The following is a 53692-nucleotide window of genomic DNA, read 5'->3' on the forward strand; positions in this document are numbered from 1 at the left end:
CTGGTGGACTTCTGGGCCGCCTGGTGCGGTCCGTGCCGCCAGATCGCCCCGTCGCTGGAGGCCATCGCGGCCGAGCACGGTGAGATCGAGGTTGTGAAGCTCAACATCGACGAGAACCCGGCCACCGCTGCCAAGTACGGCGTCATGTCCATCCCGACGCTGAACGTGTACCAGGGCGGCGAGGTCGCCAAGACCATCGTGGGCGCCAAGCCGAAGGCCGCGATCCTCCGCGACCTCGCCGGCTTCATCGCCGAGTAAGTAATCGCAGCGTAGGGCACAGCCTGCGTCTGCTGTTTCACGTGAAACGGGCCCGTCCTCCCCAGGACGGGCCCGTTTCACATGTACGGATGAGTGCGCCTTTACAACGGCCGCAACGCAGGCTCCTTCTGTACTGCACCCAGGAGCCGGTCCAGAGCCATCTCTACGTCTTCCTTCCAGGAGAGCGTCGTGCGCAGCTCCAGCCGCAGCCGCGGGTGTACTGGATGCGGCCGCACCGTCTTGAACCCCACAGCCAGAAGGTGGTCGGCTGGCAGCACACAGGCCGACTCCTTCCACCGGGCATCCCCGAAGGCTTCGATCGCCTTGAAGCCCCGGCGGATCAGATCCTTGGCGACGGTCTGCACCATGACCCGTTTCACATGTACGGATGAGTGCGCCTTTACAACGGCCGCAACGCAGGCTCCTTCTGTACTGCACCCAGGAGCCGGTCCAGAGCCATCTCTACGTCTTCCTTCCAGGAGAGCGTCGTGCGCAGCTCCAGCCGCAGCCGCGGGTGTACTGGATGCGGCCGCACCGTCTTGAACCCCACAGCCAGAAGGTGGTCGGCTGGCAGCACACAGGCCGACTCCTTCCACCGGGCATCCCCGAAGGCTTCGATCGCCTTGAAGCCCCGGCGGATCAGATCCTTGGCGACGGTCTGCACCATGACCCGGCCCAGACCCTGCCCCCGGTACCCCGGCATGATCAGCGCGGTCATCAGCTGGACGGCGTCGGGGGAGACGGGGCTCGTCGGGAAGGCGGTGGCTCGCGGAACATATGCGGGAGGCGCGTAGAGCACGAAGCCGGCCGGTACGTCATCGACGTAGGCCACCCGCCCGCAGGAGCCCCACTCCAGGAGAACCCCGGAGATCCAGGCCTCCTTCTCCCGATCGGCGGTTCCGCTCTTGACGGCGGCTTCCCCACTGACCGGGTCCAGCTCCCAGAACACACACGCACGACAGCGCCGGGGAAGGTCGGAAAGGTTGTCCAGCGTGAGCGGTACGAGCCGACGCCCCATGAAGGCTGTTCCTCACTTCTCTCGCCCACCGCGTCGTGGACGGAAATGCCCTGCCAGAACGCATCGTAACGACCCCTGGATCAAGCCGACACCGTGAGAAAGCAAAGGGCGGGCCGCCTTCCGTCAACCGGAGACAGCCCGCCCTCAGCACTCAGCGCGTGTCAGTTCGCCTCGTCCTCGTCCGACTCCTCGGACGGAGCGCGGTCCAGCACCCGGCCCTCGCCGGGAGCGAGACTGCCGAGAATGCGGTCCAGATCTTCCATCGAGGCGAACTCGACGACGATCTTGCCCTTCTTCTGTCCGAGGTCGACCTTCACGCGGGTCTCGAACCGGTCGGAGAGCCGGGACGCCAGGTCGGTGAGCGCCGGAGAGAGGCGGGCCCCGGCACGAGGACCCTTGGCCTTCTTGGCGTTCGTGGGCCTGGAGCCCATGAGCGTCACGATCTCCTCGACCGCACGCACCGAAAGGCCCTCAGCGACAATGCGATGCGCCAGCTTGTCCTGCTCCTCGGAGTCGTCCACCGAGAGCAGCGCGCGCGCGTGTCCCGCCGACAGCACCCCGGCTGCGACCCTCCGCTGCACCGGCGGCGACAGACGCAGCAGACGCAGGGTGTTGGACACCTGCGGCCGGGAACGCCCGATCCGGTCGGCCAGCTGGTCATGCGTGCACTTGAAGTCCTTGAGCAGCTGGTCGTAGGCAGCCGCCTCCTCCAGCGGGTTCAGCTGAGCCCGGTGCAGGTTCTCCAGGAGTGCGTCCAGGAGGAGCTTCTCGTCATCGGTGGCCCGGACGATGGCCGGGATGCGCTCCAGGCCGGCCTCCCGGCAAGCCCTCCAGCGCCGCTCTCCCATGATGAGCTCGAAGCGATCGGGCCCCGTCTTGCGCACCACGACCGGCTGGAGAAGGCCGACCTCCTTGATGGAGGTGACCAGCTCCGCCAGCGCGTCCTCGTCGAAGACCTCACGCGGCTGACGCGGGTTCGGCGTGATGGAGTCGAGCAGTACCTCAGCGAAGTACGCACCGGCCACTTCACCCGGGGCCGACACATCGGCCCCCGACACCGGCGCACTCGGCTCCGGAACCACGGGGTTGGACCCCAGCGTGGTCACCTTCGCGGCCGCCACGCCCCGCTCCGTGGTCAGGACGGGCGAGGATGCCCCGGCCCCGACGGACGGCAGCTGCTTCTCCTGCGGAGCGGCTGGGATCAGGGCACCGAGCCCTCGCCCCAACCCTCGACGACGCTCACTCACTGGATCCCCTCCGAATTGCTCTGCTGGCTGATCGATCCGCCCGTGTGGACGTGCTGTCCCTCGTAGTGCACCCCGACCCCTCGCAGCGCGATCTCCCGAGCCGCTTCGAGGTAGGACAGGGATCCGCTGGAACCGGGGTCGTACGTGAGCACGGTCTGCCCGTAGCTCGGCGCCTCGGAGATGCGGACCGACCGGGGAATGCTGGTCCTCAGCACCTCCTTGCCGAAGTGGCTGCGGACCTCCTCCGCCACCTGCGATGCCAGCCTGGTCCGGCCGTCGTACATAGTGAGCAGAATCGTGGATACATGGAGATCGGGGTTCAGGTGGCCCCGCACCAGTTCGACGTTCCGCAGGAGTTGCCCCAGCCCTTCCAGCGCGTAGTACTCGCACTGAATGGGGATCAGCACCTCGGCGCCGGCCACCAGTGCGTTGACCGTCAGCAGGCCCAGCGAGGGCGGGCAGTCGATCAGGATGTAATCCAGCGGCTGCTCATACGCCTGGATGGCGCGCTGGAGTCGGCTCTCCCGCGCCACCAGCGACACCAGCTCGATCTCCGCACCGGCGAGATCGATGGTGGCCGGGGCGCAGAAGAGGCCTTCGACGTCCGGGACGGGCTGAACCACGTCTGAGAGAGGCTTGCTCTCCACCAGGACGTCATAGATCGAGGGAACTTCGGCGTGGTGATCGATACCCAGAGCCGTGGAGGCGTTGCCCTGCGGGTCGAGGTCGACCACCAGGACCCGTGCACCGTGGAGTGCCAGCGAAGCGGCGAGGTTGACCGTCGACGTGGTCTTGCCCACGCCGCCCTTCTGGTTGGCCACGACCATGACGCGGGTCTGCTCGGGGCGCGGCAGCCCCTCGCCGGCTCGGCCGAGGGCCTCAACCGCAAGCTGGGCCGCACGACCGATGGGTGTGTCGTCCATCGGCGGCGGTGTTTCACGTGAAACACCGTCCCCCGCCGATTCGGTTCGGGGGCCGGGGACCGGATCGGTCATCGGCCCCGCGATGTTGGCGTCGGACCGCAAGGATTCACTCTCCTCGACTTCAGGCTCGCAATGAGCAGAGCCTGTCATGGTTTCGGGGTCGTGAACCAGCGAGGCCCGCTCTTCTGTGGATGAAACCACTTCTGTGGACAACTCCGTAGCCCTAACGGGCCTGCGATGGGGAGGGGCGGCCGCCTCATGACCGCGACCGATGATTCCATGCAGCAGAGAACGACGTTTCACGTGAAACACGATGCCTCCGCAGCGTAGCTGCGGAGACACGACACTCCGCGTAGGGCACATACGGCTCCACGCCAGGAGCCACCAGCGCAGCAGACCCCCGGCTCAGCGGCGGCGACGCGTCCGGCTGGTCCGCGCGGCCTTGGCCCGCTTTGCGGCGAACCTCACACCCCCGGGGCTCTCGCCGACCACCACGCGCACCACCGTGGACAGCGGGTCGACCACGCCCTCGCCGACCTGCAACACCTCGGTGTCCACCACACCGAGCTTGCTGAGAGCCGCGCGGGCACCGTTGATCTCTTCCTCGGCGGTGTCGCCCTTGAGCGCGAGCATCTCGCCGTACGGCCGCAGCAGAGGTACGCCCCAGCCGGCCAGGCGGTCCAGAGGGGCCACTGCCCGTGCGGTCACTACATGTACGGGCTGCAGCGAGCCGAGAACTTCCTCGGCCCGGCCGCGGACGACCGTCACATGATCGAGCCCCAGCATCTCGACGACCTCCTGAAGGAAGTTCGTCCGGCGCAGCAACGGTTCCAACAGGGTGATCTTCAGGTCCGGGCGCACCAGCGCCAGAGGGATTCCCGGGAGCCCGGCGCCCGAGCCCACGTCGCAGACCGTGACCCCCTCGGGGACGACCTCGGAGAGCACCGCGCAGTTCAGCAGATGCCTTTCCCACAGGCGTGGAACCTCACGCGGACCGATCAGCCCGCGCGTGACCCCCGCATCCGCCAGCAGTTCCGCGTACCGGACAGCCTCGGGAAAGCACTCACCGAACACTTCCCGGGCCTCGTCGGGCGCCTGGGGAAGCGCTACTTCCTCCGTCACGGGGGACCGTCCTTCCATACCGCACTACCGCACCATGGTGGCTGTCTATCAGGCTGACAAAGATCGGCCCCGTCTGCGAACAGACGGGGCCGACAGGTAAGGAGCCGGTCAGGCCGGCAGGACGACGACGAAGCGCTGCGGCTCCTCGCCCTCCGACTCGCTGCGCAGACCCGCGGCGGCGACCGCGTCGTGCACGACCTTGCGCTCGAACGGCGTCATCGGGTCCAGCTTCACCGGTTCACCGGTGCTCTTGACCTCGTCCGCCGCCTTGGCACCCAGCTCGGCGAGCTCCGTGCGCTTCTTGGCCCGGAAGCCGGCGATGTCCAGCATCAGACGGCTCCGGTCACCTGTCTCCCGGTGCACGGCCAGCCGCGTCAGCTCCTGGAGTGCCTCCAGAACCTCGCCGTCGCGCCCCACGAGCTTCTGCAGATCGCGCGCCGATTCGCTGATGATCGAGACCGCGGCCCGGTCCGCCTCGACGTCCATGTCGATGTCGCCGTCGAGGTCGGCGATGTCGAGCAGGCCCTCGAGGTAGTCCGCTGCGATCTCCCCTTCCTGCTCAAGGCGGGTCAAGGTGTCGCTGCCCTCAGCGGCCGTGGAGGTGGTGCCTTCCGTCACGGATGGACTCCTTCTTACTTCTTGGACGGGTGCTTGGGCCGCTGCGGGCCCTTGCGCTGTCCGGACTTGGCTTGGCGTGAGGAGCCGGACGCGGTCTTGCCCGCCGGCTTCGACTTGTCGTCCTGCGCGGCGCTCTTCCGCAGAGAGGTCTTGGACTCCGGCTCGCCGGAGTCACCCTCCTTGGCTCCGCCCTGGTGGGCCGCACCGGTCTGGCGCTGCGCCTTGGACTGCCGCTTGGGCTGGTGGCGGCGCTGCTGGGCGCCTCCCTCCGCCTCGGCCACGGCGGTGTCGCTCTTGGCGACCGTGCCGTCCTCCTGCGGAGCGAGCCCGAGCTTGGCCAGTCCGACGACGAACTTCCGCTCGATGTCGTTGCGGTCCGGGCCCTTGGCCACGATCCGCTTGACGGTGTTGCGACGGGTCCGGCCGCGGACCTCGCCGTGCGCGGTGACGCTCTTGAGGAGCCGTCCGAGGTACTGCTCCTGCGCCTTGCTGCCCGGCGTCGGGTTCTGGTTGATCACGTACATCTGCTGACCCATGGTCCAGACGTTGGTGGTCAGCCAGTAGACGAGGACACCGACGGGGAAGTTGATGCCCATGACCGCGAAGATCAGCGGGAAGATGTACATCAGCATCTTCTGCTGCTGCATGTACGGCGTCTTGACCGTGAGGTCGACGTTCTTCGTCATCAGCTGGCGCTGCGTGAAGAACTGCGAGGCCGACATCATCACGATCATGACGGCGGTGACGACCCGGACATCGGTCAGCGAGGCGCCGAGCGCCTGGACCTTCTCCGCGCTGTCCATGAACTTGGCGGCCAGCGGGGCACCGAAGATGTGGGCCTGACGGGCGCTGTCCAGCAGCGACTGGTCGATGACGCCGATCTTCTTGTTCGAGGCGATCGCGGAGAGTACGTGGTACAGCGCGAAGAAGAACGGCGACTGCGCCAGGATGGGAAGGCACGAGGAGAGCGGGTTGGTACCCGTCTCCTTGTACAGCTTCATCATCTCTTCGGACTGACGCTGCTTGTCGCTCTTGTACCGCTCCTGGATCGCCTTCATCTTCGGCTGGAGGAGCTGCATGTTCCGCGTCGACTTGATCTGCTTGACGAACAGCGGGATCAGGCAGATGCGGATCAGCACCACGAGGGACACGATGGACAGGCCCCAGGCCCATCCCGTGTCGGGGCCGAAGATCGCTCCGTACAACTTGTGGAACTGGACGATGACCCAGGAGACGGGCCAGGTGATGAAGCTGAACAGACTGGCAATCGTGTCCACTAATCAGGCTCCTTGAGCATTGGGCGAAGTCTCTGCGGCCGAACTCGGGAGGTCGGTGGCCGAACCCCCGGGAGGCACGTCAGCGGCGGAGTCCCCGCCCTTGCTGCCGCGTATGGCGCTGCGCAGCAGTTCGTGCCAACGCGGACGTTTGCGTGGTGGTACGTAGTCCACGCCGCCGGGTGACCACGGATTGCATCGCAGGATGCGCCAGGCTGTCAGCGCCGTTCCCTTGATCGCTCCGTGCCGGTCGATCGCCGTATATCCATAGTGGGAACACGACGGGTAGTAACGGCAGACAGGCCCGAGAAGTGGGCTGATCGTCCACTGGTACAGCTTGATGAGAGCCAGCAGCGGGTACTTCATCGCACGCCCCCTCCCAGCAGCCGCTGAAATGCGGCGTCCAGGTCTCGGGCCAGCTGTTCATGGTCGGCGTCGCCCGATCCGGGCAACGCGCGTACGACAACCAGGCTACCGGGGGGCAGCAGGGCAAGCCGTTCTCGGACCAGGTGGCGAAGCCTGCGCTTCACCGCTGTGCGGACGACCGCACCACCCACGGCTTTGCTGACAACGAAACCCGCACGCGGCGGGGGAACGTTCTCCCCAGTCACGTGCGGGTCGGTTGCACCGCTGCGTAGATGGACAACGAGGAGCGGGCGACCGGCCCGTCGCCCTCGTCGTACCGCGGTCGCGAAGTCCTCGCGCCGCCTCAGCCGATTCTCGGAAGGCAGCACGTCATGACGACCTGTACGCGATCAGGCGGACAGGCTGGCGCGACCCTTGCTGCGGCGGGACGCGAGAATCGCGCGGCCGGCACGGGTGCGCATCCGCAGCCGGAAGCCGTGGGTCTTCGCGCGACGACGGTTGTTCGGCTGGAAGGTGCGCTTGCTCACTCGGGGGCTCCAGAAAAGACTCGTGGTTGGCGGGACATCGCCTGGCTGTCACCGTGCGCCCACGAGAGACTCGCGTAAACGCCCTAGTGCACCGCTTCACAATCACAGATCGTGATCTTTGCCCATCGGAGGCAGGCGGCAGCAGCCATCGACAACTCGACCTGGTCACGGTACGCGCGGCTACGCCATCCGGTCAAACCGACCCTGTCGGACCCCCCATTGTGCACAGGCTGTGGACAACGACTTGAACCGCGCGGGTCGGGCTGACTACCGTGGCTGAACTCCGGTTCTTTTTCTTCCCGCCTGCCGGTCCTCACCCACCCCGACCCATACCGTCCCGAGAACCACACATTCGTGGGACCAGCGAGAGAGCGTGCCTTGTGGCTGACGTACCTGCCGATCTTGCCGCAGTGTGGCCACGAGTGCTGGAGCAACTCCTCGGGGAGGGGCAGCAGGGCATCGAGCCGAAGGACAAACAGTGGATCGAGCGCTGCCAGCCGCTCGCCCTGGTCGCCGACACCGCGCTGCTGGCCGTCCCCAACGAGTGGGGCAAGCGGGTCCTCGAAGGCCGCCTCGCCCCCCTCATCAGTGAGACGCTGACCCGCGAGTGCGGGCGCCCCATCCGGATCGCGATCACGGTCGACGACTCCGCCGGTGAGCCGTCCGGGCCGCCGGCGCCGCCGATGCACCAGTCGCCCCAGCAGTCCCACCGCTACCAGGGCCCGCAGCACGACGAGGGCCGGCACGGCGACACATACGAGAGCTACGGGAGCCGGCCCGCGGACGACGGCATGCCGAGCGCGCGCCCCGCCTACCCGGACTACCGGCAGCAGCGACCGGAGCCCGGCGCCTGGCCGCGCACCCAGGAGGACCTGTCCTGGCAGCAGCCCCGGCTCGGCGGATTCCAGGACCGCGAGCCGTCGGCCGAGCAGTGGCGCGAGCCGTACGGCGGCGGCCGCGCCCCGCAGCACGACTACCGTCCGCAGCCGCCCGAGCGCCAGGGGTACGAGCCCCAGCACACCGAGCGCCCCCGCCCCGAGCGTCACGAACTGCCGGAGCCGCAGCACCGTCCCGGCGGCGGCACCGGCCGCCCCGGCGGAGCCCCGGGCCCGATGGGCGCACAGCCCGCCCCGGCCCCCGGCCCCGGCGAGCCGCACGCGCGGCTGAACCCGAAGTACCTCTTCGACACCTTCGTCATCGGGGCCTCGAACCGCTTCGCGCACGCCGCGGCCGTAGCGGTGGCCGAAGCACCCGCGAAGGCGTACAACCCCCTGTTCGTCTACGGGGAGTCGGGACTCGGCAAGACCCATCTGCTGCACGCCATCGGGCACTATGCGCGGAGCCTCTACCCGGGCACCCGGGTGCGGTACGTGAGCTCCGAGGAGTTCACCAACGAGTTCATCAACTCGATCCGTGACGGCAAGGGCGACACCTTCCGCAAGCGGTACCGCGATGTCGACATCCTGCTCGTCGACGACATCCAGTTCCTGGCGAGCAAGGAGTCGACGCAGGAGGAGTTCTTCCACACCTTCAATACGCTCCACAACGCCAACAAGCAGATCGTGCTCTCCTCCGACCGGCCGCCCAAGCAGCTGGTCACTCTGGAGGACCGCCTGCGGAATCGTTTCGAGTGGGGACTGACCACCGACGTACAGCCCCCCGAGCTCGAGACGCGGATCGCGATCCTCCGCAAGAAGGCCGTGCAGGAACAGCTCAACGCCCCGCCGGAGGTTCTGGAGTTCATCGCCTCCCGTATCTCACGCAACATCCGTGAGCTGGAGGGCGCTCTCATCCGGGTGACCGCCTTCGCCAGCCTGAACCGCCAGCCCGTGGACCTGGGGCTGACGGAGATCGTGCTGAAGGATCTGATCCCGGGCGGCGAGGACACGGCTCCCGAGATCACGGCGTCGGCCATCATGGCGGCGACCGCGGACTACTTCGGGCTGACGGTGGAGGACCTCTGCGGATCGTCGCGCAGCCGCGTCCTGGTGACGGCCCGGCAGATCGCCATGTACCTCTGCCGCGAGCTGACCGATCTCTCCCTGCCGAAGATCGGGGCGCAGTTCGGCGGCCGTGACCACACGACGGTGATGCACGCGGACCGCAAGATCCGGGCGCTGATGGCGGAGCGGCGCTCCATCTACAACCAGGTCACCGAGCTCACCAACCGCATCAAGAACGGCTGAGGCGCGCAGGCGCCGCACCCGCACACGTACTCATAGGGCGCTGTGCGGACTCGTCAGGAGTCCGCACAGCGCCCTTCGTGTTCCCCGAAACGCGGCTCACAACCCTCTTCGCGCGGGCCCGGACACCGGCCGGCCGACGACCGGGCCCGGTCCGCGAGGCCGCGGGTTGTTCGAATAGCCGGGAGGACACGGGTGTTCTCCACAGATCCGGGCACTTTTTTCCCTCCACAGCCTGGGGATCCAAAAGTTGTCCATACTGCATCCACAGGCAGGACGGTCGGATGAGCATCAGGGCAGCTCAGAGGGTTGGGGATCTGTGGTCAACGATGATCCACAGCCTGTGGACAAGATCTTCGTCCACAGGCGGCACTCCGCGTTGTCCACCGGCCGCCCACAGGTCTGAGGCCGTTTTCCCCAGTCGAGGGCTGCTTCTCCACACCGCTGTCCACTGTTCGGCAACAGAACAGGCGCCATCACCGGCGCGAGTGAAAGGCGTCACACCAAGGGGGACGGTTGGCCTGTGGGGAACGGGGGTAAAGCTGGGGACAGACCTGGGGAGAAAGTGCCCTGCCCTGTGTACGGGATGTGCACAACTTCGGGATGTCCACAGAAACCCCAAGTTGTCCACCGGTGCCGCCCACAGGGTCGGTGGATAAAAAACAGGGCCTGAGCTGCGAAAACGGGGTTATCCACGGTTTCCACAGGCCCTACTACTACCACCACTCATAGTTAGCTCGGAATCCGTTTTGAAGTGGGCCCTGTGCACAACTCGGCCCCGGAGCGCTCCGGGCCCCTCGCGGCGATTTGACCCCGAGCAGCACCGAGTGTCGGTGCGGTGCGTCAGACTGGTCCCCGGCGTCCTCCCCCCGTCATCGGCGGAGCGACCCGACCAGACGACGAAGGCCAGCAGGGCGAGAACAGCAGGAGGCGGTTCCGGTGAAGATCCGGGTGGAGCGCGATGTACTCGCGGAGGCGGTGGCCTGGGTGGCCCGCAGCCTCCCGGCCCGTCCGCCGGCGCCCGTTCTCGCGGGCCTTCTGCTGAAGGCCGAGGACGGAGCACTCAGCTTCTCCAGCTTCGACTACGAGGTCTCGGCCCGGGTCTCGGTGGATGCCGAGGTCGAGGAGGACGGCACCGTCCTCGTCTCCGGCCGGCTCCTCGCCGACATCTGCCGCGCCCTCCCGAACCGCCCGGTCGAGATCTCCACAGACGGTGTACGGGCGACGGTCTCCTGCGGCTCCTCGCGATTCACACTCCACACCCTTCCTGTGGAGGAGTACCCGGCGCTTCCGCAGATGCCGACCGCGACCGGCACCGTTCCCGGTGAGGTCTTCGCCTCCGCCGCCGCCCAGGTCGCCATCGCCGCGGGCCGTGACGACACGCTGCCCGTCCTGACCGGTGTGCGCATCGAGATCGAGGGCGACACCGTCACCCTCGCCTCCACCGACCGCTACCGCTTCGCGGTCCGTGAGTTCCTCTGGAAGCCGGAGGACCCCGAGGCCTCCGCCGTCGCGCTGGTGCCCGCCAAGACCCTGCTGGACACCGCCAAGGCCCTCACCAGCGGTGACACGGTCACCCTGGCGCTCTCCGGCTCGGGTGCGGGCGAAGGACTCATCGGGTTCGAGGGCGCAGGACGGCGTACGACCACCCGACTGCTCGAAGGCGACCTGCCGAAGTACCGGACGCTCTTCCCGACGGAGTTCAACTCGGTCGCCGTGATCGAGACCGCCCCGTTCGTCGAGGCCGTCAAGCGCGTCGCCCTGGTGGCCGAGCGCAACACCCCCGTCCGGCTGAGCTTCGAGCAGGGCGTCCTGATCCTGGAAGCGGGATCCAGCGACGACGCACAGGCTGTGGAAAGGGTCGACGCCGTGCTGGAGGGCGACGACATCTCGATCGCCTTCAACCCGACCTTCCTGCTCGACGGCCTGAGCGCCATCGACTCCCCGGTCGCCCAGCTCTCCTTCACGACCTCCACCAAGCCGGCGCTGCTCAGCGGCCGCCCGGCCGTGGACGCCGAGGCGGACGACGCGTACAAGTACCTGATCATGCCGGTCCGCCTCTCCGGCTGACCTTTCCCCGGCCCCGCCCCGGCGGGGCCCGACGGACGTGTTCAGCGCCGAGCACGCCCGGCGTCCTGTCCCCTTCCGGGCGTAGGCTCGGACTTGGGTACGAATCGGCACAACGCTAAGGAATCTCTGATGGAGCTCGGTCTCGTCGGCCTCGGCAAGATGGGCGGCAACATGCGCGAGCGCATCCGCCGCGCAGGCCACACCGTCATCGGTTACGACCGCAATCCGGATCTCGCCGATGTCCACAGCCTGGAAGAGCTTGTGGGCAAGCTCAAGGGCCCCCGGGTCGTGTGGGTGATGGTTCCGGCCGGAGCCGCGACCCAGTCCACGGTCGACGAGCTGGCCGAGCTGCTCTCGCCCGGCGACATCGTCGTGGACGGCGGCAACAGCCGCTGGACCGACGACGAGAAGCACGCCGAGGAGCTGCGCGCCAAGGGCATCGGCTTCGTCGACTGCGGCGTCTCCGGCGGTGTCTGGGGCCTGGAGAACGGCTACGCCCTCATGTACGGCGGCGACACCGAGGACGTGGCGAAGGTCCAGCCGATCTTCGACGCGCTCAAGCCCGAGGGCGACTTCGGCTCGGTCCACGCGGGCAAGGTAGGCGCCGGCCACTTCGCGAAGATGGTCCACAACGGCATCGAGTACGCCATGATGCAGGCCTACGCCGAGGGCTGGGAGCTCCTGGAGAAGGTCGACTCCGTCACCGACGTGCGCGAGGTCTTCCGCTCCTGGCAGGAGGGCACGGTCATCCGCTCCTGGCTGCTCGACCTGGCGGTCAACGCCCTCGACGACGACGAGCACCTCGACAAGCTCCGCGGCTACGCCGCCGACTCGGGCGAGGGCCGCTGGACGGTGGAGGCCGCGATCGACAACGCCGTGCCGCTGCCCGCGATCACCGCGTCGCTCTTCGCGCGCTTCGCCTCACGCCAGGACGACTCCCCGCAGATGAAGATGATTGCCGCGCTGCGCAACCAGTTCGGCGGCCACGCGGTCGAGAACAAGAAGTAACCCGCAACGACGGGTGGCAGGGGCCGACCGCCTCTCCCACCCGGTGGAGCACGGAGCAGGAAGCCGGGAAGGTCGGCGCACACCATGCACGTCACGCATCTGTCGCTGGCCGACTTCCGCTCGTACGCCCGGGTCGAGGTGCCCCTCGACCCGGGCGTCACCGCGTTCGTGGGGGCCAACGGCCAGGGCAAGACGAATCTGGTCGAGGCCGTCGGCTATCTCGCCACGCTCGGCAGCCACCGCGTCTCCTCGGACGCCCCGCTCGTCCGCATGGGCGCCGAGCGGGCGGTGATCAGGGCGGCCGTCACCCAGGGGGAGCGCTCGCAACTGGTCGAGCTGGAGCTCAACCCGGGCCGGGCCAACCGCGCCCGGATCAATAGATCGTCGCAGGTCAGACCACGTGATGTGCTCGGCATCGTGCGGACGGTGCTGTTCGCGCCGGAGGACCTGGCGCTGGTGAAGGGCGACCCCGGCGAGCGCCGGCGGTTCCTGGACGAGCTGGTGACCGCGCGCTCGCCGAGGATGGCCGGGGTGCGTTCCGACTACGAGCGGGTGCTGAAGCAGCGGAACACCCTGCTGAAGTCCGCGGCGATGGCGCGCAGGCACGGCGGCCGGTCCCTGGACCTGTCGACGCTCGATGTGTGGGACCAGCATCTGGCCGGGGTCGGCGCGGAAATGCTGGCGCAGCGCCTGGACCTGATCGCCACGCTCCAGCCGCTGGCGGACAAGGCGTACGGGGACGTCGCACCGGGCGGAGGGCCGGTCACGCTGGAGTACCGCAGCACCGTCGGCGCCGAGGCCGGCCCCGCGCGCACGCGCGAGGAGCTGTACGCCCAGATCGTCGAGGCCCTGGCCGGCGTCCGCAAGCAGGAGATCGAGCGCGGCGTGACACTGGTCGGCCCGCACCGCGACGACCTGGTGCTGGGGCTGCGCGGGATGCCCGCGAAGGGGTACGCGAGCCACGGGGAGTCCTGGTCGTACGCACTGGCGCTGCGTCTGGCCTCGTACGAGCTGCTGCGGAGCGAGGGCAACGAACCCGTGCTGGTGCTGGACGACGTCTTCGCCGAGCTGGACGCGCGCCGCCGGGAGCGGCTGGCGGAGCTGGTGGCGCCGGCGGAGCAGGTGCTGGTCACGGCGGCGGTGGACGACGACGTGCCGGGGGCGCTCGCCGGGACGCGGTACGCGGTGACCGCCGGTGAGGTGGAGCGGGTGTGAGCGGCGACGGAGAGGGGAAGACCCCGCGCGCCGAGGACCGGGCGAAGCCGGCCGAGCCGTCCGGGGTGGACCTGGCGCGGGTGGCCCTGCGCGCGGCGAAGGAGCAGGCGCGGGCCCGCGGTGCGGCGGCGCAGCAGAAGAAGCAGGCGCGGCGGGGCGGCGGGCTGCGTTCGGGGGCGCGGGCGGACGGGCGTGATCCGCTGCCGCTGGGCTCGGCGATCAACCGGCTGATCACCGAGCGCGGCTGGGAGACCCCGGCGGCGGTGGGCGGGGTGATGGGCCGCTGGCCGCAGATCGTCGGTGACGATCTCGCCCTCCACTGCGTGCCGGTGCGGTACGACGAGGAACCGGACCAGCGGGTGCTGACGGTTCAGTGCGATTCGACGGTGTGGGCGACGCAGCTGAGGCTGCTGGCCCCCCAGCTGGTGGCCCGGCTCAACGCGGACCTGGGCAACGGCACGGTGCGGATGATCAAGGTGCAGGGGCCGGGCGGCCCGCAGCGCCGGTTCGGTCCGCTCAGGGCCCCGGGGAGCACGGGTCCCGGCGACACCTACGGCTGACCGGCTCCGACCTGGGGTTTCCGTATCCCGGCGCGGCTCTTCGCCGGTGCGCGGGGCGTGGATACGACGTGTCCCGGGCGTCCCGGGAACCGATTACGTGGTGGTTGAAACCAGGTGGCGGTGCACGTACGTCCCTCACCGTAGCGGGAGGCTGACAGGCCGAAGCGCTCAATGCCCGCGTGAGCCTCCTGGGGCCCCTTCCTGGATATGGGGAGTCGTCAGCCGCTCATTCAGGGCGGCACATGCGGACTCAGGTACCCGCAAACCCCCATTCGGGTCGGCGCTACCGGTAGACTGATGAACAATCCCGCGTCTTGCGGGATTCGTCGATACACGCCGAACGACGCAGCCGCTCCCGCCTGCCCGGAGAACGGCCTGTGCTGTGCCAGAAAGGGCGCTTCGTGGCCGATTCCGGCAACCCCAACGAGAACATTCCGTCCACCCGGGTCGAGGGCGACGCCGCTCCCGCCACGGCCGAGGCCGCGGCCTCGTACGACGCCAGTGCGATCACCGTGCTGGAGGGTCTGGACGCGGTCCGCAAGCGGCCTGGCATGTACATCGGCTCGACCGGTGAGCGCGGTCTCCACCACCTCGTGCAAGAAGTCGTCGACAACTCCGTCGACGAGGCCATGGCCGGGCACGCGGACTCCATCGACGTGACGATCCTCGCCGACGGCGGGGTGCGCGTGATCGACAACGGCCGTGGCATCCCCGTCGGCATCGTGCCGTCCGAGGGCAAGCCGGCCGTCGAGGTCGTGCTCACCGTCCTGCACGCGGGCGGCAAGTTCGGAGGCGGCGGCTACGCCGTGTCCGGTGGTCTGCACGGCGTCGGTGTGTCCGTCGTCAACGCCCTGTCCACGCGGGTGTCCGTCGAGGTCAAGACGGACGGCTACCGCTGGACCCAGGACTACAAGTTCGGTGTCCCGACCGCCCCGCTGGCGCGCAACGAGGAAACCGACGAAACGGGCACCAGCGTCACGTTCTGGGCCGACGGCGACATCTTCGAGACGACCGAGTACTCCTTCGAGACGCTCTCGCGCCGCTTCCAGGAGATGGCCTTCCTCAACAAGGGCCTCACCCTCAAGCTGACCGACGAGCGCGAGTCGGCGAAGGCGACGGCCGGCGCGGACAGCGCGGAGGCGGCGGACGTTCCCGAGGAGGAAGTGGCCCGCTCGGTCACGTACCACTACGAGAACGGCATCGTCGACTTCGTCAAGTACCTCAACTCCCGCAAGGGCGATGTCATCCACCAGTCGGTGATCGACATCGCGGCCGAGGACAAGGACCGGCTCCTCTCGGTCGAGATCGCCATGCAGTGGAACACGCAGTACAGCGAGGGCGTCTACTCCTTCGCCAACGCGATCCACACGCATGAGGGCGGTACGCACGAGGAAGGCTTCCGCGCCGCGCTGACCTCTCTGGTCAACCGGTACGCCCGGGACAAGAAGCTGCTGCGCGAGAAGGACGACAACCTCACCGGTGAGGACGTCCGCGAGGGTTTGACGGCGATCATCTCGGTGAAGCTGGGCGAGCCGCAGTTCGAGGGTCAGACGAAGACCAAGCTGGGCAACACGGAGGCCAAGACCTTCGTGCAGAAGGTCGTCCACGAGCAGCTGACGGACTGGTTCGACCGCAACCCCAACGAGGCCGCCGACATCATCCGCAAGGGCATCGCCGCCTCGACCGCCCGTGTGGCGGCCCGCAAGGCGCGCGACCTGACCCGGCGCAAGGGTCTGCTGGAGAGCGCCTCGCTCCCCGGCAAGCTGAGCGACTGCCAGTCGAATGACCCCACCAAGTGCGAGATCTTCATCGTCGAGGGTGACTCCGCAGGCGGCTCGGCCAAGTCCGGCCGCAACCCGATGTACCAGGCGATCCTGCCGATCCGCGGCAAGATCCTGAACGTCGAGAAGGCCCGGGTCGACAAGATCCTGCAGAACACCGAGGTCCAGGCGCTGATCTCGGCCTTCGGTACCGGGGTCCACGAGGACTTCGACATCGAGAAGCTCCGCTATCACAAGATCATCCTGATGGCGGACGCCGACGTCGACGGCCAGCACATCAACACCCTGCTGCTGACGTTCCTGTTCCGCTTCATGCGCCCGCTGGTCGAGGCCGGCCACGTCTACCTGTCGCGCCCCCCGCTGTACAAGATCAAGTGGGGCCGGGACGACTTCGAGTACGCGTACTCCGACCGTGAGCGCGACGCCCTCGTGGAACTCGGCAAGCAGAACGGCAAGCGGATCAAGGAAGACTCGATCCAGCGTTTCAAGGGTCTCGGCGAGATGAACGCCGAGGAGCTGCGCGTCACGACGATGGACGTCGACCACCGCGTGCTCGGCCAGGTCACGCTCGACGACGCGGCGCAGGCCGACGACCTGTTCTCGGTGCTGATGGGTGAGGACGTCGAGGCACGGCGCTCGTTCATCCAGCGCAACGCCAAGGACGTCCGCTTCCTCGACATCTGAGTCGGCCGTACAAGCAAGCCGCAGCGCGAAAGGACTTTGACCAGCAATGGCCGACGAGAACACCCCCGTCCCCGTGACGCCCGAAGAGGTTCCGCCCGTCGAGGGCGTGGGCATGCGTGTCGAGCCCGTCGGGCTCGAGACGGAGATGCAGCGCTCCTACCTCGACTACGCGATGTCCGTCATCGTCTCGCGTGCGCTGCCCGACGTGCGGGACGGTCTCAAGCCCGTCCACCGCCGGGTGCTGTACGCGATGTACGACGGCGGCTACCGGCCCGAGAAGGGCTTCTACAAGTGCGCCCGCGTCGTCGGTGACGTCATGGGTACGTACCACCCGCACGGCGACTCCTCGATCTACGACGCCCTGGTCCGCCTGGCGCAGCCCTGGTCGATGCGCATGCCGCTGGTGGACTCCAACGGCAACTTCGGTTCCCCGGGCAACGACCCGGCCGCCGCCATGCGGTACACCGAGTGCAAGATGATGCCGCTGTCCATGGAGATGGTCCGGGACATCGACGAGGAGACCGTCGACTTCCAGGACAACTACGACGGCCGCAACCAGGAGCCGACGGTCCTGCCGGCGCGCTTCCCGAACCTGCTGGTCAACGGCTCCGCGGGCATCGCGGTCGGCATGGCGACCAACATCCCGCCGCACAACCTGCGCGAGGTCGCGTCCGGCGCGCAGTGGTACCTGGAGAACCCGGAGGCCTCGCAGGAGGAGCTCCTGGAGGCCCTGATCGAGCGGATCAAGGGCCCCGACTTCCCCACCGGTGCGCTGGTCGTGGGCCGCAAGGGCATCGAAGAGGCGTACCGCACGGGGCGCGGCTCCATCACGATGCGCGCGGTCGTGGCGGTCGAGGAGATCCAGAACCGCCAGTGCCTGGTCGTGACGGAGCTTCCGTACCAGACCAACCCCGACAACCTCGCGCAGAAGATCGCCGACCTGGTGAAGGACGGCAAGGTCGGCGGCATCGCCGACGTGCGCGACGAGACCTCCTCGCGTACGGGCCAGCGCCTGGTCGTCGTGCTGAAGCGGGACGCGGTCGCCAAGGTCGTCCTGAACAACCTGTACAAGCACACCGACCTGCAGTCGAACTTCGGCGCCAACATGCTGGCGCTGGTGGACGGTGTGCCGCGCACCCTGTCGATCGACGCGTTCATCCGCCACTGGGTGACGCACCAGATCGAGGTCATCGTCCGGCGCACGCGCTTCCGGCTGCGCAAGGCCGAGGAGCGCGCGCACATCCTGCGCGGCCTGCTGAAGGCCCTGGACGCCATCGACGAGGTCATCGCCCTCATCCGGCGCAGCCAGACCGTCGAGATCGCCCGTGAGGGCCTGATGGGCCTGCTGGAGATCGACGAGATCCAGGCGAACGCGATCCTGGAGATGCAGCTGCGCCGGCTGGCCGCGCTGGAGCACCAGAAGATCACCGCCGAGCACGACGAGCTCCAGGCGAAGATCAACGAGTACAACGAGATCCTGGCCTCGCCCGCACGGCAGCGCCAGATCGTCAGCGAGGAGCTGGCGGCGATCGTCGACAAGTTCGGCGACGACCGGCGCTCCAAGCTGGTGCCCTTCGACGGTGACATGTCCATCGAGGACCTGATCGCCGAGGAGGACATCGTCGTCACGATCTCCCGCGGCGGCTATGTGAAGCGCACCAAGACGGACGACTACCGCTCGCAGAAGCGCGGCGGCAAGGGCGTGCGGGGCACGAAGCTCAAGGAAGACGACATCGTCGACCACTTCTTCGTGTCGACGACCCACCACTGGCTGCTGTTCTTCACCAACAAGGGCCGCGTCTACCGCGCCAAGGCGTACGAGCTTCCGGACGCCGGACGGGACGCGCGCGGTCAGCACGTCGCGAACCTGCTGGCCTTCCAGCCGGACGAGCAGATCGCGCAGATCCTGGCGATCCGCGACTACGACGCCGCCCCCTACCTGATCCTGGCCACCAAGGGCGGCCTGGTGAAGAAGACCGCGCTGAAGGACTACGACTCCCCGCGCTCCGGCGGCGTCATCGCCATCAACCTGCGTGAGACGGCGGACGGCTCCGACGACGAGCTGATCGGCGCCGAGCTGGTCTCCTCCGAGGACGACCTGCTGCTCATCAGCAAGAAGGCCCAGTCGATCAGGTTCACCGCTACGGACGACGCGCTGCGCCCGATGGGCCGCGCGACCTCGGGCGTCAAGGGCATGAGTTTCCGCGAGGGAGACGAACTGCTCTCGATGAATGTCGTCAGGCCCGGTACTTTCGTGTTCACTGCCACCGACGGCGGTTACGCGAAGCGGACCGCGGTCGACGAGTACCGCGTCCAGGGCCGCGGTGGCCTCGGCATCAAGGCCGCCAAGATCGTGGAGGACCGGGGCTCGCTGGTCGGCGCGCTGGTGGTCGAGGAGACCGATGAGATCCTCGCCATCACGCTCGGCGGTGGTGTGATTCGTACGCGAGTCAACGAAGTCAGGGAGACGGGCCGTGACACCATGGGCGTCCAACTGATCAATCTGGGCAAGCGCGATGCCGTAGTCGGCATCGCTCGCAACGCCGAGGCGGGCCGCGAGGCCGCGGAGGTCGACGATTCCGTCGACGCCGACGCCGAAGGCGGGACGACCGCGGCAGCCACAGCCGAGGCCACCACGGCCGACGCGGCCGCCGGCAGCACGGTCGACAGCAATGTCGAGGACACGTCGTCCTCGACCGGGGAGCACGAGGAGTAGAGCGTGAGTGGAGCCACGGGCGCCGGTTCGGCCGCTTCCGGAGCCGGAGGTAACGGTGCCCGTGGCCCCGCCACGGACTCCCAAGGGGGCACTGTGACGGATACCCGGGGCCCTCAGCCCCAGTACGAGGGTTACGCGACCGGGCCGCTGCCCGGCGAGCGGGAACCCGCACCGGGCCAGGCGGGCCCGTACCACCCGCCGCAGGCCTACCCCGCGCCTCCGGGCGGACCCCAGGGCGGCGGGCGGACCTACGGCGGCCAGCAGGGCATGGGGGCCGCCCAGACGGCCCGCAAGCCGCGGACGGGGGCGCGGACCACTCCGCGTACCCGCAAGGCGCGCCTGCGGGTCGCCAAGGCCGATCCGTGGTCGGTGATGAAGGTCAGCTTCCTGCTGTCCATCGCGCTCGGCATCTGCACGGTGGTGGCGTCGGCGGTCCTGTGGATGGTGATGGACGCGATGGGCGTCTTCTCCACCGTGGGCGGCACCATCAGCGAGGCGACGGGTTCCAACGAGGGCAACGGCTTCGACCTGCAGGCGTTCCTTTCGCTGCCGAGGGTCCTCGTCTTCACCTCGGTCATCGCGGTGATCGACGTGGTCCTCGCCACCGCGCTGGCGACACTGGGCGCCTTCATCTACAACCTGTCGGCGGGCTTCGTGGGTGGTGTCGAGCTGACGCTGGCCGAGGACGAGTAGCCCGGCGGGTATCGATTTTGGGACTGGCCCCGACGTGCGCTAATCTTCAGAAGTCAGCGCGACGGAAAAGCGCGGCGGGGCTATAGCTCAGTTGGTTAGAGCGCATCCCTGATAAGGATGAGGCCACAGGTTCAAATCCTGTTAGCCCCACCAGCACGAAGGCCCTCCACCGGAAACGGTGGGGGGCCTTCGCCGTTCCAGGACGTCGTCCCGGAAGACGGGGTGTCATCTCGTGGCTGTGCGGCGCAGGCGGCCGCGCAGTGTCTCGGCGAGCGCGCCGAGGACGAACGCTTGGACCAGGGCGCCGGCGGCGATCCCCGCGGTCACGTACCAGTACGAGGCCTCGGTGGTGCCCCAGACATCGACGCCCAGCATCGTGAACAGCAGGGAGGCGGGGGCGGTCAGCAGGAACGGCCAGATCCCGACGATGCCCGGGTCCCCGAACGTCGCGACGAGCACCTCGGACAGGACGGAGGCGCCGACGATCCCCAGGTAGACCGCGGAGACGGGGTTGGCGAAGGTCAGACGGAACAGGGCGCGAGTGCGAGCGTGCATGGATTCCCCCCGGAAGAAGCGTTTCTGGCGTGCTGTGTGCTTCTCATGCTTGTGGCCGGCCGTCCGCCGGGCGTGAGTACCGCTACTCATTCGGGGTGTGTGGATGTGCGGGCGCACGGGAAAGCCCCCGTCCGGTGTGCACCGGCCCGGGGGCTCAGGGGATCAGCGGCGGCGCTGTCACGGTGGGAGGAGCGAGGCGTCCTGCGCCGTGGTGCCGTGCGAGGTGCGGGCGGTTCCGGTGGTGTTCACGGTGTTCTTCGCGTCGGACGACAGATGCCGGGTGGCGGGTGAGGAGCCGTGGGCCTCGGCGCGGATGCGCTGCTTCATCGTCGGCGGCAGGGCCCGGTCACGCGGAAGGGTCCATCGCACCGAAGGACCGGTCGCGGTTGCGCGGGCCGCGGGGGCGTGCTCCTGGGTCGTCGCCGCCGGCTCCGTGTTCGTGTTCGTGGCTTCCGCGGCGGCGGCGGTGGTGGAGCTCGCGAGGCCCAGCGACGCGAGGAGGGCGAAGAAGGCGGTGATGAAGGCGGTCCAGATGCTCTTGGCCTTGAAGGTGCTCATGGCCCCTCACTTTCGGGTGGTCCGGTTTGCTTACCTTTCCGATGATGTGGATCCGGCCCGCGATTTCGTGGACCGACGCCGCGCACGCGCCGATCTTCAGATGAACACCACTCTTATGGTTCAACCGGCCGTCCCGGGCTTCCCGGCAGGCCGCTCGCGGGGCGAATGGACGGGTACGCACGGAGCGGCGCCGATCGCACCTTCACAGGCGCCAATTGGGTTGCGGGGAGGTCACCGGTCGATATCGGCCGGTGTGTATAGTCGGGCGCCAGAAGTCCCCTACGCCAACGAAAGACGAGGTCGCGCGGTGAAGAAGCTTCTCCTGGTCGCACTGGCCGCCATCGGCGGGCTCCTCGTGTACCGCCAGATCCAGGCGGATCGCGCCGAGCAGGATCTGTGGACGGAGGCGACCGACTCCGTGCCCGCAGGTTCGGGTGTCTGAGACGGAACAGCCTGGAACGAGCCCCGGTCGCCGACGCGGCCGGGGCTTCGTGCTGTTGCGGGACCGTGACAGCTGTGCTCTTGAGTTCACTCAAGCAAATCAATAACTTGCTTGAGCAAAGAGGACGGCTGTTCGGTCGAGGGGGCACGGGTGGGGACAGGCCATCACCGCAGCGGTGTGCGGGTGGGGACATTGATCGGTGGGGCGCTGTTCGCCCTGGTGGCGGGCGCGCTGCCGGCCCCGGCGGTGACACCGGACGCACAGGGGGCACCGGCGGCCGCACGGTCGGGCGGCAACAGCAGTCTGGTCATGGTGCTCGACTCCTCCGGTTCCATGGGGGACGACGACGGCACCGGGCGCACCCGGATGGAGAGCGCCCGCGCGGCTGTCTCCACCGTGGTCGACGGGCTGCCGGACGGGCATCCGACCGGGCTGCGGGTCTACGGCGCCGACCGGCCGCGCGGCTGCACGGACACCCGGCTCGTCCAGCCGGTGCGCGAGCTCGACCGGGAGGCGCTGAAGCGGGCGGTCGCGGGGGTGCGGCCCCGGGGCGACACCCCCATCGGGCTCTCGCTGCGCAGGGCGGCCGACGACCTGCCGGAGCCGGCGGGCGGCGCCATCGGCACGCGCACGATCCTGCTGGTCTCGGACGGCGAGGACAACTGCGGTGCGCCGGCGCCCTGCGAGGTTGCGGAACAGCTCGGCAGGGAAGGGCTCGGGCTGCGGATCGACACCGTCGGCTTCCAGGTGAAGGGCCCGGCCCGCGAACAGCTGGAGTGCATCGCGTACGCGGGAAACGGCCGCTACTACGACGCGCCGGACGCCGATGCGCTGGCCCGTCAGCTCCAGCGCGCGGCCCAGCTCTCCGCGGACGGCTACCGACTGAAGGGCCGTCGGGTGGCGGGCGCGGCCACGGCCGACCGGGCACCCGTGCTGGCTCCCGGGCAGTACCTGGACACCATCGGGCCGGGCGAGAAGCGGTACTACGCGGTGGACCTCGACGACGCCTCCACGGCGGACTTCGCCGCGACCGCGGTCCCGCAACCGGGGGCGGCCGTCGACGCGTTCGACGCGCTGACCACCAGGATCGAGCACTCCGAGCACGGGTACTGCGCGGCGAACACCGAGCGCTTCCTGCAGAAGGAGGGGGCGGTGCCGCTGACGGCCGCCGTCGCCCGGGTCCCCTCGGCGGACGGTGGCCGTGACTGCGACGGTGCGGGCCGCTACCGGCTCGTGGTGGAGCGGGCGAGCAAGAAGGGCTCGGACGCGGCGCGTTGGCCCCTGGAGCTGGTGTACGGGGTCGAGGAGCCCCTGGCGGACGGCGTGACGCCCGCGCAGTCGCAGGCGGAGTACGGCGAGGGCGGGAGCGCCACCCTGCCCACCGGTGATCCGCGCGAGGTGCGCGGCGGCACCGGCTTCAACGACGCGCGGGAACTCGGCCGGGGCGTGTGGCGCGACCGGATCCTGCCGTCGCAGACGCTCTGGTACAAGGTCCCGGCGGGCTGGGGCCAGCAGGTGGTGTACGACGTGGAGTTCGCGAACGAGCCCACGGTGGACCGGCCCGGGGGAACGTACTCGTACGGTGCCAGCCGGCTCTACACACCGGCCCGCCACCCGCTCGGCGGGGGCGGCGAGTTCCGGGCGGGCACGATGTACGACGGCAGGCCCGCGGCGGTCCGGATGGGCGGCGTCCCGGTCGCCTGGACCAACCGCTACGAGAACCGCTCCGAGGTCCAGCCGGTGCACATCAGGGGCGACTTCTACATCTCGGTGACCCTGGGCGCGAGCGCCGCCGAGATCGCGGAGAACCCGGAGATCGGGGTGGTGCTGCGGGTGGCGGTGCTGGGCGAGGAACGCACCGGTCCGGGCGACGACGCCCCGACGGTCGCGGAGAAGCCGGGCGGGAACGCCGGCGGTGCGGACAAGCGGGGCGATTCCGCCGCCTCCGCAGACAGCGGTGATGCGGGAGGGGCAGGATGGGCCGTCGTTGCGGCCGCGGGCGCGGGGGCTGCCGCCATGGCCGTGGTCCTGGCCGTGTTCGTATATGTACGCGGTCGCCGCGGGGCAGCCGCACGGATGACGAGGGGAAGCGCGTGATGAGTCGGCGCAGCAGGATGCGAAGGGCGCTGGCGGCGGTGGCGGCGGTGTTCGCGGTGGCGGCGCTGCCCGGACAGGCGTACGCGGCGGGCGAGGGCGGCACGTACACCTTCGATCCGGACGCCCGGCCGGTCACCGGCGAGGAGGTCAGCGCCGACGCGGTGGCGCTGAAGCCGGCCACCGTCTACAGGAGCAGGATCTCGGGCGAGCAGAAGCTCTACTACCGGCTGAACCTGGACGCGAGGACGAACGCCTATGTCTCCGCCGTCGTCGTGCCGAAGGCCGGCAGCAAGGTGGCGTACGGGGACGGCATCACGATCAGCGTCCGGGACAGCTCGGACGACCAGTGCAGTTCGCAGGACGCCGTCTTCGGGTCCGCGCAGTACCCGCGTCCCATCGCCGCCTACGCCTCCCGGCGCGTCGACAAGGACGGCAGCTGCAAGGAGGCCGGTACGTACTACGTGCTCGTCGAGCGGGAGAGCAAGGAGACGTCCGACCGGGGGGAGTGGGACCTGGAGCTGCGCTACGTCTCCGAGCCGCAGCTCGCGGACCCCTCGTCCGAGCCGACCTCGGCCCCGTCGTCCTGGCCGTCCTCGTCGCCGCCGCCGCCGGCCGCGGCCACGGACAACACCCGGCACGGGGGCGCCGGTTACTACGACGCCACGAGCTTGGAGACCGGCGAGTGGAAGGACCGGATCGAGCCCGGCCAGACCCTCTTCTACCGGGTCCCGGTGGACTGGGGGCAGCAGCTCTTCGCCACGGCCGGGCTGAGCAACAGCACGTCCGCGAAGAACGCGTACGTCAGCAGTGCGCTGGCGATGTCACTGGAGAATCCCGTCCTGGGGCACGTCGACGAGGTGTCGCCGATGTCGTATTCGGGAAAGCCTTCCTCCGTCTCCCTCGACCCTCTGCCCCCGGTCGCGTACAAGAACCGGTACGACTCCAGCGACGACACCGGCGGCATGAGGTTCGCCGGCTGGTACTACCTCTCCGTCTCGCTGAGCCCGCAGGTCGCGCAGGCGTACGGCGACAAGCCGATCACACTGTCGCTCCAGATCAGCGTGAAGGGACAGGCGGCCAAGGCGCCGTACAAGGGTGATGCCGGGATCTTCGCCGTGACCCAGGGCGACAAGGACGCGGCGCGGGAGGGGCGGAACGGCGCGCAGGCCGCGGCCGCCGACAGGACCAGCGGCACGATGAAGCTGGTCGCGGCGGCCGGGATCGGCGCGGGCGCCGTGCTGGTGCTCTGGATCGGCGCCTGGACGCTGATCGCGCGGCGCCGCGCGGTCGCCGTACCCGCCGCGCCCACCGGCGGCGGTCAGTATCCGTACGGTGGCCCGCCCCAGGCCTGGTAGCCGGGGCCGGGTCCTCCTCAGACCTGGGTCAGCGCCCAGATGCCCACGGCGAAGCAGACCAGCGCCACCAGCAGGACCGGGACCGCCACCTTCGGGGACGGTCCCGGTCGCGTGCGCGGGGCGGGAGCCGATCCCTGGGCTCCCTGGGCTCCCTGGAAGGGGGCGCCCTGCTGGGGGGCCGTGTAGGGGCGGGTGAGGGACTGGTCGTGAGGTCCGGGTGCGGGGGCGTGCGCCGGGTCCGCGTAGGGGGCGGCGTATCCGGCCGGTGCCGGGCCGGGATAGCCGTATGAGGCCGCCGGCGCGGCGGTTTGCGGAGCCTGGTGCGCGGGAAGGGCCGGCTCGGGAGGCGGAAGGTGGAAGCTGCCCGTCTCGGACATGGATGCGGGCGCGGACGGGTAGGGCTGCGGCTGCTGTACGCCCGGCTGCGGGGCGAACGGCCCGCCGGGCTGCGGGCCGGTGGACTGCGGGCCGGTGGACTGGGGCGAAGGGGGCTGGGGAGCCGGGGCTTCCGGGGCCCGGGTTTCCGGGGCCGGGATGACCGGGGACGCCTGGGACGGGGCCTGCTGACCGGTGGGCCGGGGGTCCGGCGTGTGCGGCCCCGGCGTCCGGCCCGACCGCTCCGGCCCGTCGGGGCCGAAGCCCTCGGGCAGCGGGCCGATCTGGTCGAAGACCTCCACCGGCTCATCGTCGTCCGAGGGTTCGGGGAGCATCTCCACGGCGGCGTTCAGGGCCTTGCGCGCCCCCGTGGCGGTACGGAAACGGTCCTGCGGGTCCGGCTGCAGGAGCCCCGCGATGACCTGCCACAACGGCTCCGGGACGCCGTCGGGGGCGCTCGGCGTACCGTGCGCGGCGAAGCTCTCGATGAGGTCCTGGGAGTCGGGCTTGGTGCCCTGGAGCAGATAGAGGGCGACCAGGCCGACGGCGAAGAGGTCGGCGGGGAAGTCCGGTTCCGCTCCCATCATCTGCTCGGGCGCGAAGTAACCCAGCGTCCCCACCACGTAGTTCGTCTCGGTGAGACGGGGCTCGCCCTTGCGCATGGAGATGCCGAAGTCGGACAGGCGCAGGTGCGGCCGGCCCCGGCCGGTCGCTTCCATAAGGATGTTGGCGGGTTTGATGTCCCGGTGCACGACGCCCTCGGCGTGCACCGTCGAGAGGCCGGACAACAGCTGGTCGAGCAGGGTGCAGACGAACCGAGGGGGCAACGGGCCGTAGTCGCCGATGACATGGGCGAGCGAGCCGCCGCTGACGAGGTCCATGGTGAACAGCACCTGGTCGTCGTCGGCGGCCCAGCTGGCCGGCGCCAGCACATGGGGATGCTCGATGCGCAGCGCCTGTTCGCGGACGAAGCGGAGCAGCGTGTGCGCGTCGCTCTGTTGCAGCACCTTGGCCGCCACATAGCGGCGGCGCCGGTGGTCCCAGGCGCGCCACACGGCACCGACCCCACCGCGTCCGATCGGATCGACCAGTTCGTACCGTCCGGCGAAGACCTCACCCATGGCGCTGCGCTCGCTCCCCGTTCCTGTTCCGGCCCGTTCCCCCGTGTCGCGCGGGAACCTAGCTCTGGTGGCTCTCGTAGTGCGCGACCGCTTCCGCGGTGCGCCCCGCTCCGTACACCTTGAGGAACTCTGCCAGTTCCGGGTGCGTCGGGGCGAGGGAGTCCGCCGCATCGATGATGTCACCGGCGGCCGCGACCGAGCGCAGCAGCGACTGGATCTCCCGGACCACGCGGCGCACGGTGGGTGCCCCGCCGCTGGCGGTGGTCTGACCGGTGCCCGAAAGCACCGAGCCGCCCTGGGACTTCTTGATCTCCTCCATGCGGTCTGTTGCCTCCCCCGCGCTGACGCTGCCGTCGGCGACCTGACCGGCGAGTTCCTGGAGTGCCTGGACGCGCTGGACGACCGCCGGGTTGCCGATCTTCGCGCGCTGACCGCTCATGAGCTGGGAGAGCATGGGAGCGGACAGTCCGAGTGCCGCGGCGAGCCGGGCCTGGTTGAGACCGAGATCGTCGATCAGACGGCGGAAGAGCGCCCCCAACGGCTCTCCGTACCAACTGCGCTGAAGGTCTCTGGCTCTGGCCGTCGCCTCTTGCTGCGCTGCATCCATTGCGTCTCCCCTTCGCATCGGCTTCGCTGCTGCGAACCTCGACCAGCATCTTACGGAGAGTGGTCGCGCACCGGGAGTCCCCGTATTTTTGCAGGAACACGGGGGTGAGCCGGTACTCTGTTCTGCGGCGGTGGCCCGAACGTCGAGGCGTTCGGAGCTGCGTGCTGTCGGGGCCTTAGCTCAGTTGGTAGAGCGCTGCCTTTGCAAGGCAGATGTCAGGAGTTCGAATCTCCTAGGCTCCACATCCCCAGAGGCCCCCTGAACTGCGGAAACGCAGTTCAGGGGGCCTCTTTGCATATGCCTGGGACGGACCGCACGGCTGCCGGACAGGTTCTTCAAAGGTTCTTCATCGTTCCGCTCCTACCGTCGCCCTGCCCGTCGCGCCCGCGGCCGGGCCCCACAGGGAGAGCGGGAGAACGATGAGGACGAACCGGGTACGGCCGGCCGTCGCGGCCTCGGTCATGGCCTTCGTGCTGGCGGGCTGCGGCAGCGGCGACGGGGGCGCGGAGGTCCCGACGGCCGGTGGCGGACAGGTGTCGGCCCCGGCCGAGGGGGGAAAGGGCGCGGACGACGTGGCCGCGTACGTGAAGGCGCAGCGCGCGTACGTGAAGTGCCTGCGGGAACACGGCGTGGACGCGCCGGACCCCGACGCGAAGGGGACCATCGACCTCGGCGAGGGCGACCAGCGGCGCGCGCTGAAGCAGGACCCGAAGTTCACGGCCGCCCAGGAGAAGTGCGCCTCCTATGTGTCGGCCGTGCCCGAGAGCATCGAGAAGGGCAACCAGCCCACACTCTCGGCCGAGCAGATCAAGGTGAAGCGCGAGTACGCCGCCTGTATGCAGAAGAACGGCGCCGCCGACTTCCCCGACCCCGGCCCCGACGGCCTCGGACAGGGCGAGTGGGACCAGAGCGCGGCCGGTGCGAAGCGGGCCGCTCGGGTCTGCGGTCCGGTCATCGGGGTCCCCGAGAGCGCGGGACCGGGCAAGGGCTGAGCGGTGGATACGGTGACAGACCTCGATGAAGGGCGCGGGGCCCGCGGACGGCGGACGTTTCTCGTCGTCATCGGTGCGGCTGTCGTGGCGGCGGTCGCCGTGGCCGGGGCTCTCGGGCTCGGCGGCGGCGGGGACGGGAGCCCGGCCGCCCCGCCCAGGACCGGTTCGACCGTCCCGGTCACCCGGGCCACACTGACCGAACGCACCACAGTGGACGGCACCTTGGGGTACGGATCCGAGATACCGCTGCCGGTCAGGGCGACGGGCACGGTGACCTGGCTGCCCGAAGCCGGTACCTCCATGGAGCGCGGTGACACGCTGCTGCGCGTCGACGACCGCCCGACGGTGCTGCTGTACGGGGCGCTGCCGATGTACCGGGACCTCGGACCGGCCCCTTCCGGCTCCTCCTCCCCCTCAGCCTCTGCGACGGAGGCGGCGGAGGCGGAAGGGGAGGACCAGAAGGACGGAAAGGACGAGCAGGCGGTGCCCGAGGCTCCCGCGGCGGTTCACGGCATGGACGTCATGCAGTTCGAGACCAACCTCGCCGCCCTCGGCTACACCGGCTTCACGGTGGACGAGACGTTCACGGCCGGCACCGCCGCAGCGGTCGAGCGCTGGCAGAAGTCGCTCGGCCTGCCGCAGACCGGCACGGTCGGCGTCGGGGACGTCATCTACAGCGCGGGGCGGATACGCGTCGGCCGGCCGGGCGTCCGGCTGGGCGACGCCGCCGGAGAAGGCGCTCTCCCGTACACCGGCACGACCCGCAAGGTTGTCGTCAACGCCTCGGCCACCGAGGCCTCGTGGGCGGTGCGCGGAGCGGCCGTCACGATCCGGCTGCCCGACGAGACCCCGGTGAAGGGCCGGGTGGCGTCCGTGGGGAAGCAGGCGGACGCGGCCGGGGGAGGCGGCGACGGGGGCGAGCGGGCGGCCACAGTGCCGGTGACCCTCACGATCAAGGACCAGAAGGCCGTGGGGAAATGGGAGAGCGGGCCCGTCACCGTCGAGTACGTGGGGCGGCAGGCCGAGAACGTGCTGACCGTCCCCGTCGCCGCGCTGGTCGCGCTCGCGGAGGGCGGCCACGGCCTGGAGAAGGCGGACGGCACCTTCGTGGCGGTCAGGACCGGACTGTTCGCGGACGGGGACGTGGAGGTGAGCGGGCCGGCGGTCCGCGAGGGCCTGAAGGTGAGGATTCCGGAGTGAGCGGGGATTCCGCGGTGAACGGGGGCTCGGCGCCGGTGATCCGGGACTCCGCGGCGGTCGTGGAGTTCGACGCGGTCTCCAAGACGTATCCGGGCGGCGTGAGCGCGGTCCGTGATGTGAGTCTGCGGATCGGGCGCGGGGAGCTGATCGCCGTGGTCGGCCCGTCGGGTTCCGGCAAGTCGAGCATGCTCCATCTGATGGGCAGCCTCGACCGGCCGTCCTCCGGCCGCGTCCTGATCGACGGCCACGACGTGGCGAAGCTGTCCGACCGGGAGGTCTCCGCGCTGCGGGCCACCCGGATCGGCTTCGTCTTCCAGCAGTTCCATCTGGCGGTCGGTGTCCCGGTGCTGGACGCCGTCGGGGACGGTCTGCTCTACGCGGGGGTGCCGTTGCGCAGGCGCAGGGCCAGGGCAGCCGCCGCGCTGGACCAAGTCGGGCTCGGCCACCGGGTCCACCACCTTCCGCACCAGCTCTCCGGCGGTGAACGGCAGCGGGTCGCGGTCGCCCGTGCGGTGATCGGCCAACCCTCCGTGCTGCTGGCGGACGAGCCGACCGGAAATCTGGACTCCGCTTCCGGGGCCGCCGTCCTCGATCTGCTGCACGGGCTGCACGCGGCGGGCACAACCGTCGTCGTCATCACCCATGACCGGGAGATCGCGGCCGGGCTCCCCCGCCGCATCGAGATGCGCGACGGGCGGCTGACCGGGGACCTGACCCGTAACGCGACGATGGGGGTGCGCCGATGACGGATCGCACGCATACGCGCGGGCCGGCCGGGGAAGGGGCCGATGCCCCCTCGCCGTTCCCGTCCGGGGCCGCCCGAAACCGCGGGGGCAGCCGTAGCCGGTCCCCACTGCGATCCACCCGGCTGCGCCCCGCCGACGTCGTACGGCTCGGCGGAACCGGGCTGCGCACCCGGCCCGTGCGGGTCTTCCTCTCGGCCCTCGGGATCGCCATCGGGGTCGCCGCCATGATCGCGGTCGTCGGCATCTCTGGCTCGGGCCAGGCCGAGGTGGACCGCAGGCTCGACGCGCTCGGCACCAACCTGCTGCGGGTGGCCCCCGGCGAGTCCCTGGCCGGCGAGAAGGCCGAACTGCCCCAGGAGGCCGTGGCGATGGTCCGCCGCATCCCGCCGGTCAGGCAGGTGGCGGCCACCGGCGAGACCGGGGCGCACATCTACCGCAACGAACGCATCGCCATCGGACGCACCGGCTCCCTGAGCGTCCTCGCAGCCGACACCGGGCTGCTGCCCGCCGTCGGCGGTCGCGTCCGCGAGGGCCGCTGGCTGGACTCCGCCACCGAGAAGTACCCGGCGGTGGTGCTCGGAGCCACGGCCGCCCAGCGGCTGGACGTGTACCGGCCCGGGACACGGGTCTGGACCGGCGGCCGGTGGTTCTCGCTGATCGGCGTCCTCGACCCGGTGCCGCTCGCTCCGGAACTCGATGGCGCCGTCCTCGTCGGCGGCCCCGCCGCCCGTACGTACCTCGGCTTCGACGGGCACCCGTCCACGGTCTACGTACGCGCGGAGGACAGCCGGGTCGCCGCCGTGCGGCAGGTGCTTCCGGCCACGGTGTACCCCGAGAAGCCCGGCGAGGTGCGCATCTCGCGTCCCTCCGACGCGCTCGCCGCACGTGAGGCCACCGAGACCGCGCTGACCGGCCTGCTGCTCGGCCTCGGCGGGGTCGCCCTGCTGGTCGGCGGGGTCGGCGTCGGCAACACCATGGTGATCTCCGTGCTGGAACGGCGTACCGAGATCGGGCTGCGTCGCGCGCTCGGGGCGACCCGGGCGCAGATCCGTACGCAGTTCGTGATGGAGTCCCTGCTCCTGTCGCTCATCGGCGGGCTCGCCGGGACGGTGCTGGGGACGCTGATCACCTCGGGATACGCCCTCAGCCGCGACTGGCCGACGGTCGTCCCGGCGTGGGCGAGCGCGGCGGGCATCGGCTCGACCCTGGTCATCGGCATGGTCGCCGGGTTGTATCCGGCAGTACGGGCCAGCAAGCTGTCGCCGACCCAGGCGCTGGCGGGCACATGAAAAGAGAGGGGGCGGGGTGAGCTTCCGGTTCCGGGCCCTCGGCCTGCTGATGCTGATCGCGATGACCGCCACGGCGGCCACCGCCTGGCTGACCCTGCGCCAGGCCAACCGCCAGGTGCGGGAGACCGTCACGGCCGGCGAGCAGGACACCTCCCGCATCGCCGGGAAGCTGCGTGCGTACGGCCTCGCGCACGGCACCTGGGACGGGCTGGCGCCGACGGTCGCGGCGCTCGCGAAGGACACCGGCCAGCGCATCCGGGTCAGCACGGAGGCCGACGCGCTGCTCGCCGACTCCGACGCCCTGGCCGGCCGCACCCCGCGCGCGGTGAGCGGCCGGCCGCCGGTCCCGGTCGACGCGCGCCCCGTGCTGCGGCTGCCCGGGGGCCAGGTCCGGCGGGCCTCGATGAAGCAGACCGCCACCGCCATCTCCGCCTACCGTGCGCACGCGGCCGACGCGGCCTGTCTGACGCGTGCGGGGGCCGAGGTGGAGGCCGGTACGGGCGCCTTGGGGGTGCCGGAGGCGCGTACGGACCACAGACCGGCCGAGTGCGCGGAGCCGGCGGACGCGTACGACGCGCTGACCCCGCGCGACCTGGACGCGCTGCGGCCGTGCGAGTCCGAGGAACGGTTCGCCGCGTGTCTGCAGCGGGTCTTCAACGCCCGCACCGCCGCCGTGGCCCCGCCGCGTCTGGAGGTCCGGCTCGGCTTCCGGGACGAGTCGCCGCCCACGCTTGCCGTCGCGCCCACCGCGGCCGCGGCGGCGGGCGTCGCCCTCGCGGTCATCCTGGGCGGGCTGCTGCTGAGCAGGGCCGTACTGCGCCCCGTACGCGCCCTGACGCTCGCCGCGCAGGGGCTCGGCGGGGGAGACCTCGGGCACCGGGTCCCGGCAGCCGGCCGGGACGAGATCGCGCGGCTCGGCGGCGCCTTCAACCGCATGGCCGACTCGTTGCAGGCGAGCGAGGAGCACCAGCGCCGTCTGACCGGCGACATCGCGCACGAGCTGCGCACCCCGCTGGCCAACCTGCGCGGCTATCTGGAGGCCCTGCGCGACGGGGTCGTGGAGCCTACTCCGGACCTGCTCGAATCCCTCCACGAGGAGGCGCTGTTGCAGCAGCGGATCGTGGACGACCTGCGGGACCTCGCGCTGGCCGAGGCCGGGGCGCTCGCCTACCACCACGCCGATGTCGATCTGCGCGAGCTGCTGGAGACGAGCCACCGTGCCCGCCTCCCCCAGGCCCGGACGGGCGGCATCACGCTGACTCTGGAGGCGCCGCGCCCTGTGTACGCGCGCGCCGATCCGGACCGGCTGCGCCAGGTCGTCGGCAACCTCCTCGGCAACGCGCTGCGCGCCACCGCTCCCGGCGGCACGGTGACCCTGGCCCTGCTCCACCACGGCGAACGGGCCGTCGTGGAGGTACGCGACACCGGCACCGGGATCGCGGCCCAGGACCTGCCCCGGCTCTTCGACCGGTTCTGGCGGGCGGACGCCTCGCGGGACCGTGCCACCGGCGGCAGCGGCCTGGGCCTGTCCATAGCCCGCCAGATCGTCGCCGACCACGGGGGCACCATCGAGGTGCGCAGCACGGTCGGCGAGGGGACGACGTTCGCGGTCGCGCTTCCCGCGGTGGGGGCCGGTCAATCCCCGGCGGAGGGTGAAGCGTCAGGAGGACGCTGAGACCGTGCCGTCCGCGAGCCGGTAGCCGCGCCCGTACACCGTCTCCACGTGGCGGGGGCCGCCCGGGTCCGTTCCCAGCTTCCGCCGCATGTTCATCACATGCGCGTCGACGGTCCTCTCCAGCACGTCATGGTCGAAACCGAAGACGCGCTCGATGATCTGGGCGCGGGTGAAGACCCGGCCGGGTTCCCGGGCGAGCGTCTCCAGGATGGAGAACTCCTTCGCGGTGAGTTCCACCGGTCGTCCCGCCACCCGGACCTCGAAGCGCGCGGTGTCCAGCTCCACCTCGCCCACCCGCAGCACCACGGGTCCGTCGGTGCCGCCCGGCTTCCCGGAGCGGCGCAGCAGCGCCCGCACCCGGGCGGTCAGTTCGCGGGGGCTGTACGGCTTGGTGAGGTAGTCGTCGCCGCCGAGATCGAGGCCGAGGAGCATGTCCTCCTCGGCCACCCGGGCGGTGAGGAGCAGGATCGGCACGTCCGATTCGGTGCGCAGAATGCGGCACACATCGAGGCCGTCGACCAGCGGAAGCATCACATCGAGAACGATCAGGTCGGGCCGGGCCGACCGGGCTCGTTCCAGCGCCGCCCGTCCGTCCGCGACCACCTGGACCGCGTGTCCTTCTCTTTCGAGATAGATCCGGATCAGACGTGACTGCTTCACGTCGTCCTCGGCGACCAGAATGCGAGCGCTCACCGTTCCCCCCACCATGTCCCGCCGGTATCCGAACGGTAGTACAGAACAGTGGTCCGAAGCCGGGTACGCGGACGGGCGCCGGAGACCTCAAGGTCCTCCGGCGCCCGTCCCGGCGCGCGTGCTGTGCAGCGGTGTCCGCCGTGCCTTCCGGCCGGTACGGATCAGGCGCGGTCGTCCCGGTCCGGGCCGCCCAGGACGTCCGGACCGTCCTCGCCCGCCTCGGCGTCGGCCTGCTTGGCCTCGACCTCGGGGTCCAGGATCGTCGACGCGTTCGGGCTGCCGTCGACGGAGGACAGCGGGGCGCGGTCGTCGACCTCGGTGGGGGCCGGCGGCTCGACCAGCCACTCGGGGTTGGCCTGCTTGTCCCACCAGCGCCACACCGCGTAGCCGGCGCCCACGAGGATGCCGGTCACGGCCAGGCCCTTGAACGCCTTGCCGGCCCTGGCCCGCCGCTCGTGCTTGCGGGCCAGCTTGCGGATCTGCTTGGCCGTGACCTGCCCGCGCAGGGCGGCGACAGCGGCGGCGCTGCGGGCCGCCGCCTCCTCGGCCACCGGCTGGGCGGCGGCCCTGGCGGTCTCGATGCGGGGGACGGTGTAGTCCGCGGCGCTGCGGGCGGCCTGACGGGTGCGGAGCGCGGCGCGCTGGGCGACTTCGTCGACCTTCGGGGGTACATGCGTGAGGGCGAGTTCGATACGGGGGGCGACGTGCGCGCCGTACTGGACACGGGCCTGCTTGGCTGCCTTCGACACCTTCGGTGCGAGCAGCGTGCGGGCCTCGTGCGCATAGTGAACGGCTTGTTCCTTGGCCGAGTCGGCGTAGGGCGCCACCACGTCCGCGGCGTGCTGCACGCTGTCCCTCGCCGAGTCGGTTGCGGCACGCACGCTGTCGATGCGGGTCACGGGATCCTCCTCCTTGGTGGCGGGTTGGTACTCCGCCTTTCCACCCATTTCGAGATCATGCCTGCGCGGTGCCGGTGGGGCACGTGGGGCGGGCATCCGGGTCATACGGCATACAAAGGATGTCCCGGGTGATGTGGTGCAAGGGGAGCCTTGCGCCGACCATGCCACGCTCCGGCCCGCCATGCGTCTCTTCGGCACGCGCATGGCGGCGGGTTCGGCACGCGCATGGCGGCATCCGCCGCGCCGGGCGGCGCGGCGGGCGCCCGGCGCTCGCCTCGGCCGCCGCCGGGGTGGCCCGTGCGAGGATCGGGGCGTCGGGGCCGGGCCGGATGCCGGAGCGGGCCGACGCGCAGCGCAGCCGCGCAGAGCACATGGGCAGACTCACGGAAGGCAGATCGTGGCCGAGCAGCTTTACGCCACCTTGAAGACCAACCAGGGCGACATCGAGATCCGGCTCCTGCCGAACCACGCTCCCAAGACGGTCAGGAACTTCGTCGAGCTCGCCAGCGGTGAGCGCGAGTGGACCAACCCGGAGACCGGTGAGAAGAGTACGGCCCGGCTGTACGACGGCACCGTCTTCCACCGCGTGATCGACGGCTTCATGATTCAGGGCGGCGATCCGCTGGGCAACGGCACGGGCGGTCCCGGCTACAAGTTCGCGGACGAGTTCCACCCCGATCTCGCCTTCACCAAGCCGTATCTGCTCGCCATGGCCAACTCGGGCCCCGGCACCAATGGCTCGCAGTTCTTCATCACGGTCTCGCCGACAGCCTGGCTGACCAACAAGCACACCATCTTCGGCGAGGTGGCGGACGCCAGGAGCCGGCAGGTGGTGGACGCCATCGCCGGCACCGCGACCAACGCGCGTACCGACCGCCCGGTGCAGGACGTCGTCATCGAGTCGGTCGCCGTCGAGAAGCGCTGAGCCCTGCGTCACCACCCGGTCACTCTCCGGTTCCGCGTTCGGGAACCAACCGCCCCGCTCGTCCGTATCCCATGACAGAACGGACGCGCGGGGCGGTGCCGTGTGCGTCCTCGCGACGACGAGCACCGAACGACGAGGACCGAGGGGACCGGGAAGCCATGGGACCGATGGACCAGCAGCCGCCGGGTGCGTCCGGGCCGCCTCCGCCGGTGGAGGGACCGGTCGTCTGCTATCGCCACCCGGACCGCGAGACGGCGGTCCGGTGCGTCCGCTGCGACCGACCTATCTGCCCGGACTGCATGGTCAGCGCGTCGGTCGGCTTCCAGTGCCCGGACTGCGTCCGCCAGGGGTCCGGTACGGGACACGGCGCGTCCGCGGCCCGGCCGCGCACGCTGGCCGGCGGCGCCGTGGCGGCCGATCCCCGGCTGATCACCAAGATCCTGCTGGGGATCAATGTCGCGGTGTTCATCGCGGTGCTCGCCGACGACGCGCTGCTCGACAAGCTGGTGCTGCTCGGCCGGGCCAACTTCTACTACGGGGGTCCGCCCGAGGGCATCGCCGAGGGCCAGTGGTACAGGCTGGTGACGTCGATGTTCCTGCACCAGGAGGTGTGGCACATCGCCTTCAACATGCTGGGGCTGTGGTGGTTGGGCGGACCGCTCGAAGCCGTGCTGGGCCGGGTCCGCTACCTCGCGCTGTATCTGCTCTCGGGGTTGGCGGGCGGTGCGCTGACCTACTGGCTCGCGGAGCCGAACCAGCCCTCGCTGGGTGCGTCCGGCGCCATCTTCGGTCTGCTCGGCGCGACCATCGTGCTGATGCGCCGGCTGAACTACGACATGCGCCCGGTCTTCATGATTCTCGCGCTCAACCTGGTGATCACCTTCAACCCCTGGGGCGGGATCGCCTGGCAGGCGCATGTCGGGGGACTGGTCGCCGGAGTGCTGATCGCGATCGGCATGCTGCACGCCCCGCGCGAGCGGCGTGACCTGGTGCAGTTCGGGACCTGTGCCCTGGTCCTGCTGGCCACCGTCCTGATCGTGGTGACCAGAACGGCCGCCCTGGCCTAGAGGCCGCCTCCGGCATCCTCCACAGAACGGTTGTGGACCATTTGTGACCGAAGTTGTCCACAGGATTCCACAGCGTGATCCCGATCTTGTGCATAGTGCGGGCACAACTGTGCCCCCTGTCCCTGAGCTGGGTTTTTCCAGTCGGGACAAGGGGCGTTCCGCCTCCGAGTGGAGGCGGCTGCAGTCACACCGGCGTCAACGGCCGGAGAGTTATCCACAGATCGTCTGACCTTTTCCCCCACCTGTGGATAACGCTGTGGGTAACTCAGGGCAGGGGTTGCGAACCCGGGGCGATCTGTGGTCTACGCGGTCGCGCGGGCTACTTCCACTGGGTGGAGACGCCGAAGCCGCCGGCGATGAAGCCGAAGCCGACGACGATGTTCCAGTTCCCCAGCGACTCGACCGGCAGGTCGCCGTCGGTCACGTAGAAAACGACGATCCAGGCCAGACCGATCAGGAACAGCGCCAGCATCACCGGCGCGACCCAGCTGCGATTGGTCAGCTTTATGTTGGTCGCCTGCTTCGCCGGAGGCGGCGTGAAGTCGGCCTTCTTGCGGATACGTGACTTCGGCACGAGGAACTCTCCTGTCGATGCGCTGCGTGACCGCGCAGGGAACTGTGGCTGGCGCCGGGGCTGGGCGCGAGGGGGAATGTGGCCTCCCCCGGGCGTCCGTTAGCGTAGTGCTTCCGTGGCACCGAAGGAGATAAGGGTACGTTGAGCAATTCTGCCGACTCTCCCCCCGGGCCGGTCCGGCGCACCTTCCGGCACCCGGTCAGAGTGCTCACCGCTGCCGTTTTCGCCCTTGCCGGACTTATCTTCGTGACCAGCGCGAATACGGCCAAGGGCACCAATATCCGCACTGACGCCTCGCTGCTGAAGCTCTCCGACCTCATCCAGCAGCGCAGCGAGAAGAACGCCGCCCTCGAGGAGTCCGCCGCCTCCGTGCGCGGGGACATCGACAGCCTCGCCCAGCGCGACAACGGCAGCACCAAGGCCGAGGCCGCCAAGCTCAAGGCGCTGGAGCGGACCGCGGGTACCACGGCGATCTCCGGCCGGGCCGTCTCCGTCACGCTCGACGACGCCCCGCCGAACGCCACCGCGAGCCCCGGCTACCCCGATCCCCAGCCCAACGACCTGGTCATCCACCAGCAGGACCTCCAGGCGGTCGTCAACGCGCTGTGGCAGGGCGGAGCCAAGGGCATCAAGGTCATGGACCAGCGGCTGATCTCCACGAGCGCCGTGCGCTGCGTCGGCAACACCCTGATCCTCCAGGGCCGGGTCTACTCGCCCCCGTACAAGATCACCGCGGTGGGCGACCCCGGTGCGCTGCGGCGGGCGCTCGACGCCTCGCCGTCGATCCAGAACTACCTGCTGTACGTGAAGGCGTACGGGCTCGGCTGGCAGGTCGACGAGCAGCGGGCGGTGACGCTTCCCGGCTACTCCGGCACGGTGGATCTGCACTACGCGGAGCCGGTGAAGTAGCAGAGGGGGCCGGCCGCCGCACAGCTTTCCACAGGCTACCCACGCCGGGCCCACGGCCCTTTAGTCTGGTCCCGTACCGAATGGAGGGTCTGGATGTACAGCTGGATCTGGCGGCATCTGCCGGGCAACGTGTGGGTGCGTGCGTTCATTTCGCTCGTGCTCGCCCTGGCGGTCGTCTATGTGCTGTTCCAGTACGTCTTCCCGTGGGCGGAGCCGCTGCTTCCGTTCGGTGACGTGACGGTCGACGGCGCGAGCGCGGCGACGGGAGCCGGCCGATGAGCGCCCGCATCCTGGTCGTCGACAACTACGACAGCTTCGTCTTCAACCTCGTCCAGTACCTCTACCAGCTGGGCGCCGAGTGCGAGGTGCTGCGCAACGACGAGGTGACCACGGCCCACGCCCAGGACGGCTTCGACGGCGTCCTGCTCTCCCCCGGCCCCGGCACCCCGGAGCACGCGGGCGTCTGCATCGACATGGTGCGGCACTGCGCGGCGACCGGCGTCCCGGTCTTCGGGGTCTGCCTGGGCATGCAGTCCATGGCGGTGGCGTACGGCGGCGTCGTGGACCGCGCGCCCGAGCTGCTGCACGGCAAGACGTCCCCGGTGCTCCACGAGGGCACCGGCGTGTTCGCCGGCCTGCCCTCGCCGTTCACCGCGACCCGCTACCACTCGCTCGCCGCCGAACCGGACACGGTGCCCGACGAGCTGGAGGTCACCGCGCGGACCGCCGACGGCATCATCATGGGCCTGCGCCACCGGGAACTGGCCGTCGAGGGTGTGCAGTTCCACCCGGAGTCGGTGCTCACCGAGCACGGCCATCTGATGCTGGCCAACTGGCTGGTGCGCTGCGGGGACACCGGAGCCGTCGAAAGGTCGGCGGGGCTCGCTCCGGTGGTGGGCAAGGCCGTCGCGTGACCCCACCCCGCCACGCGGCCGGGGCCGGGCAGGACGACCCGCACGATCCGCGGGCGTACGAGGACCCGGGCGCGTTCGAGGCGGCGGTCCACCGGCTCTCGGACCCGTTGAACGACCCGCTGCCGGAGCCGGAGCCCGTACCCCCGCCGCAGCAGGAGCCGTACGTCCCCCAGGCGCCCCAGCAGGCCCCGCAGGAGTGGTACGACCCCGAGGGATACCAACGGGACTGGTACGGCCACCAGGAGCCCGTACAGCAGCCCCTGGCGGCCTCGGAGGCCCCGGCCGACGAGGCCGTGGAGCCGGTCACCGAGGTGTTCGGGCGAATAGAGGGGGACGATCCGGCCGTGCCGGCCCCCCGCCCGGAGGCGGCGAGCGCCGACGAGCCGGACAGCGGCGACATGCCTCCGGCGGCAGCGCCGCCCCCGCCGCCCACCGGCGGCCGTGCCGAGCGCAGGCGCGCCGCCAAGGGGCGTGGCCGGCGGCGTCCCGCGCCGCGGCCGGCTCCCCCCGGGAGCGCGGCTGCCCCCGCGAAGCCCATGACGCGCATGGAGGCGCGCCGGGCGGCCAAGGCCGCCAAGGACAGCCCCGCGGTCGTCATCAGCCGCGGCATCGGCGAACTCTTCATCACCCTCGGCGTCCTGATGCTGCTCTTCGTCACCTACCAGCTCTGGTGGACGAACGTGCGCGCCGACCAGATCGCCGGCCGGGAGACCCACAAGATCCAGGACGACTGGGCCAAGGGCACCCCGAAACAGGAGGCGTTCGAGCCGGGGCAGGGCTTCGCCATCATCCACATCCCCAAGCTGGACGTCGTCACGCCGATCGCCGAGGGCACCAGCAAGGAGAAGGTCCTCGACCGCGGCATGGTCGGCCACTACAGCGACAAACCGCTGCGCACGGCGATGCCCTCCGACAAGCAGGGCAACTTCGCGCTGGCCGGCCACCGCAACACGCACGGCGAGCCGTTCCGCTACATCAACCGGCTGAAGCCCGGCGACCCGATCGTGGTCGAGACCCGGGAGGCGTACTACACGTACGAGATGACGAGCGTCCTGCCGCAGACCTCGCCCTCCAACGTCTCCGTGATCGACCCGGTGCCGAAGCAGTCCGGGTTCACCGAGCCCGGCCGGTACATCACGTTGACGACGTGTACACCCGAATTCACGAGTACGTACCGTTTGATCGTCTGGGGCAAGATGGTCGACGAACGGCCGCGCAGCAAGGGGAAGCCCGACGTGCTCGTGGACTGAACGGGCTGGACGTCATGACGACAGGGCGGTGCTATGACAGCGACGACCGAGGACCACGAGCGGACCGACGAGTCCGCTCCCCCCGCGCGGAAGGGCGGCCGCCATCCCCTCGCGACCGCCGTCAGCTTCTTCGGTGAACTCCTCATCACCGCAGGTCTGGTGCTCGGGCTCTTCGTCGTCTACTCCCTGTGGTGGACGAACGTGCTCGCCGACCGCGAGGCCACCAAACAGGGCAACACCGTCCGCGACCGCTGGGCGGACGGCCCCGGCGCGCTGGACACCAAGGACGGCATCGGCTTCCTCCACGTCCCGTCGATGAAGAACGGCGAGGTGCTCGTCAAGAAGGGCACCGACACCGAAACACTCAACGACGGCGTCGCCGGCTACTACACCGATCCGGTGAAATCCGCGCTCCCCTCCGACAAGGAGGGCAACTTCACGCTGGCCGCCCACCGGGACGGCCACGGGGCGAAGTTCCACAACATCGACAAGGTGCGGACCGGGGACGCGATCGTCTTCGAGACGAAGGACACCTGGTACGTCTACAAGGTCTTCAACGAGCTCCCGGAGACGTCCAAGTACAACGTCGACGTGCTGGGGCCCGTCCCGAAGGGCTCCGGCGTGAAGAAGGCCGGCCGCTACATCACGCTCACGACCTGCACGCCGGTCTACACGTCGAAGTACCGCTACATCGTGTGGGGCGAACTGGTCCGTACGGAGAAGGTCGACCGCGACCGCACGCCACCGGCGGAGCTGCGCTGAGACAGGCGTGTACGGCAGAGGGCCCCGGTCACCTTCACGGTGACCGGGGCCCTCTGTTCGTACCGGGTGCGGGGCGGGTCAGTGACCCCTTCCCCCGTTCGGTCCGCCGAAGATGTTGCCGCCGCCGTCGATGGTGTTCAGGGTGACGGTGCCACCCTTCTCCACCTCCTGGTTGGGCATCGGGGTGCTCATGACCACCTTGGCGTCCGGCTTGTCGACCGAACCGGGCGCGAGCGCGACCACCAGGCCCATGCCCTCCAGCTGCGCCTTCGCGTCCTGGTAGGTCTTGTTGACCAGGTCAGCCGGGACGGTCACCTTCTCCGGCTCGGCCGGACCCTTGGAGACCTTGAGGATGATCGAGGTGTCCTTGCCGACCTTCTCGTTGGCCGCGGGGGTCTGCTCGACCACCGTGCCGGCGGGCTTGTCGGAGTCGACGTCGCTGCGGCCGATGTTCTTGAAGCCGTTCCCGGTCAGCTGGGACACCGCGTCCTCGTACGAGCGGTCCGTCACCGGCGGCATGGTGAGCAGCTTCTCCGTGGCGACCTTGAGCTTGACCTCGGAGTTCTCCTCGGCCTTCGTGTCGCCCTTGGGGGACTGCTCCAGGACGGTGCCGGGTTCCGCCTGGTCGGACTCGACCGAGGTGACGGTGACCGTGAAGCCCCTCTTCTCCAGGGCCTCGCGGGCGCTGTCCTCGGACTTCTCCGTGACGTCGGGGACCTCGACCTTCGGCGGACCGCTGGAGACGAAGACCGTGACGGTCTCCTGCTCTTTCATCTGCTCCTTGGTCGTCGGCGTCTGGCGGCAGATCTTGTTCTTGGGCTGGTCCTTGCACTCTTCCTTCGGACCGACCTCGAGCTTCACGTCCGCGTTGTCGGCGAGTTTCTGAGCGTCCTTGACCGTGAGACCGACCATGTTGGGCACGTCGAACGCGCCCTTGTCGCCGCCGTCTCCGCCGAAGACGGCCTTGCCGATGAGGATCGCGCCGATCAGCACCAGGATGCCCGCGACGACCAGCAGGATCGTCGAGGTGTTGTTCTTCTTCTGCCTGCGGCGGTCCGGGCGGTCGTCGTAGCCGTAGCCGCCGTCGTCCGGATTGACCGGCGGCAGCATCGACGTCTGCTCGCCGTTCTGGTCGGTGGCGCGCAGTGCGGCGGTGGGCTGGTCGCTGTCGTACCCGCCGCCGTAGCCCCCGTAACCCGCCGCGCCCATCGCTGCCGTGGCGGCGACCGGCTGGCCGTCGAGGCACGCCTCGATGTCGGCGCGCATCTCGTCGGCCGACTGGTAGCGGTAGTCGGGGTCCTTGGTGAGGGCCTTCAGCACGATCGCGTCCATGGCGGGCGTGATCTCGGGGTCGAAGTTGCTCGGCGGCTGCGGCTCTTCCCGTACGTGCTGGTAGGCGACCGCGACCGGGGAGTCCCCGATGAACGGCGGCCGGACCGTCAGCAGCTCGTAGAGCAGGCAGCCGGTCGAGTACAGGTCCGACCGTGCGTCGACCTGCTCGCCCTTGGCCTGCTCCGGGGAGAGGTACTGGGCGGTGCCGATGACGGCCGCGGTCTGGGTCATCGTCATGCCGGAGTCGCCCATGGCGCGGGCGATGCCGAAGTCCATGACCTTGACCTGTCCGGTCCGGGTCAGCATGACGTTGGCCGGCTTGATGTCCCGGTGGACGATGCCCGCGCGGTGCGAGTACTCCAGCGCCTGGAGGATGCCCACCGTCATTTCGAGCGTGCGCTCGGGCAGCAGTCTGCGCCCCGAGTGCAGCAGTTCGCGGAGCGTCGAGCCGTCGACGTACTCCATGACGATGTACGGGATGGAGACCCCGTCGACGTAGTCCTCGCCGGTGTCGTACACCGCGACGATCGCCGGATGGTTGAGCGAGGCGGCGGACTGGGCCTCACGGCGGAACCGGGCCTGGAAGGACGGGTCGCGGGCGAGGTCCGCCCGGAGCGTCTTCACAGCCACGGTGCGGCCGAGCCGGGTGTCGTGGGCGAGGTAGACCTCGGCCATGCCACCACGGCCGAGCACCGAGCCCAGCTCGTACCGGCCGCCGAGGCGACGCGGCTCTTCCATAACTGTTCCAGCCCTCTCCGTCAGTCCTGACCGCACCGGTGTGCGGTCCGGCGGTGTGCTGTTCGCGCATACGCTACCGGCCACGCATCAGCTGATCGGCCCACAGGCGATACCTGATATCCGACCGGTATCCGCAGGGGCGTTTTCCCGGCCGGGTGTGAGCGGTCTCACTTCTCGCTGTCGATGACCGCCTTCATGACCGCCTTCGCGATCGGGGCGGCCAGGCCGCCACCGGAGATGTCGTCGCGGGTGGCGTCGCTGTCCTCGACGACGACGGCCACGGCCACCGGGGAACCGCTGTCGGTCTTCGCGTACGAGATGAACCACGCGTACGGGTTCTCGCTGTTCTTCAGACCGTGCTGGGCGGTGCCGGTCTTGCCGCCGACCGTGACGTTCGGGATCTGGGCGTTGGTGCCGGTGCCCTCCTTGACGACGGTCTCCATCATTCCCTGGAGCTTCTGGGCGTTCTCCGCCGAGAGGGGCCGGCTGAACTCTTCCTTCTCGTGCGTGTAGATCACGTCCAGGTTGGGCGCCTTGCGCTCGGCGACCATGTACGGCTGCATCAGCTTGCCGTCGTTGGCGACGGCGGAGGCGACCATCGCCATCTGGAGCGGGGTGGCGCGGTTGGACGCCTGGCCGATGCCCGCCATGGCGTTCTGCGGCCGGTTGTCCTCGGGGTACACGCTGGCGTCCGCGCGGACCGGGGTGAAGATCTCCTTGTTGAAGCCGAACTTGGCGGCCTCGTCGATCATCTTCTGGTTGCCCAGGTCATCGCTGATCTTGCCGAAGACGGTGTTGCAGGAGTAGCGCAGCGCCTTGCGGAGCGAGGCGTTCTTGCACGGGATGCTGCCCTCGTTGGGAAGGGGCTGCGGGGGGTTGGTCAGCGGGAGGTTCCAGGGCAGCGGCGACTTCGTGTCCTCGTCGATGTCGGTGTAGAGGCCGTTCTCCAGCGCGGCGGCCGCCGTGACGACCTTGAAGGTCGAGCCGGGCGGGTAGGTCTCGCGCAGCGCCCGGTTGAGCATCGGCTTGTCCTTGTCCTTCAACAGGGACTTCCACGCCTTGGTGTCCGATTCGCCGTTGCCCGCGAAGGTCGAGGGGTCGTACGAGGGGGTGCTGGCGAGCGCCAGGATGGCGCCGGTCTGCGGGTCGAGGGCGGCGACGGCGCCCTTCTTCTTGCCGAGGCCCTCGAAGGCGGCCTTCTGGGCGGCACCGTTGAGCGTGGTGACGACGTTCCCGCCCTGCTCGTCGTCGCCGGTGAACATCGACATGGTGCGGTTGAAGAAGAGCTGGTCGTCGTTGCCGGTGAGGATGCCGTCCTCGATGCTCTCCAGCTGGGTGGCGCCGAACGCCTGTGAGGAGTAGCCGGTGACGGGCGCCCACAGGGGGCCGTCCTTCCAGACCCGCTTGTACTTGAAGTCGCTGCCCTTGGTCTCGGCGGACCCCGTGACGGACTTGCCGTCCACGATGATGTTGCCGCGCTCGTGGGCGTACCGCTCGATGCGGACGCGACGGTTCTCGTCGCGGGTGTTGAGGGCGTCGGCCTTCACGTACTGCAGGTAGTTGGTCCGCGCGAGCAGGGCGAAGATCAGGACGCCGCAGAAGATCGCGATCCGGCGCAGGGGCTTGTTCACGGGCGGACCACCTGGGTCATCTCGGCGTCGGTCGAGGGTGCGGGTGCCGGTGCGGGGCGCCGGGCGGTGTCGCTGATGCGGATGAGGATGCCGATGAGGGCCCAGTTGGCCAGAACCGACGAGCCACCGTAGGCGAGGAACGGCATCGTCATACCACTCAGCGGGATCAGGCCCATGACGCCGCCGGCCACCACGAAGACCTGGATGGCGAACGCGCCGGAGAGGCCGATGGCCAGAAGCTTGCCGAACGGGTCGCGGGCGGCGAGAGCGGTGCGGATGCCGCGCTCGATGATCAGACCGTAGATCAGCAGGACAGCCATCATTCCGGCGAGGCCGAGCTCTTCGCCGACGGTGGAGAAGATGAAGTCCGCGTTGGCAGCGAACATGATCAAGTCCGAGTGGCCCTGGCCGAGCCCGGTGCCGATCGTGCCGCCGGAGCCGAACGACATGAGCGACTGCCCGATCTGCTCGCAGGCGTTGTTCGTCGTGAAGCAGCTGAACGGGTCCTGCCAGGCGGTCACACGAGCCTTCACATGAGGCTCGAACGAGGCCACACCCACCGCGCCCGCCGCCGACATCAGCAGACCGAAGACGATCCAGCTGGTCCGCTCGGTGGCGACGTACAGCATGATCACGAAGAGGCCGAAGAACAGCAGGGACGTACCGAGGTCCGTCTCGAAGACGAGGATCAGGATCGACAGGGCCCAGATGGTGATGATCGGCCCGAGGTCGCGGCCACGAGGCAGGTACAGGCCCATGAAACGGCGACTGGCCAGGGCCAGCGCGTCCCTTTTGACCATCAGGTAGCCGGAGAAGAAGACCGCGATGAGGATCTTGGCGAACTCACCCGGCTGGATCGTGAACGAGCCGACGCTGATCCAGATCTTCGCGCCGTTCACCGGGGGGAAGAACATCGGGATGATCAGCAGAACCAGAGCTGCGGCCATCGAGATGTACGTGTAGCGCTGCAGGATGCGGTGGTCCTTGAGGATCATCAGGACCGCGGCGAAGAAGGCGACACCGACCGCCGAGTAGAGCAGCTGCTTGGGGGCGTCGGGGCTGTATGCCCCGTACAGGTCCTCCGCGCGCTGGATCAGACGCTGCGACTGGTCCAGCCGCCAGATCAGCACCAGTCCCAGCCCGTTCAGCAGCGTGGCCAGCGGGAGCAGCAGCGGGTCCGCGTACGGGGCGAACTTCCGCACCACGAGATGGGCGACACCGCCGAGCAGGATGAGCCCCGCTCCGTAGCCGAACATGCCGGACGGCAGCTTGCCGTCCAGGGCCAGGCCCACGTTGGCGTAGGCGAACACCGAGATGGCGATGGCGAAGACCATCATCATCAGTTCGGTGTTGCGCCTGCTCGGCGCGTCGATCGCGCCGATGGTGGTCGTGTTGGTGACAACGCTCATGGTGCTGAAGGCCCCCTACGGCTCTACTTCTTACCGCACTGCGGGACCAGCTTCTTCTCTTCCTCCGAGAGGCTGGGCCCAGGAGTGGGAGTCGTGGAAGTCTGCTCGGACTTGGTGTCGCCACCGGATTTCTTGTCGGACTTCGACGCCTTGGTGGCGTCGCCGTCCGTGCCCTGCGCCTGGCCCTCGTCGCCGTGTGCCTTCTCCGCCGCGCGGCGCTGCTCGTCCTTCTTGCAGGCGGACGCCTGGGTGGAGAGTTCGGTGATCTTCTCGCGGGCGTCGGCGAGGCTGCCCTCGGCGATCGTCGCCTCGACCTTCTTGCGCTGGTAGGCGGGGAGGTACTTGAGTTCGATCTCGGGATGGTCGGTCTCGATCTTCGAGAGCGACAGCCAGCCGAGGTCCTGGCTGATGCCCCGGTACAGCGCGACGTTGTCGTTCTTGGCGCCGACGTAGAACTGGGTCTGGGTCCAGCGGTAACCGCCGTACAGACCGCCGCCGACGACGGCCAGAGCGAGCACCGTGTACAGGGACCGCTTGAGCCACTTGCGGCCGCCGCGCTTGACGAAGTCGTCGTCGGAGTAGGACCCGAAGGACCCCTCGGGCATGTCGCCGTAGTCGGAGTCGTCGCCGCTGCCGGGCGGGCCGAAGCTGCCCGAGGGCGGCGGTACGGAACGGCCGAGGCCGGCCGCGCGGCCCGCGGGCGTCTGCATCGCGCCGCCGTCGTTCAGCTGGGCCGCCTGGTTCTCGGCGACCGCGCCGACGACGACCGGGGTGTCGTTGAGCTGCCCGGCCAGGGTGTCGTTGCTGTCGACGTCGAAGACATCGGCGACGATGCAGGTGATGTTGTCCGGTCCGCCGCCGCGCAGGGCGAGCTGGATCAGGTCCTGGATGGTCTCCTGCGGGCCCTGGTAGCTGGCGAGCGTCTCCTCCATCGTCTGGTGGGAGACGACGCCGGAGAGCCCGTCGGAGCAGATCAGGTAGCGGTCGCCGGCCCGGACCTCACGGATGGAGAGGTCGGGTTCGACGTGGTCGCCACTGCCCAGCGCGCGCATCAGCAGGGAGCGCTGCGGGTGGGTGGTGGCCTCCTCCTCGGTGATCCGGCCCTCGTCGACCAGCCGCTGGACCCAGGTGTGGTCCTGGGTGATCTGGGTGAGCACGCCGTCGCGCAGCAGGTAGGCGCGCGAGTCGCCGACGTGGACCAGGCCGAGGCGCTGGCCCGTCCAGAGCAGGGCGGTGAGCGTGGTGCCCATGCCCTCCAGTTGCGGGTCCTCCTCGACCATCATCCGCAGTTGGTCGTTGGCCCGCTGGACCGCCGTACCGAGCGAGGTGAGGATGTCGGAGCCCGGGACGTCGTCGTCGAGCTGGACGAGGGTGGAGATCACCTCGGAGCTGGCGACCTCACCGGCGGCCTGGCCGCCCATGCCGTCGGCGATCGCGAGAAGACGGGGCCCGGCGTAGCCGGAGTCCTCGTTGCCTTCCCGGATCATGCCCTTGTGCGACCCGGCGGCGAAGCGCAGGGACAGACTCATGCGCACCTCACCCGTCGGTTCGGGGTACAGCCGGTCTCGAGCCACACTGCCCACCCTCCGGTCGGGAGCCAGGCCGGGTCCGATGCCCGGACCCCCGCGGCTCGCTCGCTCCGCTCGCTCATTGTCGTACTACTTCCGCAGCTCGATGACGGTCTTGCCGATCCGGATCGGCGCGCCCAGCGGAACAGGCGTCGGGGTGGTGAGACGGGTCCGGTCCAGATACGTGCCGTTGGTGGACCCGAGATCCTCGACGATCCACTGGCCGTCACGGTCGGGGTAGATCCTGGCATGCCTGCTGGACGCGTAGTCGTCGTCCAGCACGATCGTTGAATCATGGGCCCGGCCCAGCGTGATGGTCTGCCCCTGGAGCGCCACCGTGGTGCCGGTGAGCGTGCCCTCGGAGACGACCAGCTTGGTCGGTGCCCCCCGGCGCTGGCGGCCGGGCTGCTGGCGCTGCTGCGGCGGAGCCGCGTTCTGGCGCGCCTGTTGCGGACGTGCGTCGGGCGCGGTGCGGCGTGAGCCGCGCTGCGTGACGCGCGTTCCGAACAGATCGCTGCGAATGACCTGGACGGCCACGATCACGAACAGCCACAGAACAGCCAGGAAACCTAGCCGCATGACCGTCAGGGTCAGCTCTGACATTGCCCCCGCTTCACCCTTCGGCTTGCCGGTAAACGATGGTGGTGCTGCCCACGACGATCCGCGAGCCGTCGCGGAGCGTAGCGCGGGTGGTGTGCTGCCCGTCTACCACGATGCCGTTGGTAGACCCGAGATCCTGGATCGTCGAGGGCGTTCCGGTCCTGATCTCACAGTGCCGGCGGGAGACGCCGGGGTCGTCGATCCGCACGTCCGCTTCGGTGCTGCGGCCCATGACCAGCGTCGGCCGGGAGATCTGATGGCGGGTGCCGTTGATCTCGATCCAGCGTCGCACCTGCGCGTTCGGCAGGGAGCTGGGGGTGGCCGGCGGGCGCCGGTCGGATCCGCCGTGACGCCCGGCGCCCGGCGGCGGGGCCGCGGGCATGGGCGGGGCGGCGGACGGCGGGTAGCCGTAGCCGCCGGGAGCCTGCGGGGCGGGACGTCCGGACTGGCCGGGGTACCCCTGGTGGGGCTGGCCGCCCTGGCTCTGGCCCGGTCCCTGTCCCTGTGACGAACTCGACGCCAGGGTGCGGCTGCGGACCCGGTAGAGACCGGTGTCCAGGTCCTCGGCCTTCTCCAGGTGCACCTTGATCGGGCCCATGAAGGTGTACCGCTGCTGCTTGGCGTAGTCCCGGACGAGGCCGGAGAGCTCGTCGCCCAGCTGACCGGAGTACGGGCTCAGGCGCTCGTAGTCGGGGGCGCTGAGCTCGACGATGAAGTCATTGGGGACGACGGTGCGCTCGCGGTTCCAGATGGTGGCGTTGTTGTCGCACTCCCGCTGGAGGGCACCCGCGATCTCGACCGGCTGGACCTCGGACTTGAAGACCTTGGCGAAAGTGCCGTTGACCAGACCTTCGAGACGCTGCTCGAAACGCTTCATCACTCCCATGGGGCACCTCCTCCGGTGTCATCGTCCCTGTACTGCTTACTGATCGTATCCACGCGTCGGGAAATCGGCTGGTTCCCCTTGTCTGCCCAGTGGATGAGTGTCCCCCCTCACACGGATCGTAGAGGTGGCCTCCTCACAGTGTCCCGCACCTTGGACGCACTCAGGAGGAGTGGGGGTGACCGCTCCGGGTTCCCGGTTCCTTTCGGACGTTCCGCCGATGCCGGCCGAGCGTGCGGCAAGTGCCCCGGCGAGCGGGGGGTGAAACAACGGATGTGAATCCACCCTGTCCAGCGTGCTAATCTTCCGGATGTCGCCAGGCGCTCGCACCAACAAGTGAGAGAGTCTGGAAACACCACTCATGCGCGAGTGGCGGAACGGCAGACGCGCTGGCTTCAGGTGCCAGTGTCCTTAGGGACGTGGGGGTTCAAATCCCCCCTCGCGCACAAGAAGGAAGCCCCCCAGGCCTTGGCCTGGGGGGCTTCTTCAGTTCGGTCGGCCGCTCTCGCGAGTGTGCTTGGTTTCACGTGAAACGCCCGATTTACGACTGCGGGGCTTCGCCTGTCGCGTTGTAGCGCAGCAAGTAGGCGGCGAACCGGGAGAGGTCGTCCGCAGCCCAGTCCGCGAGGCGCTCCTGGTAGGCGGCGCGGCGGCTTGCCTGGGTGGCGGCGAGGGCTTGCGTTCCGGCCTCGGTGGGGTGCAGGACCTGGATGCGGTGGTCGTCCGGGTCGGGGTGGCGCTCGACGAGGCCGAGTTTCTCCAGGGCGCCGATCTGTCGGCTGACCGTGGACTTGTCGAGCATGTAGTGCGCCGCCAGGTCGGTCGCCCGGCACCCCTGCTGATCGTCGATATGTGCCAGCAGCGTGTACGAGACGAGCGGCAGTTCCGGGTGGAGCCGGGCCGCCGCGGCCCGCGCGCGGCGGGCGAAGGCGGTCAGTTCGCGCTGGATGACATCCAGCGACTCCTCGCGGTCTCCGGGGGTGCCTGGCACGGGTTCGCCTTCCTCTGAAGTTCGGTTGTATAGTACAACGGAATTAAAGTTGTAAAAGCCAACCAGTTGAGTTGTAAAAGCCAACTGTCGGCCGATCGTCTGGAGCCCCCATGTCCGCAGGCCCGAGCGCCGCCGGTTCCCCGGCGGGCGCGCTGCGTCACGTACTGAGCCACCTCGTCACGCCGCTGCTGATGTGCATCGGCATGGGGCTCGCCTACCTCGGCGCCTTCCACGCCCCGGAGCCGCACGACCTGCGGGTGGACGTGGTCGGCTCGGGGCCGAGCGCACAGGTGCTCGCGCAGACGCTCCAGGACCAGGGGGACGGGGCGCTGGACGTGCGCACCGTCGCCGACCGCGCCACCGCGACCGAGCACCTGCGTACGCAGGGCAGCTACGGCGCCTACATCCCGGGCAGGACGCCCGAACTCCTCGTCGCCAGTGCCTCGTCCGACACCAGCGCGACGGTGGTCGAGAAGGTCTTCACGCAGGTCGCGGCCGGCCAGGGCGCCCCGCTGAAGGTGACGGACACGGCGCCCACGGCCGACGGCGACCCGACCGGTCAGGGGATCTTCTTCCTGCTGGTCGCCGTGAGCATCGGCTCGTACGCCTCCGTCGCCGTGATCGGCGGAGCCGGGGCGGTGCTGGGGCTGCGGGTACGGGCGGCGCTGGCGCTGGGCGCCTCCCTGGTGGTGAGTGTCATCGGGGCGGTGTTCGCCGGGCCGCTGTTCGGACTGGTCGATCACGGGCTCCCGGGTCTCTGGGGCATGGCGTGGCTCTACTCGGCGGGCATCCTGCTGATCGGGGTGGGCCTGCACACCTTCCTGAAGCGCTGGACCACGCTCGGCGTGATGGTGCTGTTCGTCATGCTCAACTTCACCAGCTCCGGCGGGATCTTCCGCCCCGAGCTGCAGCCCGGCTTCTTCGGGGCGCTGCACTCCTTCTGGAACGGAGCCGGCTTCGTCGAGGGCGTGCGCAGCCACGTGTACTTCGGCGGCCACGCGCTGGGCGGAAACCTGCTGGTACTGGCTCTCTGGTTCGTCGCCGGCCTGGCGATGACGGGTCTCGCCGGCCTGGCCGAGCGGAAGCGCCGGACTGCGGGGGCGCCGGTTGCCGGTTCTCCGGCCCTGCCCGAAGCGGATGCGCCGGCAGAGGAGGAAGAGGAGATGGAGGAGGCGGTGGGGGTCTGACCGGGCGGTGGGCGCCGAGCGCCTGACCAGCGGGGGGAGGGCGCCGGCCCGAGTTATCCACAGGGGCAGACGGCAGCAGGTGTACGGCGGTACGGTCGTCGCCGGTTGGTCTGTTGACGTTGGGGGAGAAACCCGGCGGCTGCGCCGGGCGGGGGAGGCTGCGCGCCATGGACGGAACGGGAACGGCACTGCCGCCTGGGCGACGGGACGGGCTCGGCGGCGTGGAAACGGGGAGTCCGCTCTCGGCCGGCGCCGACGGGGCCGAGACGGTGGTGGCGGCTTCGCTGCTCACCGGCGAGGGCGGACCGCGCATACCGGCCGTGGCGGGGTTCGCGCACCGCGGCGACCGGGCGGACGCGGCGGCCACCATGGAGGCACCGAAGGAGAGGGGCAAGGCGCTGCGTGCGCGCGTGCCCCGGTCCTCGCACGCGCAGCTGTCCCTCCCCCCGGGGCGCCCCGACGCGGTGCGCGCGGTCGAGGAGTCCAACCGGGGCCGGGTGCCGGGACTGACGCCGATACGGGTGGGCCGGATGGCCGCCACCCCCTTCGCCTTCCTGCGCGGCTCGGCCGGACTGATGGCCCACGACCTGGCCGGTACGCCCGTCACCGGGGTCGCCGCCCAGCTCTGCGGCGACGCCCACGCGGCCAACTTCGGGCTGTACGGCGACGCCCGGGGCGGCCTCGTCATCGACCTGAACGACTTCGACGAGACCGTGGCCGGGCCCTGGGAGTGGGACCTCAAGCGCCTCGCCACCTCCCTGGTGCTCGCGGGCCGCGAGGCCGGCGCCGACGAGGACACCTGCCGCAAGGGCGCGTACGACACCGTGGGCGCCTATCGGCGGACGATGCGGCTGCTGGCCAGGATGCCCGCGCTCGACGCCTGGAACGCCATCGCGGACGAGGAGCTCGTCTCCCACGCCGACGCGCGGGATCTGCTCGGCACCCTGGAGCGGGTCTCCGAGAAGGCCCGCAGGAACACCAGCGCCCGCTTCGCGGCCAAGTCCACAGAGGACTGCGAGGACGGCGGCCGGCGCTTCGTCGACGCGCCACCGGTGCTGCGCCGGGTGCCGGACGCCGAGGCGGCGGCCGTGGCGGTGGGGCTCGGGGACTACCTGCGGACCGTCTCCGAGGACCGGCTGCCACTGCTGGCGCGTTACGCGATCCACGACGTGGCGTTCCGGGTGGTCGGCACGGGCAGCGTCGGCACCCGTTCCTACGTGGTCCTGCTGCTGGACCACCGCGGTGAGCCGCTGGTGCTCCAGGTGAAGGAGGCCAGGCCCTCGGTCCTGGCTCCGCATCTGGCCGCTGTCGGGTTCGAGGTGCCGGAGGTAGCGCACGAGGGGCGGCGCGTGGTGCTCGGGCAGAAGCGGATGCAGGTCGTCAGTGACCATCTGCTGGGCTGGACGACGGTGGACGGCCGGCCGTTCCAGGTACGGCAGTTCAGGAACCGCAAGGGCAGCGTCGACCCGGCCGCCCTGGCCGCCGATCAGGTCGACGACTACGGCCGGATGACCGGGGCGCTGCTGGCGCGGGCCCATGCGCACAGCGCGGACCCGAGGCTGCTGGCGGGCTACTGCGGCAAGAACGAGGAGCTGGACGAGGCGGTGGCGGCCTTCGCGGTGACGTACGCGGACCTCACGGAGGCGGACCACGCGGAGCTCGTACGGGCGATCGGGGCGGGGCGGATAGCCGCGGAGCACGGGGTGTGAGGGGCTGCCGGGGGCGGGTGCGGCTGCTGGGCGGTCGGGCTGGGCGGTGTGCGGTGTCAGGCGGGCCCGAGCGGCGGGCGCGGGTGTGACCGGCCCCTGGGCTCGTGTGTGACCGGTCGCCGGGCGGAGGGACGAACGGAGGGACGCGCGACGTGACCGGCCGCCGGGCAGGGAGCGCGACGGCCCTCGGGGCGACCGCGGGTCTTCGTGGGGCGGGGCGGGGCCATACGCTGGACGGGTGACCCACGAAGCCGCCGGGGTGCCGACCTCCCGGAACGACGAAGACCCGCAGGACCAGGCACGGCTGGACGCCGACCGCGAGGGGGAGGCGCTGCCGGGTGCCGGCGGGCCGGGCTCCGGTGGGCCGGGCTCCGGT

49 protein-coding genes, 3 tRNA genes and 1 pseudogene are annotated in these 53692 nt (G+C 69.9%); 29 read left to right on the forward strand and 24 right to left on the reverse strand.

Going from position 1 to position 53692, the window contains the following annotated elements; genetic code table 11:
* On the forward strand, positions 1 to 258 hold a 258-nt coding region (trxA, locus tag EAO73_RS33670; RefSeq protein WP_147975453.1), incomplete at its 5' end, for a thioredoxin.
* Positions 259 to 359: 101 nt separating this feature from the next.
* Here the strand turns inward: trxA and EAO73_RS33675 are convergent.
* The 10 genes and pseudogenes from EAO73_RS33675 to rpmH all read right to left on the reverse strand — a co-directional run.
* A pseudogene (locus tag EAO73_RS33675) lies at positions 360 to 632 on the reverse strand (GNAT family N-acetyltransferase); the annotation flags it as partial.
* 26 nt (positions 633 to 658) lie between these two features.
* Positions 659 to 1276, reverse strand: a complete 618-nt coding sequence (locus EAO73_RS33680) for a GNAT family N-acetyltransferase (RefSeq protein ID WP_147975246.1) — start codon at positions 1274 to 1276, stop codon at positions 659 to 661.
* 161 nt (positions 1277 to 1437) lie between these two features.
* Positions 1438 to 2523, reverse strand: a complete 1086-nt coding sequence (locus tag EAO73_RS33685) for a ParB/RepB/Spo0J family partition protein (protein ID WP_191134315.1) — start codon at positions 2521 to 2523, stop codon at positions 1438 to 1440.
* A complete protein-coding gene (locus EAO73_RS33690; RefSeq protein ID WP_147975454.1) occupies positions 2520 to 3596 on the reverse strand; it encodes a ParA family protein in 1077 nt (358 codons plus the stop codon). Before EAO73_RS33690 ends, EAO73_RS33685 begins: the two co-directional genes overlap by 4 nt.
* Positions 3597 to 3851: 255 nt before the next feature.
* Positions 3852 to 4568: a 16S rRNA (guanine(527)-N(7))-methyltransferase RsmG gene (gene rsmG, locus EAO73_RS33695; protein WP_147975248.1), complete on the reverse strand. Its 717-nt coding sequence runs from the start codon at positions 4566 to 4568 to the stop codon at positions 3852 to 3854.
* A 108-nt stretch (positions 4569 to 4676) separates the two neighbouring features.
* Positions 4677 to 5186: a protein jag gene (locus tag EAO73_RS33700; RefSeq protein ID WP_147975249.1), complete on the reverse strand. Its 510-nt coding sequence runs from the start codon at positions 5184 to 5186 to the stop codon at positions 4677 to 4679.
* A 14-nt stretch (positions 5187 to 5200) separates the two neighbouring features.
* A complete protein-coding gene (gene yidC, locus EAO73_RS33705) occupies positions 5201 to 6463 on the reverse strand; it encodes a membrane protein insertase YidC (RefSeq protein WP_147975250.1) in 1263 nt (420 codons plus the stop codon).
* 3 nt (positions 6464 to 6466) lie between these two features.
* Complete coding sequence (gene yidD, locus EAO73_RS33710) at positions 6467 to 6826, reverse strand: membrane protein insertion efficiency factor YidD (RefSeq protein WP_147975251.1); 360 nt, start codon at positions 6824 to 6826, stop codon at positions 6467 to 6469.
* Positions 6823 to 7194, reverse strand: a complete 372-nt coding sequence (gene rnpA / locus EAO73_RS33715) for a ribonuclease P protein component (protein WP_147975252.1) — start codon at positions 7192 to 7194, stop codon at positions 6823 to 6825. Before rnpA ends, yidD begins: the two co-directional genes overlap by 4 nt.
* Positions 7195 to 7215: 21 nt before the next feature.
* A complete protein-coding gene (gene rpmH / locus EAO73_RS33720; RefSeq protein ID WP_006348049.1) occupies positions 7216 to 7353 on the reverse strand; it encodes a 50S ribosomal protein L34 in 138 nt (45 codons plus the stop codon).
* A gap of 380 nt (positions 7354 to 7733) precedes the next feature.
* On the opposite strand from rpmH, the gene dnaA reads away from it, so the two are divergent.
* The 9 genes from dnaA (at position 7734) to EAO73_RS33770 (ending at position 20416) form a co-directional block, all read left to right on the forward strand.
* Entirely contained in the window at positions 7734 to 9539 is a 1806-nt protein-coding gene (gene dnaA, locus EAO73_RS33725) for a chromosomal replication initiator protein DnaA (RefSeq protein ID WP_147975253.1), read from the forward strand.
* Positions 9540 to 10475: 936 nt separating this feature from the next.
* Positions 10476 to 11606 (forward strand): DNA polymerase III subunit beta, encoded by a 1131-nt coding sequence (gene dnaN, locus EAO73_RS33735; RefSeq protein ID WP_147975254.1) that lies wholly within the window; start codon positions 10476 to 10478, stop codon positions 11604 to 11606.
* A 129-nt stretch (positions 11607 to 11735) separates the two neighbouring features.
* Positions 11736 to 12614, forward strand: coding sequence for a phosphogluconate dehydrogenase (NAD(+)-dependent, decarboxylating) (gnd, locus tag EAO73_RS33740; protein WP_147975255.1), 879 nt, complete (start codon positions 11736 to 11738; stop codon positions 12612 to 12614).
* 84 nt (positions 12615 to 12698) lie between these two features.
* Positions 12699 to 13829, forward strand: a complete 1131-nt coding sequence (gene recF / locus EAO73_RS33745; protein ID WP_147975256.1) for a DNA replication/repair protein RecF — start codon at positions 12699 to 12701, stop codon at positions 13827 to 13829.
* Positions 13826 to 14389 carry a DUF721 domain-containing protein gene (locus EAO73_RS33750; RefSeq protein WP_147975257.1) on the forward strand — a complete coding sequence of 188 codons (564 nt, stop codon included), beginning with the start codon at positions 13826 to 13828 and terminating at the stop codon, positions 14387 to 14389. Before recF ends, EAO73_RS33750 begins: the two co-directional genes overlap by 4 nt.
* 377 nt (positions 14390 to 14766) lie before the next feature.
* The gene (gene gyrB / locus EAO73_RS33755; protein ID WP_147975258.1) at positions 14767 to 16854 is read left to right on the forward strand and encodes a DNA topoisomerase (ATP-hydrolyzing) subunit B; all 2088 of its coding nucleotides are present in this window, start codon (positions 14767 to 14769) and stop codon (positions 16852 to 16854) included.
* Positions 16855 to 16900: 46 nt separating this feature from the next.
* Positions 16901 to 19570: a DNA gyrase subunit A gene (gene gyrA / locus EAO73_RS33760; protein WP_147975259.1), complete on the forward strand. Its 2670-nt coding sequence runs from the start codon at positions 16901 to 16903 to the stop codon at positions 19568 to 19570.
* Positions 19571 to 19663: 93 nt separating this feature from the next.
* Positions 19664 to 20263, forward strand: coding sequence for a DUF3566 domain-containing protein (locus EAO73_RS33765; RefSeq protein ID WP_147975260.1), 600 nt, complete (start codon positions 19664 to 19666; stop codon positions 20261 to 20263).
* Between the two features lie 76 nt (positions 20264 to 20339).
* Positions 20340 to 20416 (forward strand) — tRNA-Ile (locus EAO73_RS33770).
* Between the two features lie 72 nt (positions 20417 to 20488).
* On the opposite strand, the gene EAO73_RS33775 is transcribed toward EAO73_RS33770, so the two are convergent.
* Entirely contained in the window at positions 20489 to 20818 is a 330-nt protein-coding gene (locus tag EAO73_RS33775) for an SCO4225 family membrane protein (protein ID WP_147975261.1), read from the reverse strand.
* Between the two features lie 177 nt (positions 20819 to 20995).
* Positions 20996 to 21376, reverse strand: coding sequence for a DUF6344 domain-containing protein (locus tag EAO73_RS33780; protein WP_147975262.1), 381 nt, complete (start codon positions 21374 to 21376; stop codon positions 20996 to 20998).
* A gap of 307 nt (positions 21377 to 21683) precedes the next feature.
* Between EAO73_RS33780 and EAO73_RS36980 the strand changes: the two genes are divergently transcribed.
* The 3 genes from EAO73_RS36980 (at position 21684) to EAO73_RS33795 (ending at position 25270) form a co-directional block, all read left to right on the forward strand.
* The gene (locus EAO73_RS36980) at positions 21684 to 21818 is read left to right on the forward strand and encodes a DLW-39 family protein (protein WP_003958712.1); all 135 of its coding nucleotides are present in this window, start codon (positions 21684 to 21686) and stop codon (positions 21816 to 21818) included.
* Positions 21819 to 22010: 192 nt separating this feature from the next.
* Complete coding sequence (locus tag EAO73_RS33790; protein ID WP_147975455.1) at positions 22011 to 23915, forward strand: vWA domain-containing protein; 1905 nt, start codon at positions 22011 to 22013, stop codon at positions 23913 to 23915.
* A gap of 17 nt (positions 23916 to 23932) precedes the next feature.
* Positions 23933 to 25270: a hypothetical protein gene (locus EAO73_RS33795; RefSeq protein WP_147975456.1), complete on the forward strand. Its 1338-nt coding sequence runs from the start codon at positions 23933 to 23935 to the stop codon at positions 25268 to 25270.
* Positions 25271 to 25287: 17 nt separating this feature from the next.
* Here the strand turns inward: EAO73_RS33795 and EAO73_RS33800 are convergent, their stop codons facing one another.
* A complete protein-coding gene (locus EAO73_RS33800) occupies positions 25288 to 26766 on the reverse strand; it encodes a serine/threonine protein kinase (RefSeq protein WP_147975263.1) in 1479 nt (492 codons plus the stop codon).
* 58 nt (positions 26767 to 26824) lie between these two features.
* Entirely contained in the window at positions 26825 to 27373 is a 549-nt protein-coding gene (locus EAO73_RS33805) for a helix-turn-helix domain-containing protein (protein ID WP_147975264.1), read from the reverse strand.
* Between the two features lie 169 nt (positions 27374 to 27542).
* Between EAO73_RS33805 and EAO73_RS33810 the strand changes: the two genes are divergently transcribed.
* The 6 genes from EAO73_RS33810 to EAO73_RS33835 all read left to right on the forward strand — a co-directional run bounded on the left by EAO73_RS33810 (position 27543) and on the right by EAO73_RS33835 (position 33275).
* Positions 27543 to 27615 (forward strand) — tRNA-Ala (locus EAO73_RS33810).
* Between the two features lie 177 nt (positions 27616 to 27792).
* Positions 27793 to 28365, forward strand: coding sequence for a hypothetical protein (locus EAO73_RS33815; protein ID WP_147975265.1), 573 nt, complete (start codon positions 27793 to 27795; stop codon positions 28363 to 28365).
* A 12-nt stretch (positions 28366 to 28377) separates the two neighbouring features.
* Complete coding sequence (locus tag EAO73_RS33820) at positions 28378 to 29565, forward strand: peptidoglycan-binding protein (protein ID WP_224756556.1); 1188 nt, start codon at positions 28378 to 28380, stop codon at positions 29563 to 29565.
* Positions 29562 to 30311, forward strand: a complete 750-nt coding sequence (locus EAO73_RS33825; RefSeq protein ID WP_224756557.1) for an ABC transporter ATP-binding protein — start codon at positions 29562 to 29564, stop codon at positions 30309 to 30311. Before EAO73_RS33820 ends, EAO73_RS33825 begins: the two co-directional genes overlap by 4 nt.
* Positions 30308 to 31600: an ABC transporter permease gene (locus tag EAO73_RS33830; protein ID WP_147975267.1), complete on the forward strand. Its 1293-nt coding sequence runs from the start codon at positions 30308 to 30310 to the stop codon at positions 31598 to 31600. The genes EAO73_RS33825 and EAO73_RS33830 overlap by 4 nt, the downstream gene beginning before the upstream one ends.
* A gap of 16 nt (positions 31601 to 31616) precedes the next feature.
* On the forward strand, positions 31617 to 33275 hold the full coding sequence (locus tag EAO73_RS33835) for a sensor histidine kinase (protein WP_147975268.1): 1659 nt from the start codon (positions 31617 to 31619) through the stop codon (positions 33273 to 33275).
* On the opposite strand, the gene EAO73_RS33840 is transcribed toward EAO73_RS33835, so the two are convergent.
* Positions 33261 to 33968, reverse strand: a complete 708-nt coding sequence (locus EAO73_RS33840) for a response regulator transcription factor (protein WP_147975269.1) — start codon at positions 33966 to 33968, stop codon at positions 33261 to 33263. The two genes, EAO73_RS33835 and EAO73_RS33840, sit on opposite strands and share 15 nt — an antisense overlap.
* A gap of 161 nt (positions 33969 to 34129) precedes the next feature.
* Positions 34130 to 34867 carry a DUF5324 family protein gene (locus EAO73_RS33845; RefSeq protein ID WP_147975270.1) on the reverse strand — a complete coding sequence of 246 codons (738 nt, stop codon included), beginning with the start codon at positions 34865 to 34867 and terminating at the stop codon, positions 34130 to 34132.
* Positions 34868 to 35264: 397 nt separating this feature from the next.
* Here EAO73_RS33845 and EAO73_RS33850 point away from each other — a divergent pair, with 397 nt between their 5' ends.
* The gene (locus EAO73_RS33850) at positions 35265 to 35792 is read left to right on the forward strand and encodes a peptidylprolyl isomerase (RefSeq protein WP_147975271.1); all 528 of its coding nucleotides are present in this window, start codon (positions 35265 to 35267) and stop codon (positions 35790 to 35792) included.
* Positions 35793 to 35959: 167 nt separating this feature from the next.
* Positions 35960 to 36859: a rhomboid family intramembrane serine protease gene (locus EAO73_RS33855; RefSeq protein WP_147975458.1), complete on the forward strand. Its 900-nt coding sequence runs from the start codon at positions 35960 to 35962 to the stop codon at positions 36857 to 36859.
* A 319-nt stretch (positions 36860 to 37178) separates the two neighbouring features.
* On the opposite strand, the gene crgA is transcribed toward EAO73_RS33855, so the two are convergent.
* Positions 37179 to 37433, reverse strand: a complete 255-nt coding sequence (gene crgA, locus EAO73_RS33860) for a cell division protein CrgA (RefSeq protein WP_132900543.1) — start codon at positions 37431 to 37433, stop codon at positions 37179 to 37181.
* A gap of 141 nt (positions 37434 to 37574) precedes the next feature.
* Here crgA and EAO73_RS33865 point away from each other — a divergent pair, with 141 nt between their 5' ends.
* From EAO73_RS33865 to EAO73_RS33885, 5 genes are all read left to right on the forward strand, one after another.
* Positions 37575 to 38342: a DUF881 domain-containing protein gene (locus EAO73_RS33865; protein WP_191134316.1), complete on the forward strand. Its 768-nt coding sequence runs from the start codon at positions 37575 to 37577 to the stop codon at positions 38340 to 38342.
* Positions 38343 to 38435: 93 nt separating this feature from the next.
* Complete coding sequence (locus tag EAO73_RS33870) at positions 38436 to 38621, forward strand: hypothetical protein (protein ID WP_111329717.1); 186 nt, start codon at positions 38436 to 38438, stop codon at positions 38619 to 38621.
* Positions 38618 to 39256: an aminodeoxychorismate/anthranilate synthase component II gene (locus EAO73_RS33875; protein ID WP_147975272.1), complete on the forward strand. Its 639-nt coding sequence runs from the start codon at positions 38618 to 38620 to the stop codon at positions 39254 to 39256. Before EAO73_RS33870 ends, EAO73_RS33875 begins: the two co-directional genes overlap by 4 nt.
* The gene (locus tag EAO73_RS33880; protein WP_147975273.1) at positions 39253 to 40506 is read left to right on the forward strand and encodes a class E sortase; all 1254 of its coding nucleotides are present in this window, start codon (positions 39253 to 39255) and stop codon (positions 40504 to 40506) included. Before EAO73_RS33875 ends, EAO73_RS33880 begins: the two co-directional genes overlap by 4 nt.
* Positions 40507 to 40539: 33 nt before the next feature.
* On the forward strand, positions 40540 to 41268 hold the full coding sequence (locus EAO73_RS33885; RefSeq protein WP_147975274.1) for a class E sortase: 729 nt from the start codon (positions 40540 to 40542) through the stop codon (positions 41266 to 41268).
* Between the two features lie 78 nt (positions 41269 to 41346).
* Here EAO73_RS33885 and pknB read toward each other — a convergent pair whose 3' ends face one another.
* From pknB to EAO73_RS33915, 6 genes are all read right to left on the reverse strand, one after another.
* Positions 41347 to 43338 carry a Stk1 family PASTA domain-containing Ser/Thr kinase gene (gene pknB / locus EAO73_RS33890; protein WP_147975275.1) on the reverse strand — a complete coding sequence of 664 codons (1992 nt, stop codon included), beginning with the start codon at positions 43336 to 43338 and terminating at the stop codon, positions 41347 to 41349.
* Positions 43339 to 43505: 167 nt separating this feature from the next.
* A complete protein-coding gene (locus EAO73_RS33895; protein WP_147975276.1) occupies positions 43506 to 44969 on the reverse strand; it encodes a peptidoglycan D,D-transpeptidase FtsI family protein in 1464 nt (487 codons plus the stop codon).
* Entirely contained in the window at positions 44966 to 46378 is a 1413-nt protein-coding gene (locus EAO73_RS33900) for an FtsW/RodA/SpoVE family cell cycle protein (protein WP_147975277.1), read from the reverse strand. The genes EAO73_RS33895 and EAO73_RS33900 overlap by 4 nt, the downstream gene beginning before the upstream one ends.
* 23 nt (positions 46379 to 46401) lie before the next feature.
* Positions 46402 to 47907, reverse strand: a complete 1506-nt coding sequence (locus EAO73_RS33905) for a Stp1/IreP family PP2C-type Ser/Thr phosphatase (protein WP_147975278.1) — start codon at positions 47905 to 47907, stop codon at positions 46402 to 46404.
* A gap of 129 nt (positions 47908 to 48036) precedes the next feature.
* Positions 48037 to 48549, reverse strand: a complete 513-nt coding sequence (locus tag EAO73_RS33910; protein ID WP_147975279.1) for an FHA domain-containing protein — start codon at positions 48547 to 48549, stop codon at positions 48037 to 48039.
* A 10-nt stretch (positions 48550 to 48559) separates the two neighbouring features.
* The gene (locus EAO73_RS33915) at positions 48560 to 49432 is read right to left on the reverse strand and encodes an FhaA domain-containing protein (protein WP_147975280.1); all 873 of its coding nucleotides are present in this window, start codon (positions 49430 to 49432) and stop codon (positions 48560 to 48562) included.
* 360 nt (positions 49433 to 49792) lie between these two features.
* Here EAO73_RS33915 and EAO73_RS33920 point away from each other — a divergent pair.
* Positions 49793 to 49875, forward strand: a tRNA-Leu gene (locus EAO73_RS33920).
* Positions 49876 to 49970: 95 nt separating this feature from the next.
* Here the strand turns inward: EAO73_RS33920 and EAO73_RS33925 are convergent.
* Complete coding sequence (locus EAO73_RS33925; protein WP_147975281.1) at positions 49971 to 50420, reverse strand: MarR family winged helix-turn-helix transcriptional regulator; 450 nt, start codon at positions 50418 to 50420, stop codon at positions 49971 to 49973.
* Positions 50421 to 50530: 110 nt separating this feature from the next.
* Between EAO73_RS33925 and EAO73_RS33930 the strand changes: the two genes are divergently transcribed.
* Both EAO73_RS33930 and EAO73_RS33935 read left to right on the forward strand, forming a co-directional pair.
* Complete coding sequence (locus EAO73_RS33930) at positions 50531 to 51607, forward strand: hypothetical protein (RefSeq protein WP_147975282.1); 1077 nt, start codon at positions 50531 to 50533, stop codon at positions 51605 to 51607.
* 167 nt (positions 51608 to 51774) lie between these two features.
* Positions 51775 to 53316 (forward strand): DUF2252 domain-containing protein, encoded by a 1542-nt coding sequence (locus EAO73_RS33935; protein WP_147975283.1) that lies wholly within the window; start codon positions 51775 to 51777, stop codon positions 53314 to 53316.
* The last annotated feature ends 376 nt before the right edge of the window (positions 53317 to 53692 follow it).

It is taken from the genome of Streptomyces sp. col6 (assembly GCF_008042035.1).
GTDB lineage: Bacteria > Actinomycetota > Actinomycetes > Streptomycetales > Streptomycetaceae > Streptomyces.

What these genes read in the sequence shown, in the direction of transcription:
- EAO73_RS33855 (WP_147975458.1), top strand. Translation starts at nt 35,960, where the DNA reads ATGGACCAGCAGCCGCCGGGTGCGTCCGGGCCGCCTCCGCCGGTGGAG.
- EAO73_RS33795 (WP_147975456.1), top strand. Translation starts at nt 23,933, where the DNA reads ATGCGAAGGGCGCTGGCGGCGGTGGCGGCGGTGTTCGCGGTGGCGGCG.
- EAO73_RS33905 (WP_147975278.1), bottom strand. Translation starts at nt 47,907, where the DNA reads ATGAGTCTGTCCCTGCGCTTCGCCGCCGGGTCGCACAAGGGCATGATC.
- EAO73_RS33885 (WP_147975274.1), top strand. Translation starts at nt 40,540, where the DNA reads ATGACAGCGACGACCGAGGACCACGAGCGGACCGACGAGTCCGCTCCC.
- gnd (WP_147975255.1), top strand. Translation starts at nt 11,736, where the DNA reads ATGGAGCTCGGTCTCGTCGGCCTCGGCAAGATGGGCGGCAACATGCGC.
- recF (WP_147975256.1), top strand. Translation starts at nt 12,699, where the DNA reads ATGCACGTCACGCATCTGTCGCTGGCCGACTTCCGCTCGTACGCCCGG.
- EAO73_RS33805 (WP_147975264.1), bottom strand. Translation starts at nt 27,373, where the DNA reads ATGGATGCAGCGCAGCAAGAGGCGACGGCCAGAGCCAGAGACCTTCAG.
- EAO73_RS33815 (WP_147975265.1), top strand. Translation starts at nt 27,793, where the DNA reads ATGAGGACGAACCGGGTACGGCCGGCCGTCGCGGCCTCGGTCATGGCC.
- pknB (WP_147975275.1), bottom strand. Translation starts at nt 43,338, where the DNA reads ATGGAAGAGCCGCGTCGCCTCGGCGGCCGGTACGAGCTGGGCTCGGTG.
- EAO73_RS33910 (WP_147975279.1), bottom strand. Translation starts at nt 48,549, where the DNA reads ATGTCAGAGCTGACCCTGACGGTCATGCGGCTAGGTTTCCTGGCTGTT.
- yidD (WP_147975251.1), bottom strand. Translation starts at nt 6,826, where the DNA reads ATGAAGTACCCGCTGCTGGCTCTCATCAAGCTGTACCAGTGGACGATC.
- gyrA (WP_147975259.1), top strand. Translation starts at nt 16,901, where the DNA reads ATGGCCGACGAGAACACCCCCGTCCCCGTGACGCCCGAAGAGGTTCCG.
- EAO73_RS33690 (WP_147975454.1), bottom strand. Translation starts at nt 3,596, where the DNA reads ATGACAGGCTCTGCTCATTGCGAGCCTGAAGTCGAGGAGAGTGAATCC.
- EAO73_RS33780 (WP_147975262.1), bottom strand. Translation starts at nt 21,376, where the DNA reads ATGAGCACCTTCAAGGCCAAGAGCATCTGGACCGCCTTCATCACCGCC.
- EAO73_RS33775 (WP_147975261.1), bottom strand. Translation starts at nt 20,818, where the DNA reads ATGCACGCTCGCACTCGCGCCCTGTTCCGTCTGACCTTCGCCAACCCC.
- EAO73_RS33900 (WP_147975277.1), bottom strand. Translation starts at nt 46,378, where the DNA reads ATGAGCGTTGTCACCAACACGACCACCATCGGCGCGATCGACGCGCCG.
- EAO73_RS33800 (WP_147975263.1), bottom strand. Translation starts at nt 26,766, where the DNA reads ATGGGTGAGGTCTTCGCCGGACGGTACGAACTGGTCGATCCGATCGGA.
- EAO73_RS33830 (WP_147975267.1), top strand. Translation starts at nt 30,308, where the DNA reads ATGACGGATCGCACGCATACGCGCGGGCCGGCCGGGGAAGGGGCCGAT.
- EAO73_RS33870 (WP_111329717.1), top strand. Translation starts at nt 38,436, where the DNA reads ATGTACAGCTGGATCTGGCGGCATCTGCCGGGCAACGTGTGGGTGCGT.
- EAO73_RS33935 (WP_147975283.1), top strand. Translation starts at nt 51,775, where the DNA reads ATGGACGGAACGGGAACGGCACTGCCGCCTGGGCGACGGGACGGGCTC.
- EAO73_RS33915 (WP_147975280.1), bottom strand. Translation starts at nt 49,432, where the DNA reads ATGGGAGTGATGAAGCGTTTCGAGCAGCGTCTCGAAGGTCTGGTCAAC.
- EAO73_RS33875 (WP_147975272.1), top strand. Translation starts at nt 38,618, where the DNA reads ATGAGCGCCCGCATCCTGGTCGTCGACAACTACGACAGCTTCGTCTTC.
- EAO73_RS33680 (WP_147975246.1), bottom strand. Translation starts at nt 1,276, where the DNA reads ATGGGGCGTCGGCTCGTACCGCTCACGCTGGACAACCTTTCCGACCTT.
- EAO73_RS33930 (WP_147975282.1), top strand. Translation starts at nt 50,531, where the DNA reads ATGTCCGCAGGCCCGAGCGCCGCCGGTTCCCCGGCGGGCGCGCTGCGT.